The sequence below is a fragment of the Cupriavidus sp. 01L43 genome, assembly GCF_056399925.1.
The window spans coordinates 56564-112251 of record NZ_JBFTSH010000019.1 but is presented as its reverse complement, the minus strand read 5'-3'; the positions used below and the strand labels follow the sequence as shown (position 1 = coordinate 112251).

Annotated in this window: 54 protein-coding genes (1 of these 54 cut by a window edge); 32 read left to right on the top strand and 22 right to left on the bottom strand. The window is 65.4% G+C overall.

Features of this window, described 5'->3' with window-relative positions; translation table 11 throughout:
- Positions 1 to 30 precede the first annotated feature (30 nt).
- Positions 31 to 696: a VTT domain-containing protein gene (locus AC1DP9_RS24130; protein ID WP_092301041.1), complete on the top strand. Its 666-nt coding sequence runs from the start codon at positions 31 to 33 to the stop codon at positions 694 to 696.
- A gap of 18 nt (positions 697 to 714) precedes the next feature.
- On the opposite strand, the gene AC1DP9_RS24125 is transcribed toward AC1DP9_RS24130, so the two are convergent.
- Positions 715 to 1563, bottom strand: coding sequence for a SirB1 family protein (locus tag AC1DP9_RS24125; protein ID WP_477108688.1), 849 nt, complete (start codon positions 1561 to 1563; stop codon positions 715 to 717).
- Between the two features lie 13 nt (positions 1564 to 1576).
- Positions 1577 to 3127, bottom strand: a complete 1551-nt coding sequence (gene murJ, locus AC1DP9_RS24120; RefSeq protein ID WP_477108687.1) for a murein biosynthesis integral membrane protein MurJ — start codon at positions 3125 to 3127, stop codon at positions 1577 to 1579.
- A 285-nt stretch (positions 3128 to 3412) separates the two neighbouring features.
- On the opposite strand from murJ, the gene rpsT reads away from it, so the two are divergent.
- Entirely contained in the window at positions 3413 to 3679 is a 267-nt protein-coding gene (rpsT, locus tag AC1DP9_RS24115; protein WP_092301032.1) for a 30S ribosomal protein S20, read from the top strand.
- A 159-nt stretch (positions 3680 to 3838) separates the two neighbouring features.
- Here rpsT and AC1DP9_RS24110 read toward each other — a convergent pair whose 3' ends face one another.
- Positions 3839 to 4144, bottom strand: a complete 306-nt coding sequence (locus tag AC1DP9_RS24110) for a DUF3579 domain-containing protein (protein ID WP_092301029.1) — start codon at positions 4142 to 4144, stop codon at positions 3839 to 3841.
- A 424-nt stretch (positions 4145 to 4568) separates the two neighbouring features.
- On the opposite strand from AC1DP9_RS24110, the gene argF reads away from it, so the two are divergent.
- Positions 4569 to 5492 carry an ornithine carbamoyltransferase gene (gene argF / locus AC1DP9_RS24105; protein ID WP_092301026.1) on the top strand — a complete coding sequence of 308 codons (924 nt, stop codon included), beginning with the start codon at positions 4569 to 4571 and terminating at the stop codon, positions 5490 to 5492.
- Positions 5493 to 5569: 77 nt separating this feature from the next.
- Complete coding sequence (gene ppnP, locus AC1DP9_RS24100; RefSeq protein ID WP_441592300.1) at positions 5570 to 5881, top strand: pyrimidine/purine nucleoside phosphorylase; 312 nt, start codon at positions 5570 to 5572, stop codon at positions 5879 to 5881.
- A 31-nt stretch (positions 5882 to 5912) separates the two neighbouring features.
- Here ppnP and murB read toward each other — a convergent pair whose 3' ends face one another.
- On the bottom strand, positions 5913 to 6923 hold the full coding sequence (gene murB / locus AC1DP9_RS24095; protein ID WP_477108686.1) for a UDP-N-acetylmuramate dehydrogenase: 1011 nt from the start codon (positions 6921 to 6923) through the stop codon (positions 5913 to 5915).
- Positions 6924 to 7001: 78 nt separating this feature from the next.
- On the opposite strand from murB, the gene AC1DP9_RS24090 reads away from it, so the two are divergent.
- On the top strand, positions 7002 to 7487 hold the full coding sequence (locus tag AC1DP9_RS24090) for a YajQ family cyclic di-GMP-binding protein (protein ID WP_092301017.1): 486 nt from the start codon (positions 7002 to 7004) through the stop codon (positions 7485 to 7487).
- Positions 7488 to 7529: 42 nt separating this feature from the next.
- Here AC1DP9_RS24090 and AC1DP9_RS24085 read toward each other — a convergent pair whose 3' ends face one another.
- The 3 genes from AC1DP9_RS24085 to AC1DP9_RS24075 form a co-directional block, all read right to left on the bottom strand.
- Entirely contained in the window at positions 7530 to 7991 is a 462-nt protein-coding gene (locus tag AC1DP9_RS24085) for a DUF192 domain-containing protein (protein WP_092301014.1), read from the bottom strand.
- A gap of 168 nt (positions 7992 to 8159) precedes the next feature.
- A complete protein-coding gene (locus AC1DP9_RS24080) occupies positions 8160 to 8351 on the bottom strand; it encodes a hypothetical protein (protein WP_092301011.1) in 192 nt (63 codons plus the stop codon).
- A 110-nt stretch (positions 8352 to 8461) separates the two neighbouring features.
- Complete coding sequence (locus tag AC1DP9_RS24075; protein WP_477108685.1) at positions 8462 to 9088, bottom strand: pseudouridine synthase; 627 nt, start codon at positions 9086 to 9088, stop codon at positions 8462 to 8464.
- A gap of 238 nt (positions 9089 to 9326) precedes the next feature.
- Between AC1DP9_RS24075 and icd the strand changes: the two genes are divergently transcribed.
- The gene (gene icd / locus AC1DP9_RS24070) at positions 9327 to 10577 is read left to right on the top strand and encodes an NADP-dependent isocitrate dehydrogenase (RefSeq protein WP_477108684.1); all 1251 of its coding nucleotides are present in this window, start codon (positions 9327 to 9329) and stop codon (positions 10575 to 10577) included.
- Positions 10578 to 10667: 90 nt separating this feature from the next.
- Here icd and AC1DP9_RS24065 read toward each other — a convergent pair whose 3' ends face one another.
- Positions 10668 to 11399, bottom strand: a complete 732-nt coding sequence (locus tag AC1DP9_RS24065) for a carbonic anhydrase (RefSeq protein WP_477108683.1) — start codon at positions 11397 to 11399, stop codon at positions 10668 to 10670.
- A gap of 200 nt (positions 11400 to 11599) precedes the next feature.
- Here AC1DP9_RS24065 and AC1DP9_RS24060 point away from each other — a divergent pair, with 200 nt between their 5' ends.
- Complete coding sequence (locus AC1DP9_RS24060) at positions 11600 to 12064, top strand: VOC family protein (protein ID WP_092300999.1); 465 nt, start codon at positions 11600 to 11602, stop codon at positions 12062 to 12064.
- 206 nt (positions 12065 to 12270) lie between these two features.
- Here the strand turns inward: AC1DP9_RS24060 and AC1DP9_RS24055 are convergent, their stop codons facing one another.
- Complete coding sequence (locus AC1DP9_RS24055; RefSeq protein ID WP_092300996.1) at positions 12271 to 12477, bottom strand: cold-shock protein; 207 nt, start codon at positions 12475 to 12477, stop codon at positions 12271 to 12273.
- Positions 12478 to 13015: 538 nt separating this feature from the next.
- Between AC1DP9_RS24055 and clpS the strand changes: the two genes are divergently transcribed.
- The 4 genes from clpS to AC1DP9_RS24035 all read left to right on the top strand — a co-directional run bounded on the left by clpS (position 13016) and on the right by AC1DP9_RS24035 (position 17677).
- Positions 13016 to 13342 carry an ATP-dependent Clp protease adapter ClpS gene (clpS, locus tag AC1DP9_RS24050; RefSeq protein ID WP_008644942.1) on the top strand — a complete coding sequence of 109 codons (327 nt, stop codon included), beginning with the start codon at positions 13016 to 13018 and terminating at the stop codon, positions 13340 to 13342.
- Positions 13339 to 15636, top strand: coding sequence for an ATP-dependent Clp protease ATP-binding subunit ClpA (clpA, locus tag AC1DP9_RS24045; RefSeq protein ID WP_092300994.1), 2298 nt, complete (start codon positions 13339 to 13341; stop codon positions 15634 to 15636). The genes clpS and clpA overlap by 4 nt, the downstream gene beginning before the upstream one ends.
- A gap of 184 nt (positions 15637 to 15820) precedes the next feature.
- Positions 15821 to 16828, top strand: coding sequence for a tripartite tricarboxylate transporter substrate binding protein (locus AC1DP9_RS24040; protein WP_092300991.1), 1008 nt, complete (start codon positions 15821 to 15823; stop codon positions 16826 to 16828).
- Between the two features lie 3 nt (positions 16829 to 16831).
- Positions 16832 to 17677 carry a VOC family protein gene (locus AC1DP9_RS24035; protein WP_477108682.1) on the top strand — a complete coding sequence of 282 codons (846 nt, stop codon included), beginning with the start codon at positions 16832 to 16834 and terminating at the stop codon, positions 17675 to 17677.
- Between the two features lie 22 nt (positions 17678 to 17699).
- On the opposite strand, the gene dut is transcribed toward AC1DP9_RS24035, so the two are convergent.
- From dut to AC1DP9_RS24005, 6 genes are all read right to left on the bottom strand, one after another.
- Positions 17700 to 18197 (bottom strand): dUTP diphosphatase, encoded by a 498-nt coding sequence (gene dut, locus AC1DP9_RS24030; RefSeq protein WP_092300984.1) that lies wholly within the window; start codon positions 18195 to 18197, stop codon positions 17700 to 17702.
- Positions 18198 to 18281: 84 nt separating this feature from the next.
- Positions 18282 to 19316: an LLM class flavin-dependent oxidoreductase gene (locus AC1DP9_RS24025; RefSeq protein WP_477108681.1), complete on the bottom strand. Its 1035-nt coding sequence runs from the start codon at positions 19314 to 19316 to the stop codon at positions 18282 to 18284.
- A 12-nt stretch (positions 19317 to 19328) separates the two neighbouring features.
- On the bottom strand, positions 19329 to 20528 hold the full coding sequence (gene coaBC, locus AC1DP9_RS24020) for a bifunctional phosphopantothenoylcysteine decarboxylase/phosphopantothenate--cysteine ligase CoaBC (protein ID WP_441643881.1): 1200 nt from the start codon (positions 20526 to 20528) through the stop codon (positions 19329 to 19331).
- Between the two features lie 22 nt (positions 20529 to 20550).
- The gene (gene lspA / locus AC1DP9_RS24015) at positions 20551 to 21093 is read right to left on the bottom strand and encodes a signal peptidase II (RefSeq protein WP_092300975.1); all 543 of its coding nucleotides are present in this window, start codon (positions 21091 to 21093) and stop codon (positions 20551 to 20553) included.
- Complete coding sequence (gene ileS, locus AC1DP9_RS24010) at positions 21093 to 23972, bottom strand: isoleucine--tRNA ligase (protein WP_477108680.1); 2880 nt, start codon at positions 23970 to 23972, stop codon at positions 21093 to 21095. The genes lspA and ileS overlap by 1 nt, the downstream gene beginning before the upstream one ends.
- Before the next feature lie 113 nt (positions 23973 to 24085).
- Positions 24086 to 25084, bottom strand: coding sequence for a bifunctional riboflavin kinase/FAD synthetase (locus tag AC1DP9_RS24005; protein WP_441592313.1), 999 nt, complete (start codon positions 25082 to 25084; stop codon positions 24086 to 24088).
- A 190-nt stretch (positions 25085 to 25274) separates the two neighbouring features.
- Here AC1DP9_RS24005 and AC1DP9_RS24000 point away from each other — a divergent pair, with 190 nt between their 5' ends.
- Positions 25275 to 27080: an ATP-binding response regulator gene (locus AC1DP9_RS24000; RefSeq protein ID WP_092301064.1), complete on the top strand. Its 1806-nt coding sequence runs from the start codon at positions 25275 to 25277 to the stop codon at positions 27078 to 27080.
- A 69-nt stretch (positions 27081 to 27149) separates the two neighbouring features.
- Here the strand turns inward: AC1DP9_RS24000 and AC1DP9_RS23995 are convergent, their stop codons facing one another.
- A complete protein-coding gene (locus AC1DP9_RS23995; RefSeq protein WP_092300966.1) occupies positions 27150 to 27809 on the bottom strand; it encodes a response regulator in 660 nt (219 codons plus the stop codon).
- Between the two features lie 234 nt (positions 27810 to 28043).
- Here AC1DP9_RS23995 and purN point away from each other — a divergent pair, with 234 nt between their 5' ends.
- The 6 genes from purN to nadC all read left to right on the top strand — a co-directional run bounded on the left by purN (position 28044) and on the right by nadC (position 35073).
- A complete protein-coding gene (gene purN / locus AC1DP9_RS23990; protein ID WP_477108679.1) occupies positions 28044 to 28703 on the top strand; it encodes a phosphoribosylglycinamide formyltransferase in 660 nt (219 codons plus the stop codon).
- Entirely contained in the window at positions 28700 to 30100 is a 1401-nt protein-coding gene (locus tag AC1DP9_RS23985; protein WP_092300960.1) for an RsmB/NOP family class I SAM-dependent RNA methyltransferase, read from the top strand. Before purN ends, AC1DP9_RS23985 begins: the two co-directional genes overlap by 4 nt.
- Positions 30101 to 30136: 36 nt before the next feature.
- Positions 30137 to 31426, top strand: coding sequence for a mechanosensitive ion channel family protein (locus tag AC1DP9_RS23980; protein ID WP_477108678.1), 1290 nt, complete (start codon positions 30137 to 30139; stop codon positions 31424 to 31426).
- Between the two features lie 302 nt (positions 31427 to 31728).
- Positions 31729 to 32919 (top strand): DesA family fatty acid desaturase, encoded by a 1191-nt coding sequence (locus tag AC1DP9_RS23975; protein WP_092300954.1) that lies wholly within the window; start codon positions 31729 to 31731, stop codon positions 32917 to 32919.
- Positions 32920 to 33058: 139 nt separating this feature from the next.
- The gene (gene nadA, locus AC1DP9_RS23970) at positions 33059 to 34213 is read left to right on the top strand and encodes a quinolinate synthase NadA (RefSeq protein WP_477108677.1); all 1155 of its coding nucleotides are present in this window, start codon (positions 33059 to 33061) and stop codon (positions 34211 to 34213) included.
- Positions 34210 to 35073: a carboxylating nicotinate-nucleotide diphosphorylase gene (nadC, locus tag AC1DP9_RS23965; protein WP_441643879.1), complete on the top strand. Its 864-nt coding sequence runs from the start codon at positions 34210 to 34212 to the stop codon at positions 35071 to 35073. Before nadA ends, nadC begins: the two co-directional genes overlap by 4 nt.
- 58 nt (positions 35074 to 35131) lie before the next feature.
- Here nadC and nadB read toward each other — a convergent pair whose 3' ends face one another.
- The 4 genes from nadB to radC all read right to left on the bottom strand — a co-directional run bounded on the left by nadB (position 35132) and on the right by radC (position 38246).
- Positions 35132 to 36751, bottom strand: coding sequence for an L-aspartate oxidase (gene nadB, locus AC1DP9_RS23960; RefSeq protein ID WP_477108676.1), 1620 nt, complete (start codon positions 36749 to 36751; stop codon positions 35132 to 35134).
- Positions 36752 to 36931: 180 nt separating this feature from the next.
- Complete coding sequence (gene rpmG / locus AC1DP9_RS23955; RefSeq protein ID WP_008644909.1) at positions 36932 to 37102, bottom strand: 50S ribosomal protein L33; 171 nt, start codon at positions 37100 to 37102, stop codon at positions 36932 to 36934.
- 13 nt (positions 37103 to 37115) lie between these two features.
- Positions 37116 to 37349, bottom strand: coding sequence for a 50S ribosomal protein L28 (gene rpmB / locus AC1DP9_RS23950; protein WP_006575661.1), 234 nt, complete (start codon positions 37347 to 37349; stop codon positions 37116 to 37118).
- Positions 37350 to 37553: 204 nt separating this feature from the next.
- Positions 37554 to 38246 carry a RadC family protein gene (gene radC, locus AC1DP9_RS23945; protein ID WP_092301061.1) on the bottom strand — a complete coding sequence of 231 codons (693 nt, stop codon included), beginning with the start codon at positions 38244 to 38246 and terminating at the stop codon, positions 37554 to 37556.
- Between the two features lie 118 nt (positions 38247 to 38364).
- Here radC and AC1DP9_RS23940 point away from each other — a divergent pair, with 118 nt between their 5' ends.
- The 7 genes from AC1DP9_RS23940 (at position 38365) to AC1DP9_RS23910 (ending at position 45573) form a co-directional block, all read left to right on the top strand.
- Complete coding sequence (locus AC1DP9_RS23940; protein ID WP_477108675.1) at positions 38365 to 38856, top strand: FKBP-type peptidyl-prolyl cis-trans isomerase; 492 nt, start codon at positions 38365 to 38367, stop codon at positions 38854 to 38856.
- A 26-nt stretch (positions 38857 to 38882) separates the two neighbouring features.
- Positions 38883 to 39848 (top strand): 4-hydroxy-3-methylbut-2-enyl diphosphate reductase, encoded by a 966-nt coding sequence (gene ispH, locus AC1DP9_RS23935; RefSeq protein WP_177220010.1) that lies wholly within the window; start codon positions 38883 to 38885, stop codon positions 39846 to 39848.
- A gap of 676 nt (positions 39849 to 40524) precedes the next feature.
- Positions 40525 to 41727, top strand: a complete 1203-nt coding sequence (locus tag AC1DP9_RS23930; protein WP_092300936.1) for a branched-chain amino acid ABC transporter substrate-binding protein — start codon at positions 40525 to 40527, stop codon at positions 41725 to 41727.
- A 218-nt stretch (positions 41728 to 41945) separates the two neighbouring features.
- Entirely contained in the window at positions 41946 to 42881 is a 936-nt protein-coding gene (locus AC1DP9_RS23925; protein WP_092300933.1) for a branched-chain amino acid ABC transporter permease, read from the top strand.
- Positions 42882 to 42894: 13 nt separating this feature from the next.
- Positions 42895 to 44049 (top strand): ABC transporter permease subunit, encoded by a 1155-nt coding sequence (locus AC1DP9_RS23920; protein ID WP_092300930.1) that lies wholly within the window; start codon positions 42895 to 42897, stop codon positions 44047 to 44049.
- A gap of 13 nt (positions 44050 to 44062) precedes the next feature.
- Complete coding sequence (locus tag AC1DP9_RS23915) at positions 44063 to 44839, top strand: ABC transporter ATP-binding protein (RefSeq protein ID WP_092300927.1); 777 nt, start codon at positions 44063 to 44065, stop codon at positions 44837 to 44839.
- 17 nt (positions 44840 to 44856) lie between these two features.
- Positions 44857 to 45573: an ABC transporter ATP-binding protein gene (locus AC1DP9_RS23910; RefSeq protein WP_092300924.1), complete on the top strand. Its 717-nt coding sequence runs from the start codon at positions 44857 to 44859 to the stop codon at positions 45571 to 45573.
- Positions 45574 to 45651: 78 nt separating this feature from the next.
- Here AC1DP9_RS23910 and AC1DP9_RS23905 read toward each other — a convergent pair whose 3' ends face one another.
- Both AC1DP9_RS23905 and AC1DP9_RS23900 read right to left on the bottom strand, forming a co-directional pair.
- Positions 45652 to 46839, bottom strand: coding sequence for an acetylornithine transaminase (locus tag AC1DP9_RS23905; RefSeq protein ID WP_092300921.1), 1188 nt, complete (start codon positions 46837 to 46839; stop codon positions 45652 to 45654).
- Positions 46840 to 47117: 278 nt separating this feature from the next.
- Complete coding sequence (locus AC1DP9_RS23900) at positions 47118 to 48173, bottom strand: CDP-6-deoxy-delta-3,4-glucoseen reductase (RefSeq protein WP_477108674.1); 1056 nt, start codon at positions 48171 to 48173, stop codon at positions 47118 to 47120.
- 10 nt (positions 48174 to 48183) lie between these two features.
- On the opposite strand from AC1DP9_RS23900, the gene AC1DP9_RS23895 reads away from it, so the two are divergent.
- From AC1DP9_RS23895 to hutU, 7 genes are all read left to right on the top strand, one after another.
- Entirely contained in the window at positions 48184 to 49212 is a 1029-nt protein-coding gene (locus AC1DP9_RS23895) for an NAD-dependent epimerase/dehydratase family protein (protein WP_092300915.1), read from the top strand.
- Between the two features lie 216 nt (positions 49213 to 49428).
- A complete protein-coding gene (locus tag AC1DP9_RS23890; RefSeq protein WP_092300912.1) occupies positions 49429 to 50391 on the top strand; it encodes an ABC transporter substrate-binding protein in 963 nt (320 codons plus the stop codon).
- A gap of 52 nt (positions 50392 to 50443) precedes the next feature.
- Complete coding sequence (locus AC1DP9_RS23885; protein WP_477108738.1) at positions 50444 to 51289, top strand: ABC transporter permease; 846 nt, start codon at positions 50444 to 50446, stop codon at positions 51287 to 51289.
- Positions 51286 to 52065, top strand: coding sequence for an ABC transporter ATP-binding protein (locus tag AC1DP9_RS23880; RefSeq protein ID WP_477108673.1), 780 nt, complete (start codon positions 51286 to 51288; stop codon positions 52063 to 52065). The genes AC1DP9_RS23885 and AC1DP9_RS23880 overlap by 4 nt, the downstream gene beginning before the upstream one ends.
- Positions 52066 to 52070: 5 nt before the next feature.
- Positions 52071 to 52844 carry a histidine utilization repressor gene (gene hutC / locus AC1DP9_RS23875; RefSeq protein ID WP_477108672.1) on the top strand — a complete coding sequence of 258 codons (774 nt, stop codon included), beginning with the start codon at positions 52071 to 52073 and terminating at the stop codon, positions 52842 to 52844.
- 144 nt (positions 52845 to 52988) lie between these two features.
- The gene (gene hutH, locus AC1DP9_RS23870) at positions 52989 to 54551 is read left to right on the top strand and encodes a histidine ammonia-lyase (protein WP_441643877.1); all 1563 of its coding nucleotides are present in this window, start codon (positions 52989 to 52991) and stop codon (positions 54549 to 54551) included.
- Between the two features lie 57 nt (positions 54552 to 54608).
- Positions 54609 to 55688 carry the 5' portion of a urocanate hydratase gene (hutU, locus tag AC1DP9_RS23865; RefSeq protein WP_092300903.1) on the top strand. 615 nt of this gene lie beyond the right edge of the window, so only the first 1080 of its 1695 coding nucleotides appear in the window; its start codon is at positions 54609 to 54611; its stop codon lies beyond the right edge, outside the window.

Sequence of the window (55688 nt, the reverse complement as noted above, 5' to 3'; positions counted from 1 at the left end):
ATCATGGGGACCTTCTTCTAGGGGATCAGTTTGGACACCGTATTGCAACTGCTGGACATGGTCCTGCACATCGACAAATTCCTCGGCCAGTTCGTTCAGGACTATGGCGTCTGGGTGTACGGCATCCTGTTCGCCATCGTCTTCGCCGAGACCGGCCTGGTGGTGCTGCCGTTCCTGCCCGGCGACTCCCTGCTGTTCATTGCCGGCGCCATGTGCGCCACCGGCGCGATGAACGAGTGGGTGCTTTGCGGCCTGCTGTTGGTGGCCGCGATCACGGGCAACACGGTCAACTACTTCGTGGGGAGCTGGATCGGGCCGAAGGTGTTCGACCACCAATGGCGCTTCCTGGACCAGAAGGCGCTGCGCAAGACGCACGACTTCTACGAGCGCCACGGTGGCAAGACGCTGGTGATGGCGCGTTTCATCCCGATCGTGCGGACTTTCGCGCCGTTCGTGGCGGGGGTGTCGCAGATGACGTTCGCGCGCTTCCAGATGTTCAACGTGCTTGGCGCGGTGGCCTGGGTCTGCGGACTGGTGTTCGCCGGCTACTTCTTCGGCAATCTGCCCTTCATCAAGCAGTACCTGAACCTGATCGTGCTGGCGGGCATTGGCGCGGCGGTGGTGCCGCTGGTGCTGGGCGGGCTGTGGAAGCTGGTACGCGGCAAGCCGCGCACCCGTGCGGATCTCAAGGACTGATGGGGATGAGCCCAGCGATTAGCTGAGGCTCCGGCTCATCATCCGCAGCGCCGGCATGCGGTCGCGGATCTGGGTCGTATCGGCCGCATCGGGACGGGCCTGGACGTAGGCTTCCAGGTCCTCCAGCGCCGGCCGGAAGCACTCCAGGTTGGCATACGCCAGCCCCCGATCGCGCACTTCCTCGATCGAATTCGGCAACAGGATCACCAGGCGGTTCTGCACCGCCAGCAGCCGTTGCCAGCGCGATTCCTGCAGGTAGATCGCCTTCAGGTTGCGCAGCAGGCGGGCGACGATCTCGCGGTGGCTCGCCACCTGCAGGAACAGCCCCAGCGGCACCTGGTTAGGGTCCGAAATCCCCTCCCGTTCGAGGTAGGGGTCCAGCATCTCCTGCAACTGCTCCTTCGACAGCGTCTCCCCGGTGAGCGGGTCCAGCACCACCTCGCCGGCGGGGATGGTCATGCGCACGAGGAAATGATTCGGGAACGACACGCCCTTCAGCGGCAGCCCAATCTGCTGCCCCAACTCCATATAGAGCACCGCCAGCGTGATCGGAATGCCGCGCCGCTGGCGCAGCACCACGTTCAGGTAGGAATTGTCCGGATCGTAGTAGTCGTTGGCGTTGGCGCCGAAACCGAGATCGCGGTAGAAGAAATGATTGAGCAGGCGCAGGCGCTGGATGGCGGGCGTGCCCTCGGCAATCCGCCGCTTGAGCCGCAGCGCGAGTACGTCGAGGGAGGCCAGTTCGGCTTGGAGGTCGAGGTCCGGGTACGCGTCCTGGGCGATGGAGAGCGTGGTTTCCGTCAGCGGGATGCCGTTTTCGTCGGCCACGAGGCTGGCGAAGTAATCCAGGACTTTCGTGGATGTCATTGCGGGTTCCTGACTAGCCGGCGCGGCGCCGGAAGGCGGCGTAACGCAGCCCCATGATCCACAGTGTACCGAAGTAGACCACCGCCGCAAGTACCAGGCACGACGCCATCAGCGCGATGCGCGCAAGCGGCGTGGCGCCCATCGCCACCCAGTCGAAGTTCCGGGCGAACCACAGCAGCATGCCCGCCAGGATCAGCACCGCCGCGAGCAGCCGGGCGAGAAACAGGCCCCAGCCCGGGGCCGGCCGGTAGAAGCCGCGCCGGCGCAGGCCGAAGAACAGCAGCAGGGCGTTGACGGTGGCGCCGAAGCTGATCGACAGCGCCAGCCCGGCGTGGCCCAGCAGCGGCACGAAGACGTAGTTCGACGCCTGCGTGATGACCAGCACCAGCAGCGCGATCTTCACCGGCGTGCGGATGTCCTGCCGCGCGTAGAAGCCCGGCGTCAGGATCTTGATCAGGATCAGCGCCACCAGGCCGGTGCCGTACGACACCAGCGCCTGGCGCGTCATTTCCACCGCGTGGGCGTCGAACTTGCCATAGTGGAACAGTACGGCCGTCAGCGGCGTGCCGAACACGAACAGGCCCACGGCGGCGGGCACGGCCAGCAGGAAGGTCAGGCGCAGGCCCCAGTCGAGCAGGCCCGAGTACTCCTCGCGGTCGTCCGTGGCGCTGGCGCGCGAGAGGCTCGGCAGCAGGATGGTGCCCAGCGCCACGCCCAGCAGCGCGGTCGGGAATTCCATCAGGCGGTCCGCATAGGTCAGGTACGAGACGCTGCCGGCGGCCAGGTGCGAGGCGATATTCGTGTTGATGATCAGGCTGATCTGCGCCACCGACACGGCCAGCAGCGCCGGCAGCATCTGACGGATCACGCGCCGCACGCCGGCGTCCGACCAGGCCGCGCGCAGGTTGAACGAGAGCCGCGGCATCACGCCGAGCCGGCGCAGCGCCGGCACCTGGATGACGAGCTGGAGCACGCCGCCCGCCAGCACGCCCCAGGCCTGGGCATAGATCGGCTGGCTCATGTGCGGGCCGACGAACAGCGCCGCCACGATCAGGCAAAGGTTCAGCAGCACCGGGGTGAAGGCCGGCACGGCGAAGTTGCGCCAGGTATTGAGGATGCCCGACGCCAGCGCCACCATCGAGATCAGGCCGATGTACGGGAACATGACGCGCGTCATGAACACTGCCGAGTTGTAGGTCTCGGAGTCGCCCCGGAAGCCGGTGGCCACCACCGTCATCACCACCGGGGCGCCGATCACGCCCAGCACGGACACCGCCACGAGCACCCAGGACATCACCGTGGCCACCGCGTCGATCAGGTGGCGGGTCTCGTCCGGCCCGCGCTTGCCGTGGTATTCGTTCAGGATCGGCACGAAAGCCTGCGAGAATGCGCCCTCGGCAAAGACCCGGCGCAGCAGGTTAGGTATACGAAACGCCACATTGAAGGCGTCGGTCATGTCCGAGGCGCCGAAGGCCCGGGCAATCAGGATTTCGCGCACCAGCCCCGTGATGCGGGAGAGCATGGTCAGGCTGCTGATGGTGGCGAGCGCTTTGAGCAGGTTCAAGATGGGCCGTGAAAGTTGCTGCGGCGCCACGTATGAGGCGGGGGCCGGCTGGGAATGTGGCGGCTATTATACGGATCGGGCCGCGCGGCACGCCCAGGATGCGGCAGGTGCGTATCGGTCTTGCCCACCGTGCCGGCATGTGTGTATAATCGCCGATTCGCAAAGGACAGTCGCGTTCCGGATTCGTGTGTCAGAGCATCCCGGGTCGCACGATGTGACTTAATTGTTGCGTCCCAAATTATTGCGTCGCCCCGGGCGCGCATTCTGAATTCAGGAAGAAATTACATGGCAAATTCCGCACAAGCCCGCAAGCGCGCGCGCCAGGCCGTCGCCCAGAACGCTCACAACTCGAGCCTGCGTTCGCGTCTGCGCACCGCCGTCAAGGCCGTTCGCAAGGCAATCAACGCTGGTGACAAGGCCGCCGCTGCCGAGATCTTCAAGCAGTCGCAGACCGTGATCGACAGCATCGCCGACAAGAAGATCGTGCACAAGAACAAGGCTGCACGTCACAAGTCGCGCCTGTCGGCTGCCATCAAGTCGATGGCTGCCTGATTGCCACACGGGCCGCTCCGGCGGTCCTGTAGCAGTCCGAGTGGTACCGCAGTGCGCCGGATCGGCATCGGTCCGGCATGAAAAAAGCTCGTCAATGCGACGAGCTTTTTTGCGTTCTGACGCCAGCTTGGCCCGAGTGTCCGGGCCGGGCAGGGATCTTCAGTCGTTCAGGAAGCAGGCTTCCACCACCTGGAGGTTGTTGTCGCGGGCGAAGTTGAGGACGAAGTCGAGCGCCTTCGGCTCGATGTCGCGCAGGCGGGTGTCGACCACCACGTTCTTCACGCCGGCCACGATCACGGGCCGCACATAGGGCGAGTAGGTCAGGCGGGGATCGCCAGTGTCGCCCTCGGGGCGAAATTGCGCCATCACGCCGCACAGCCGCTCCGCCCAATCGCTCGGTCGAAAGGTCTTGCCTTCCTTGGTGACGCCTTGGATGAAGTATTCGCGAACGTTGGGGGTGGTCATGGGACTGCGGGGATAAGACGGTGACTCGACGGTAAACCCGCTGGACGGGCGCCCGTTTGACGTGTCCGGCCGGCGATTGGTTCGCACGCATCCGGATGGGAGAGCGGGGCGCTTTGTCTGCGGGGGCACTTTTGATGCCGACGGCGGGCGGTGGCATGGGTATGCCGGGGCCCCGCGTGAATCAGCCAGTATTATATCTTATATAAGACCTGCGCATAGGGGCGAATCCTGTCGGGAAGCTGTCAGCGCGAGCATGCGGGCTGATCTGCCCGGGCTCGCCAAAGCTGGAATAATCCCTTATGATTCTTGCAATTACATTGCGTAAGCGACGCGAAAGGCGGCTCCGCGACACGCTCCGACCCTCAGGGACAGCCAGTACCGGCTTCCGGGTTGCGTGTCCTGATCGAGCCGCCTTCTTTGTTTTATGAGCCCAACCCCGATCAAGCATTACCTCCAGTTCAGCGATTTCGGACCCGAAGAGTACGAATACCTGCTGGACCGCGCGCGGATCCTCAAGGCCAAGTTCAAGAACTACGAGACATGGCACCCGCTGCACGACCGCACGCTGGCCATGATCTTCGAGAAGAATTCCACGCGCACGCGCCTGTCGTTCGAAGCCGGCATCCACCAGCTCGGCGGCCATGCGGTGTTCCTGAACACGCGTGACTCCCAGCTGGGCCGCGGCGAGCCGATCGAGGACGCCGCGCAGGTGATCTCGCGCATGGTCGACATCATCATGATCCGCACGTTCGGCCAGGAGATCCTGGAGCGTTTTGCCGCGCATTCGCGCGTGCCGGTCATCAACGGGCTCACCAACGAATACCACCCGTGCCAGGTGCTGGCCGATATCTTCACCTACATCGAGCAGCGCGGCAGCATTGCCGGCAAGACGGTGGCGTGGATCGGCGATGCCAACAACATGGCGTACACCTGGATCCAGGCCGCCGAGCGCCTGGGTTTCACGTTCCATTTCTCGGCGCCGCCGGGATACCAGCTCGATCCGGCCATGGTGCCGGCCACGGCCGCACACCTCGTCAAGGTGTTCGATAATCCGCTCGATGCCTGCCAGGGCGCGCACCTGGTGACCACCGATGTCTGGACCAGCATGGGCTTCGAGGCCGAGAACGACGTGCGCAAGCGCGCGTTCCAGGACTGGATGGTGACCACGGCGATGATGGACCGCGCCACCGATGACGCGCTGTTCATGCACTGCCTGCCCGCCCACCGTGGCGAGGAAGTGGAAGCGGCGGTCATCGACGGCCCGCGCAGCGTGGTCTGGGAGGAAGCCGAGAACCGCCTCCACGTGCAGAAGGCGCTGATGGAATTCCTGCTCTGCGGCCGCTACTGAACACCGCGCCACACCCGACGAAATGGGGCCTGCAAGGGCCCCGTTTTTACGTCCAAATCCCTGAGGAGAATGAACAAATGAGTCAGTTCGACAATGTTTCCGTCGTCAAGAAGGCCAACCTGTACTTCGACGGCAAGTGCGTGAGCCACACGGTGGTGTTTCCCGATGGCACGCGCAAGACGCTGGGCGTGATCTTCCCGGCCACGCTGAACTTCAACACCGGCGCGCCGGAGATCATGGAGATCAACGGCGGTAGCTGCCGCGTGCGTCTGGCCGGTTCAGAGGAGTGGAAGACCTATGCTGCGGGCCAGCAGTTCGACGTGCCAGGCAACAGCAATTTCGATATCGAAGTGACCGAGACGCTGGACTACGTCTGCCACTTTGGCTGATTTGCCGGGGTGAGGGGGCCGCGCAGCGGCCTCAGAGGATCACCGGCTCCGGCTCGATCCGCACGCCGAAACGCGCCTGGACCGTATCGACGATGCGGTCCGCCAGCTTCAGCAGCGCGGCACCCGTGCCGCCGCCGTGGTGTACCAGCACCAGCGCCTGTTTGCCGTAGACGCCCACCGGGCCGTCGTCCAACCCCTTGAACCCGCACTGATCGATCAGCCAGCCCGCCGCGAGCTTGTAGCCGCCATCGGGCTGTGGATAACTGACCAGCGACGGGTGCGCGGCCAGCAGCGCGTTGCGCAGCGCGGCATCGACCACAGGATTCTTGAAGAAACTGCCAGCGTTGCCGATCTGGGCCGGGTCCGGCAGCTTGCGCGAGCGAATGGCCACCACGGCATCGCGGACCCGGGCCGCATCGGGCGCCGCCACGGGGTCCAACTCGCGCGCCAGTTCGCCATAGTTGAGCACCGGCACCCACGCCTTCGGCAGGCGCAGCGTGACGGCGGTGATCAGGTAGCGCTCGCGCCCCTCGCGCTTGAACAGGCTGTCCCGGTAGCCGAATGCGCACTGTTCGCGGTCCAGGGTGACGAAGGCGCCAGTCCGGCGGTCATAGGCGCGCAGGCTGGCGAAGCGCTCGCGCAACTCCACCCCATAGGCGCCGATGTTCTGGATCGGCGCCGCGCCGGCCGTGCCGGGGATCAGGGCGAGGTTTTCCAGCCCGGGGTGGCCGTCCGCGATGGTGCGGCCCACCAGCCCGTGCCAGTTCTCGCCGGCGCCGGCGGTGACCAGCCAGTCGGCGCCGTCTTCCGCCACCGCGTAGCCGGGAATTTCCATCAGCAGCACCAGCGCGTCGAGGTCGCCAGTCAGCACCACGTTGCTGCCGCCGCCCAGCACCACCAGCGGCAGGCCCTGCGCGCGCGGGTCGGCCAGCGCGGCCAGCAGGTCGGCTTCGGAGCGAATGTGGGCCGCGAGGCGCGCCCGGACATCGAAACCGAATGTATTGTGCCGGCGCAGGGGATAGAATTCGTGGAAATCTGCCATCAAGGGAAGGGTTTGCGGCCGCCGCGGCGGGCGACCCGGACTGCGGGGTAGGCCCGATTATACGTAGGAGAATCGAAAATGCCGTCGTTCGACGTAGTGTGTGAAGCCAATATGGTGGAAGTGAAGAACGCCGTGGAGCAGTCCAACAAGGAAATTTCCACGCGCTTCGACTTCAAGGGCTCCGACGCCCGTGTGGAGCAGAAGGAAGGCGAGCTGACCGCGTTTGCCGACGATGACTTCAAGCTCGGCCAGGTCAAGGACGTACTCATCAACAAGATGGCCAAGCGCAACGTGGACGTGCGCTTCCTCGACTACGGCAAGACCGAGAAGATGAGCGGCGACAAGCTCAAGCAGGTCATCACGATCAAGAAGGGCGTGACTGGCGACCTGGCCAAGAAGATCGTCCGCATGATCAAGGACAGCAAGATCAAGGTGCAGGCCAGCATCCAGGGCGACGCCGTGCGCGTCTCCGGCACCAAGCGCGACGACCTGCAGTCGGTGATCGCGCTGCTGCGCAAGGATGTTTCCGACGCGCCGCTGGACTTCAACAACTTCCGCGACTAAGCGCCCGCCGGCGCGGCGGCCTGCGCCGCGCCGAGACCTGTCTTATTGCGCCTGCCGCGCCTGCTGCGGCAGGCCGCCAATCTTCGCGCCCGGCTTGATGCCCTTCTGCGCGAACCATCCCTTGTTCATCTCGAGCGCATAGCGCACCGCCGCGCGCGGGCAGTGGTTGTCCTCGCTCTGCGGGGCCATGTCCTCGATGTTCACGATGCTGCCGTCGTCGGCCAGGAAGGCGATCGAGAGCGGCAGGTTCGTGTTCTTCATCCAGAAGCAGTGACCCGCCTTCTCATCGAAGACGAACAGCATGCCAGCGTTGGCGGGCATGGTCTTGCGATACATCAGGCCACGCTCGCGCGCCTCCGGGGAGGCGGCCACTTCGGCCTGGATGGCATACATGCCGGCCGTCAGCGGGATCACGGGCAGCGCGGCCTGCGCCTGGGCGAGGCTGGCGAAGGACGTCAGCGCGGCGGCGCCGGCGGCCAGCAGAATCTTGGGCACGAGTTGCATGGCTTGGGAGAGGATTTGGATGTTCGACCGCCGAGAGCATAGCGCAGCCCGGCGCCACCGCGCTTGCGCGGACACATCGGCGCAAGAAAAAAGGCAGGCCGCCGATGCGCGCCTGCCTTTCCGAGGGGCGGCGCGCCGGGCTTGCGCCGGGCCGCCGCAGCACCGCCCTTACTGGGTGGTGGTTGCCGAAGCTGCCTTCTTGGTGGAGGCGTGCTTCGTGTGCTTTTTCTTGCTGGTCTTCGCGGGCTTGGTGGCTTCCTTGGCGGCCGGTGCAGCGTCCGTGGCGGGAGCGGCCGGAGCCTGGGCAAACGCACCAGTGGCGAACAGTCCGACAACCAGGGCAGCGATCAGTTTTTTCATTGCGAGTACCTCAAAGTGGGTTCTGCGTAGGGAAATCGACGGGACCGTGGCTGTCCCGTCTGCCCTCTGAAACGGCGCGCGCAATCGCGCCGTTGACGTCGCGCTTGTCACTATTTGTAACGGCGCCTTACCGGTGGACGAGCCTGCGGGCGAGGGGATGGCCTTGGCGACGACTGCGGCAGGCCGAGCACGGCCGGGTCGATCTCGCACCAGCCGCCAGGCGCCAGTCCCAGCTCGGGCAAGGCCAGCGCGCCGATGCCGACGCGCACCAGCCGCAGCGTGGGAAACCCCACGGCGGCGGTCATCCGCCTGACCTGGCGATTCTTGCCCTCGCGGATCTGCAATTCCACCCAGGTGGTGGGGATGGCCGCGCGGAACCGGATTGGCGGATCGCGGGTCCAGAGCCAGTTGGGTTCGTCGATGATGCGCGCCGAGGCAGGCAGCGTGCGGAAATCGCCAAGATCGACGCCGGCGCGCAGCGTGGCCAGCGCGGCGGCATCGGGCACCCCTTCGACCTGCGCCAGGTAGGTCTTGGCCAGCTTGTGGTGCGGGTCCGCGATGCGGGCCTGGAGCGCGCCATCATCGGTCAGCAGCAGCAGGCCCTCGCTGTCGGCATCCAGCCGGCCGGCCGGATAGACGCCGGGCACGCGCACGCAGTCGGCCAGCGTCGGCCGCGTAGGGTGCGCGGAGAACTGGCTCATCGTGTTGAACGGCTTGTTCAGGGCAATCAAGGTCATGGGCGCGAAGTATGCCAGCGCGGGCGGACTGCGGACAGCGGCCCGATTTGGCGAATCCCAAATCCATGTTGCATAATAATAAGACTAGTCTTATGTCTTATATAAGACTCATTTGACAATATCCATGCGAACCGAGCAGCGAGGCGGGCTTCCCCTCTACAATGCCTCGCATCAGTCACGCATTGGCGTTGCCGGGCACCGGCCGGGCAGCGGACACAACCCGCAAGTGGAGACGTTCATGTACCAGCACATCAAGGTCCCGGCAGGCGAGAAGATCACGGTCAACGCCGACTCCTCGCTCAACGTGCCGGACAATCCCATCATTCCGTATATCGAGGGCGACGGCACGGGTGTGGATATCACCCCGGTGATGCTCAAGGTGGTGGACGCGGCCGTGGAGAAGGCCTACGGCGGCAAGCGCAAGCTGGCCTGGATGGAGATCTACGCCGGCGAGAAGTCCACGCGCCTCTATGGCCCCGACGTGTGGCTGCCGGACGAGACGTTGCATGTGGTGAAGGACTACGTGGTGTCGATCAAGGGTCCGCTGACCACGCCGGTGGGCGGCGGCATCCGCTCCCTGAACGTGGCGCTGCGCCAGCAGCTCGACCTTTACGTCTGCCTGCGCCCGGTACGCTACTTCAAGGGCGTGCCCTCGCCGGTGCGCGAGCCGGAGAAGATCGACATGGTGATCTTCCGTGAGAATTCGGAAGATATCTATGCCGGCATCGAGTGGGAGGCTGGCAGCGAAGGCGCCAAGAAGCTGATCAAGTTCCTGCAGGACGAGATGGGCGTCAAGAAAATCCGATTCCCGGAGACGTCGGGCATCGGCGTGAAGCCGGTTTCGCGCGAGGGCACGCAGCGGCTGGTGCGCAAGGCGATCCAGTATGCAATCGACAACGACAAGCCGTCGGTCACGCTGGTGCACAAGGGCAACATCATGAAGTTCACCGAGGGTGGCTTCCGTGACTGGGGCTATGAGCTGGCGCTGCAGGAATTCGGCGCGGAGCTGGTCGACGGCGGCCCGTGGTGCAAGCTGAAGAATCCGAAGACGGGCCGCGATATCGTCATCAAGGACGCGATTGCCGATGCCTTCCTGCAGCAGATCCTGCTGCGTCCGGCCGAGTATTCGGTCATCGCCACGCTGAACCTGAACGGCGATTATGTCTCTGACGCGCTGGCGGCCCAGGTGGGCGGCATCGGCATTGCGCCGGGCGCGAACATGTCCGACACCGTGGCCATGTTCGAAGCCACCCACGGCACTGCGCCGAAATATGCCGGCAAGGATTATGTGAATCCAGGCTCGGAAATCCTCTCGGCAGAAATGATGCTGCGCCACATGGGCTGGACCGAAGCGGCCGACCTGATCATCCGGTCGATGGAAAAATCGATCCAGTCGAAAAAGGTGACCTACGACTTCGCGCGGCTGCTGGAAGGCGCCACGCAGGTGTCCTGCTCGGGGTTCGGACAGGTGATGATCGACAATATGTAAGGGCGGTTCCGGCCTCACTGGCCGAAGTCGAAGACAAAACCCCGGTGGCTGAAAGGCCGCCGGGGTTTTTTGTTGGATTGCGGGTACCCCTTACTGACTCAATCCAATCGTCCGCCCATTCAACGGCTGTACCGGCCGGGCGTTCATTGGATAAAGCGCCTTGAATGCCGCGATCTGCGCCGCCGAGATTCCTACCGGCTGCTTTATCACGTGCCACAGCACGCCCTCGCTGCATGGCGGCGTGGTCAAGCTGCCGGTGTAGGCAAAATAGGTGCGATCCTTCGGCAGCAGTGCCTCCGGGTTCAACGTGCCAGCCAGTTTCACCGGCTCGGCGCCGTGGGCCGGGATGGACGAGAAAACCTGTTCGATGATTGGATTGGCGCCGCCCTCCTCGAATAGCACGGCCACGACGGCGAATTGCCCGGTACTGTTCATATGGACCATGTGCGCGACCATCGGATAGGTCTTGCCGTCGATGACCTCTTCGCTCGGGGTATGGAAGTGGAACTGGATGAGTTCGTAGTCGCCCGAAGGCAGGTGCGCCTTGCTGCCGCCCTCTGGCCGCACGGCGATGGTGTGGCCGTTGTTGAGCACCTTGGCGCTGCCGGCGGCGTACGCGAAGTGGATCGGCTTGAACCCGCCGGGCACGGCACCGCGGATGTCAATCGGCGATTGTTCCTTGCCGAGCTTGCAAGTCGCGTATTCGGCGTCCAGGTCGCCCCAGGCGGGGCTTTCGTAGGTCCACGGTGCGTGATGCGGCGCTGCCGCAATCGCGCTCAAGGCGCACGTGGATAAGAGGGCGGCGGACAGCAACTGTTTCATGTGAAATTCCGTTTCTGAGGGGCGCGGCGCGCAGTCTACCGGCTCGCGTGCCGGACCAGAACGTCAAGACGGTATTTTCAGAAATGCACGATGTGCATGCCGCCGCGCCATATGCATTGCACCGCGACATGGTCCCTTCTGGCGATTGACCTCGCCATCCGCTACAACATCAGAACTCAGTGTTTTACGAGGAGACCTTCATGGATGACCCGTTTGGAAGACGCGCGCTCGGGGCGGCGCTCTTCTACAAGGATCCGCTGACCGCGCTCGACTGGCTCGAACGCGCGTTTGGCTTCGAGCGCGTGATGGTGATTACCGACAAGGAGGGCCATCTCGTGCATTCGGAGATGCGCTATCGCGACAGTTACCTGATGGTGGGGAGCGAGTGGGCCGACTACACGGCCAGCCCGGCGTCGGTTGGCGGCAAGAACACGCAGGCGGTGCACGTGCACATGCCGGACGGTCTCGACGACCATTGCGAGCGGGCGCGCGCCGCCGGCGCGGTGATCGTGCGCGAGCCGGAAGACCAGTTCTACGGCGATCGCGTCTATTCGGCGCGCGATCCGGAGGGCCATGTCTGGAGTTTCGGGCAGTCGGTGCGCAAGGTCAGCCGCGAGGCGGCCGAGCTGTCCAGCGGGCTGAATATCGAGGGGTGGACTGGCTGACGCATGCCGCGCCGACCGTGCAAAACAAGAAGCCCGGTTTTCACCGGGCTTCTTGTTGGATGCGTGGCGTGTCGCTTGTGAACCGCTACTGCAGCGTGCCGCGCTGGCGGACCAGCGTGGCACAGGATCCCGTTCCGGGGGAGCGCGTCCCCCCGCATCCGTTTGACCGCCGCGGCTCTGAGGCCCGTACGGTCGCGGCGCGACTTTTACTGCGCGTCCTGGATATTCGTGGCCTGCTTGCCCTTAGGGCCCTGCACCACCTCGAACTCCACGCGCTGGCCTTCCTTCAGCGTCTTGAAACCCGCCATCTGGATTGCCGAAAAGTGCGCAAACAGTTCTTCCTCGCCATCGTCCGGCTTGATAAAACCGAAACCCTTGGCGTCATTGAACCATTTGACGATACCGCTAGCCATAAACTCCCCCAACGAAAAAACAGATTTTCAAGCGGGGAAACCTGTGGCCAGCCGCATGACGCCGGCGCGCCCGCCGGGCCGATCCTTGTCGGATTCGGCCGGTGGAATCGCCGGGTCTTGTGGAGCGCGTGGCAAGACATTGCGATCCGCCTGATAATCAGGTGGAAAACGTCGTGCCGACGCCGGTCGTGGGCCTCCCTGCTCACGGAATCATCCGGGCCGGCCTTGTACGTTTGGCTCGCCGGTCGGGCCTGGATGTGCGACCGATTTTTCTGGCAAACCACCATACTGTCAAGCTGGCAGATTCCCCACTCGGCGTAGGGTGTGGCGGGATTGAAACGGCGCGGAATGGTACCTTTGCGACAGGCGTGCAGCCTGCCCGAAGGCCGGGCGCGCCGTGCACCACGGACGTGCGGCGTAAGTCGTTTGCGGCATTTCCGTGCGTTCGGACACGTTGGAACTTTCCGAAGGTGTGGCCCTTGAATACGTGGCCATTTCCCCAAATTGCAGACTTGTGAGTAAGGGTTAGAATAAAGCCATGGCGACACGGCTGGCGAATACCCCACAACGCGAGACAGGCACCGTCATCGAACGGAAGGAGCAACAGCTCAAACCCCCGGCGATGTACAAGGTGGTCCTGCTCAACGACGACTACACACCGATGGAGTTCGTCGTGATGATCCTGCAGCAGTATTTCAGCAGGGACCGGGAAACGGCGACGCAGATCATGCTCACCGTCCACCGGGAAGGCAAGGGCGTTTGCGGTATCTACACGCGGGATATCGCGGCGACCAAGGTCGAGCTTGTATCAACCCATGCGCGGCAGGCGGGCCACCCGTTGCAGTGCGTGATGGAGGAAGCATGATTGCGCAAGAATTGGAAGTAAGCCTGCACATGGCTTTTGTCGAAGCCCGCCAGGCGCGCCACGAGTTCATTACCGTGGAACACCTGCTGCTGGCGTTGCTCGACAACCCGACGGCAGCCGAAGTGCTGCGCGCGTGCGCAGCCAATATCGAGGACTTGCGCACCAGCCTGAAGAACTTCATTGCCGATAACACCCCAGTCGTACCGGGGTCGGACGAGGTGGACACGCAACCCACGCTGGGCTTCCAGCGTGTGATCCAGCGCGCCATCATGCACGTGCAGTCCACGTCCAACGGCAAGAAGGAAGTCACTGGCGCCAATGTTCTGGTGGCTATCTTCGGCGAAAAGGACTCACATGCGGTCTACTACCTGCAACAGCAGGGAGTGACGCGCCTCGATGTCGTCAATTTCATCAGCCACGGCATCCGCAAGGACCAGTCCGAGCCGGCCAAGCACGGCGAGGGTAATGCCGAGGGCGAGGGTGGCGACGGCAAGGAAAGTCCGCTCGAGCAGTACACCCAGAACCTGAACGCCCTGGCCAAGGCCGGCAAGATCGATCCGCTGATCGGCCGGGATTCCGAGGTGGAGCGCGTGGTGCAGGTGCTGTGCCGCCGACGCAAGAACAACCCGCTGCTGGTGGGCGAGGCTGGCGTGGGCAAGACCGCCATCGCCGAGGGTCTGGCGTGGCGCATCACCAAGAACGAGGTGCCTGACATCCTGGAAAAGGCTGTCGTGTACTCGCTCGACATGGGCGCGCTGCTGGCCGGCACCAAGTATCGGGGCGATTTCGAACAACGCCTGAAGGGCGTGCTGAAGTCGCTCAAGGACAATCCGAACGCGATCCTGTTCATCGACGAAATCCACACGCTGATCGGCGCAGGCGCCGCCTCGGGCGGCACGCTGGACGCCAGCAACCTGCTCAAGCCGGCGCTGTCGTCTGGGGCGCTCAAGTGCGTCGGTGCGACCACGTTCACCGAATATCGCGGCATTTTCGAGAAAGATGCGGCCTTGTCGCGTCGTTTCCAGAAGATCGACGTGGTCGAGCCCTCGGTAGACCAGACCGTGCAGATCCTGCGTGGCCTGAAGTCGCGCTTCGAAGAGCACCACGGCGTGAAGTACGCCGCCGCGGCACTGACTGCTGCGGCCGAACTGTCGGCGCGCTTCATCACCGACCGTCATCTGCCGGACAAGGCGATTGATGTGATCGATGAGGCAGGTGCTGCGCAGCGCATCCTGCCGAAGTCGAAGCAGAAGAAGACCATTGGCAAGGGCGAGATCGAGGACATCGTCTCGCGCATCGCGCGGATCCCGCCGCAGAGCGTGAACCAGGACGATCGCAGCAAGCTGCAGACGCTGGATCGCGACCTGAAGTCGGTGGTGTTCGGGCAAGACCCGGCCATCGAGGCGCTGTCGTCGGCCATCAAGATGTCGCGGGCTGGCCTGGGCAAGACGGACAAGCCGATCGGCTCGTTCCTGTTCTCGGGCCCGACCGGCGTCGGCAAGACCGAAGTCGCCAAGCAGCTCGCCTTCATCATGGGCATCGAGTTGCTCCGCTTCGACATGTCCGAATACATGGAGCGCCACGCGGTCAGCCGCCTGATCGGTGCGCCTCCGGGCTATGTCGGCTTCGATCAGGGTGGTTTGCTGACCGAGGCGGTGACGAAGAAGCCGCACTGCGTGCTGCTGCTCGATGAGATCGAAAAGGCGCATCCGGATATTTTCAATATCCTGCTGCAGGTGATGGACCATGGGGCGCTGACCGATAACAACGGCCGGCGCGCTGACTTCCGCAACGTGATCATCATCATGACCACGAACGCGGGGGCGGAGACCATGAACCGCGCCACGATCGGCTTCACGAGCGCGCGCGAGCAGGGCGACGAGATGGCGGACATCAAGCGTATGTTCACGCCGGAGTTCCGCAACCGCCTGGACGCGACCATCAGCTTCCGTTCGCTGGATGAGGAAATCATCCTGCGCGTGGTGGACAAGTTCCTGATGCAACTGGAAGAGCAGTTGCACGAGAAGAAGGTGGAAGCGAGCTTCACCGAGACCCTGCGCAAGTTCCTGGCCAAGAAGGGCTTCGATCCGCTGATGGGTGCGCGGCCGATGCAGCGCCTGATCCAGGACATGATCCGCAAGGCACTTGCCGACGAACTGCTGTTCGGCAAGCTGGTGACCGGCGGCAAGGTGGTCGTGGACCTGGACGAGGGCGATCAGATCAAGCTGACGTTCTCCGAGGCCGATCCGGAACCGCCGGAGGCACCGGAAAGCGAACAGCGCGCCGAGGCCTGAACCTGACGAGGCGTTGCGGGCCGGCCTCAGTGCCGGTCCGTTTGTTCCTGGATTGTTCCATTTCTGGGCGATCAACGAAGCCCGCGCCAGCAACGTGGGCGATCATCRGGCAAAATAGAGGGCGGCGGCGTGCCGCCCTTTCTTTTTTGTACGCGGTCGGTTGACCGCCCAGCCTGAGTTATCGATGTCTTCTCCCGAACGCGCGCGGCTCCGCCGCCTGCTGCTCAAGACGCTGCCGATGGGGGCCATGCCCGCGTCCTTGGCGTCCTTCGCTGCCGTGACCCATGCCGACACCGGTATCGGCAACCGGCCGATTGCGATGGTGTTGCCGTTCCCACCGGGTGGCAGCGTGGACATCGTCGCGCGCCAGCTGCAACCGGGGCTGAAGACTGGCCTCGGCCAGACCGTCGTGGTCGACAACAAGCCCGGCGCGGGCGGCCTGATCGCCAGCAGCACCGTGGCGCGCGCCAAGCCGGACGGCACGACGCTGCTGATGGCGTTCGATACGCACGCGATCAACCCATTTGCGTACAAGAACCTCCCGTACGACACCTTCAAAGACTTCACGCCGATTACCCAGTTGGTGCGTTTTCCGCTGGTCATTGCCGCGAACCCGGGCGTGGGTGCATCGAACGTCAAGGAATTGATCGAGCTGGCCAAGGCCAAGCCGGGCGGCATCCGCTACGCCTCGTCGGGCATCGGCAGCCTGAATCAGCTTGCCGCCGAGGCGCTGGCCACCGAGGCCGGCGTGCAGTTCCTCCACGTGCCCTACAAGGGCGGCGGCCCTGCCGTGCAGGCCGTGCTGGCGGGCGAGGTGGACGTGTTCTTCAGCAGCTTCGCGGCAGTGCAGGCGCACGTCGCGGCCAAGACCATCAAGGTGCTTGGCGTGACTGGTACGAGCCGCATCCGCCAGTTGCCGCAGGTGCCGACCGTGGCCGAGCAGGGCTTCAAGGGCTTCGAGGCCTATTCGTGGATCGGCGTGTTCGGCCCGGCCGGCATGCAGCCCGCCACGGTGATGCGACTGCACGACGCGTTGGCGGAATCGATCCGTCAGCCCAAGGTGGTCGAGGCGCTGTCGGCACAGGGGTTCGAGATCGCCGTGGGTACGCCGGCGGACCTCGGCAACCTGGTGCGGCACGAGCACGACAAATGGCAGGCCGTGGCCCGCAAGGCCAATATCCAGTTCGAATAAGCGATGACGGCTGTCTCCGAACCGTTCGATCACGCCGTGGTGGTCTGCGGCGATCTTGATGCCGCTGCCGCCAATTGGCGTGCACTCGGCTTCACATTGACCCCGCGCGGCTATCACACGCTTGGTTCGCAGAACCACTGCATCATGCTGGCGCGCGATTATCTCGAGCTGCTCCACGTGACCGCGCCGAGCCCGAGCCGCCAGTATTACTGGGACGCCCAGCAGCGCGGCGACGGTTGCGCGGCGATGTCCTGCAAGAGCCGCGATGCGTTTGCCACGGCGGCACGACTGCGTGCGGCGGGCTACAAGACATCCGATCCGATCGAATTCTCCCGGCCGGTGCGGCTGGACGATGGTTCGGAGCATCCGGCCACCTTCCGCGTGACGGCCCTCGACGAGGCCCCCGGCGCGCGTTACTTCGTCTGCGAGCACCGCACGCCCGAGCTGCTGTGGCGTCCGGAATGGCTGGCGCACGCAAACGGCGCCACCGACATCGAGGCAGCCTACTTGGTTGTGGAAGCGGGGCAGGTGGGGGCGGCGGCTGCCGCCTATGTGGAGATCACGGCCGGCAAGCTGATTGCCGCCGATGATCGCGTCGCGCGCATCGCGGTGGATGGCGCCGAACTGGTTATCTCGACGGCCGACGCGCTCGCCGAGGTGACGGGTACGCTACAAATCACCGCCGAATCGACGGGCTATGCCGCGATCCGGCTCAGGACCTCGGATCTGGCGAAAGCGCGCACTTACTGGGGCACGCAGTCGATTGCCACCGTGGACCTTGGCCCGCAGGCCACACTGATCCCGGCGGCCAGCGCCAACGGCGTGGCGCTGATCTTCGCGCAGGCCTGATCGAGCCTTACAGGTTCGGCGCTCAGCCGGCCTTGGCGTGATGCACGCCGGTCGAGCCGAAGCCGCCCGCGCCGCGGGCGGTGTCCGCCGAGAACTCGGTCACGGTCGTGAATACGGGCCGCAGCACCGGCACGAACATCATCTGGGCGATGCGCTCGCCGGGCTGGATGACGATCGGCTCGGTGCCGGGCGCATTGCGATTCCACACACTCACCATGATTTGGCCTTGGTAATCGGCGTCGATCACCCCGATCGTATTGCCGAGCACGAGACCTTTCTTATGTCCCAGGCCCGAACGCGGCACGATGGTGGCGGCCATGTACGGATTGCCCATGTGCACGGCGATGCCGGCCGGCACCAGTTGCGCGGCGGTGCCGGGGGCGATGCTGACCGGGCCGTCCACGCAAGCGTGCAGGTCGATGGCGGCGGCCATGTCGCTCTGGTAGGCCGGCAGGCCCCAGTCGTTGAGGCGGGTGTCCAGGACCTTGATTTCGACGGCGGGGTTCAGGGGTGCGGTCATGTGCAAATCCGGGTAGTTGGCTCAGGAAAGAGCCAGGAAAGTATCTGAAGAAGGCGGGATGGGATGATACCGCGCGTGCGCGGCTCAGCCGGCCGACGCGCCGGAGAGGTCGAACGTCTCGGCGAGCAACTGGTAGGTGCGCAGCCGCGCCGCGTACGAAGCCGTCACGCTCAGCACCACCAGCTCATCGGCCGCGAAGCGCTCGCGCAGCGCCAGCATGCGCTCGGCCACCACCTCGGGCGTGCCGCAGATGGTGCGCGGACGTTCGCGCTCGATGATCATGCGATCGCGCTCGCTCGGCGTGAAATCGGCCGTCTGGGCCAGCGAGGGGATCGGCGCGTTGACGCCATACGCCATCTGCAGGCGGCGGATGTCCACGGCGCGCTCCAGTTCTGCCGCTTCCGCCTCGGTATCGGCGCAGATCACGAAGACCGCCGCCGCGCTGTAGGGGGCATCTTCATAGCCGGGTTCGAAGCCGGCCCGGTACTGCTGCGCCACGGCGTGCCCGCCATGGGCATTGATGAAGTGGGCGAAGGTAAAGCGGAGGCCGAGCTTGGCGGCCAGCGCGCCGCCGAAATCGCTTGAGCCGAGCACCCAGAGTTCGGGCCGGGTGTCGATGGCCGGCTGCAGCAGCACGCCTTCGGCCACGTGGCCGGGCGGCACCTCGCCGCGCAGCAGCCAGGCCAGGTCCTGCACCTGCTGGGGAAACTGGTCGCCCCGGTTGTACTGGCCCATGGACACGGCCTGCGCCGTGCGCATGTCGCCGCCGGGCGCGCGGCCCACGCCCAGATCGATCCGGTTCGGGAACAGGCCTTCGAGCATGCGGAACTGCTCGGCCACCTTGAAGGGGCTGTAGTAGGGCAGCATCACGCCGCCCGAGCCGAGCCGGATACGGTTTGTCACACTGCCGAGCCGCGCCAGCATGACCTCGGGCGCCGGGTTGCACACGCCCTGCAGGCCATGGTGCTCGGCGCACCAGTAGCGGGTGTAGCCGAGGTCGTCGGCGAGTTGGGCCAGTTCGACGGTGGCGGCCAGCGCGTCGCGCGCGCTGTGGCCGGCAATCACCGGGCTCTGGTCGAGCACGGACAGGCGCAATTTGGGACGATTCACAGCAGTCATGCTTACGAAGGCTCAGACGGGTTTGCGCGGCAGGCGTTGGCCGATGGCGGCCACGAGGTCGCGTGCGAGCGAGAGCTTGTCGGCGCGCGGCAGCCGGGTCATGCCGCCCGCATCGAACAGCACGATCTCGTTGTCGTCCATACCGAAGGTGTGGTGGCCGATGTTGCCCACCAGCAGCGGCACGCCCTTGCGCTGGCGCTTCTGCTCGCCGTACTGCTCCAGGTTCTCGCTTTCGGCGGCGAACCCCACGCAATAGGGCGCATCGGCGCGCGCGGCCACGGCGGCCAGGATGTCCGGATTCTGGATGAACTGCAGCGTTGGCGTGTCGGTGTCGTTGGCCTTCTTGATCTTCTGCCGGGAGACCTCGGCGGGGCGCCAGTCGGCCACCGCTGCCACGGCGACGAAGACGTCGACATCACGCAACTGCGCCATCACCGTGTCGTGCATCTGCTGGGCGCTGCGCACGTCGGTGCGCACCACGCCGCGCGGCGTGTCCAGCGCGGTGGGGCCGGCCACGAGCAGGACGTCGGCGCCGGCCTCGCGAGCGGCGCGGGCAATCGAGAAGCCCATCTTGCCCGACGACAGGTTGGTGATGCCGCGCACGGGATCGATCGCCTCGAAAGTCGGCCCAGCCGTGATCAGCACGCGCTTGCCGGCGAGCGGCTTGGGCTGGAAGAAGGCGACGAGATCCTCGACGATCTCCGCCGGTTCCAGCATCCGACCGTCGCCAATCTCGCCGCACGCCTGGTCGCCGGTGCCCGGGCCGAGGATCGCCACGCCGTCCGCGCGCAGTTGCGCGGCGTTGCGCTGCGTGGGCGCGGCGGCCCACATCTGGCGGTTCATCGCCGGCGCCACCAGCAGCGGGCATTCACGCGCGATGCAGAGCGTTGTCAGCAGATCGTCGCACAGGCCGTTGGCCACCTTGGCCAGGAAATCGGTGGAGGCCGGGGCGATCAGGATGGCATCGGCCTCGCGCGAGAGGTCGATGTGGGCCATGTTGTTATCGATGCGCGCGTCCCACTGCGACAGGAACACGGGCCGCCCCGACAGCGCCTGCATGGTCACGGGCGTGATGAAGTGCGTTGCCGCCTCGGTCATCGCCACCTGCACGGTGGCCCCGGCCTTGGTCAGCAGGCGGACCAGCTCGGCCGACTTGTAGCAGGCGATGCCGCCGGTCAGGCCAAGGACGATGTGCTTGCCTCGCAGATCCATGGGTAGGCTCTCAGGGTTCCAGTCAGTGACGACGAACGCGTCGCAGTTCGTCCAGAATCAGCAGCACCGCGCCGACCGTGATGGCGCAATCGGCCACGTTGAACGCCGGGAAATGCATGTTGCGCCAGTGGAAGTCGAGGAAGTCGATCACATGGCCGTACAGCACGCGATCCACGACGTTGCCGATGGCGCCGCCCAGGATCAGGGACACCGCCAGGCAGAACAGCTTCTGTCCCGTATGGCGGTACAGCAGCCAGACGATGAACCCGCCCACCACCACGCCCAGCAGCGTGAAGAACCAGCGCTGCCAGCCGCCGGCATCGGCCAGGAAGCTGAACGCCGCGCCCTTGTTATAGACCAGCACGAGGTTGAAGAAGCGCGTGACCGGGCGCGACTCGCCGTACTGGAACGACCGCGTGATCAGGATCTTGAAGAACTGGTCGATCAGGACCACCAGCAGCGCGAAGGCCATCCAGAGCCACGGCGTGACGTTGGCACTGCCACGGCTCTTGGAGGTTTTGCGGGCCGGCGTGGCGCGCGTCGATCGGGTGGAGGACGATGCCATCAGGCGTGGCTCCTGTGTTCACCGGCGCCGAACAGGTTGCTGTCGCAGCGGCCGCAAAGGGTCGGATGTTCGGGGCTATGGCCCACATCGGCGCGGTAATGCCAGCAACGCTCGCACTTTGCGTGCGCCGACGGCGTGACTGTGACGAGCAGGTCGCCGCCTTCCGGCGCGGCCGTGACCTTGGCCGCAGAGGTCAGCAGCACGAAGCGCAGGTCGTCGTGCAGGCTTTGCAGGGCCTCCAGCACCGGGCCGCCGGCCGCGATCGTGACTTCGGCCTGCAGCGACGAGCCGATCTCGCCCTCCACACGCACCGACTCCAGCTGCTTGGTCACTTCCGCGCGCACGGCGCGGATTTCGTGCCACTTTTGCAGGAGATCGTCGGCGTTGTCGACGGCGGGCACCGCGTAGTACGTGCTCGTGAAGATGGTGTCCGTGTGCGCGGTGCCGTGGGCGAAGACCTGCCATGCTTCCTCGGCCGTGAACGACAGGAACGGCGCCATCCAGTGCAGCATGGCCTGGGTGATGTGATACAGCGCGTTCTGGGCGGCGCGGCGGGCCTGCGAGTCGGGCGCCGTGGTGTACAGGCGGTCCTTGAGCACGTCCAGGTAGAAGCCGCCCAGGTCTTCCGAGCAGAAGGTCTGGAGCTTGGCCACCACCGGGTGGAACTCGTACGCCTGGTAGTGCGACAGCACTTCCTTCTGCAGGCGGTCCGTCAGGGCCACGGCGTAGCGGTCGATCTCGAGCCATTCCGAGGCCGGCAGCGCATGCTTGGCGTGATCGTAGTCGGTCAGGTTCGACAGCAGGAATCGCAGCGTATTACGAATGCGGCGATAGCCTTCCACCACGCGCTTCAGGATTTCGTCCGAGATCGACAGTTCGCCGGAGTAGTCCGTGGAAGCCACCCACAGGCGGATGATCTCGGCACCCATCTTATTGGAGATGTCCTGCGGCGACACGGTGTTGCCGACCGATTTGGACATCTTGCGACCTTCGCCGTCCACGGTGAAGCCGTGGGTCAGCAGCGCCTTGTAGGGCGGCTTGCCGTACAGCATCGAGGCGGTCAGCAGCGACGAGTGGAACCAGCCGCGGTGCTGGTCCGAGCCTTCGAGGTACAGGTCTGCCAGACGGCCATCGGGGGTATCGGCGGACGGATCGTAGAGGTCGTCACGGTGCGAGCCACGGATCACGGTCCAGTGCGTGGTGCCGGAGTCGAACCAGACGTCGAGCGTGTCGCGGTTCTTCTCGTAGACGGCGGCCTCATCGCCTAGCAATTCCTTCGGATCGAGCGCCTGCCAGGCCTCGATGCCGTGCTGCTCCACGCGCTGGGCGATCTGCTCCAGCAGCTCCGGCGTGCGCGGATGCAGGGCGCCCGTTTCCTTGTGGACGAAGAACGCCATCGGCACGCCCCATTGGCGCTGGCGCGAGAGCGTCCAGTCCGGGCGGTTGGCGATCATATTGTGCAGCCGCTGCTTGCCCCAGGCGGGGAAGAACTCGGTGGCCTCGATGCCGGCCAGCGCGGTTGCGCGCAGCGTAGGGCCGTTGTCGACCGGGTTCACGTCCATCCCCGCGAACCACTGCGAGGTGGCGCGGTAGATGATCGGCGTCTTGTGACGCCAGCAGTGCATGTAGCTGTGCTCGTACTTATGCGAGTTGAACAGGTTTCCAGACTCGCGCAGCACCTCCACGATCTTGGGGTTCGCCGCCCAGATCGACAGCCCGCCGAACAGCGGCAGCGTGCTGGCGTAGACGCCATCGCCCATCACCGGGCTGATGATGTCCGCGTCGGGCATGCCGTGCGCCTTGCACGACTGGAAGTCTTCCACGCCATAGGCCGGCGCCGAGTGGACGATGCCGGTACCGGTATCGGTGGTCACGTAGTCGCCGAGGTAGACCGGCGAGGTGCGCGCGTAGCCGGCATCGATCTTGGCCAGCGGGTGGTGGAAGCGGATTTCCGACAGCGCGTCGCCGCGCGCGGTGGCCACCACGCTGCCTTCCAGCGCGTAGGTCTTGAGCTGTTCCTCGACGCGGTCCTTGGCCAGGATCAGGAAGCCGCGCGGCGTGTCCACCAGCGCGTATTCCACTTCCGGGTGCATGTTCAGCGCCTGGTTGCTCGGGATGGTCCACGGCGTGGTGGTCCAGATCACCACCCAGCCGGGCTTGCCTTCGAGCTGCGCCACCGGCACGTGGAAGGCGTGCGCGAGCTTGTCGACTTCCGCGAACGGGAAGCCCACGTCGATCGACAGGTCGGTCTTGTCCTTGTACTCGACCTCAGCTTCGGCCAGCGCCGAACCGCAGTCGAAACACCAGTTCACGGGCTTCAGGCCACGGAACACGTAACCCTTCTCCATGATCTTGCCCAGCGCACGCAGCTCATCGGCTTCGTTGCTGAAGTTCATGGTCAGGTAGGGGTGGTCCCAGTCGCCCAGCACGCCCAGGCGCTCGAAGTCCACCTTCTGGCGGGCGATCTGTTCGGTGGCGTAGGCGCGGGCCTTGGCCTGCACTTCCTGCACCGGCAGGCCCTTGCCGAATTTCTTCTCGATCTGGATCTCGATCGGCATGCCGTGGCAGTCCCAGCCCGGCACATACACGGCGTCCAGCCCTGTCAGCCCGCGCGCCTTGATGATCATGTCCTTGAGGACCTTGTTCACGGCGTGGCCAATGTGGATGTCGCCGTTGGCATACGGGGGGCCATCGTGCAGCACGAACTTCTTCGCGCCCTTGCGCGCGGCGCGAATCTTCTTGTAGAGCTGCTTGTCCTGCCACTGCTTCACCCATTGCGGCTCGCGCTTGGGCAGGTCGCCACGCATGGGGAAGGGGGTATCCAGCAGGTTCACCGGATACTTGCTTTTCTCGGGCTTGGCGCGTTTCTCGTCGGACATGTTCGATTCTCGGGGCAATTCAGTGGGGCGCGGCGGGTGGAATGGCCGGCGCGCTGGTCATGGGGTACGGCGGGGCGGGTCCCGGCTGCTGCACCTTCGGCAGCGGCCGGCCGCTAGCTAATTCGGTCGGTGGCGGAGGTGGCGAAGTCGCGCCGGCCCGGGCCGGCCTCGGTGCCGCCGGGGGCGGCCAGGCCGAAGAAGGCGCGGGCGTCGAGGGTGTCCTGGGCGATGGCCGCCGTCAGGGCCTCGAGCGTGTCGAAGCGCGCTTCATCGCGCAGCTTCTTCATGAATTCCACGCGGACCAGCTTGCCGTAAAGGTTCTCGTTGAAGTCGAACAGATGCACTTCCAGCAGCACGCGGCCGGCATCCTCGACGGTGGGGCGCACGCCGATGCTGGCCACGCCGGGCAACGGATGATCGGCCAGCCCGTGCACCTGCACCACGAAGATGCCGTTCACGGCGGGCCGCTTGTGCGAGATCTTGAGGTTCAGCGTCGGGAAACCGAGGTCGCGGCCGAGCTTGCGGCCGTGGATCACGTGGCCGCTGATGGCGTAGCCATGGCCCAGCAGGCGTCGGGCGTGTTCGAGGTCGCCATCGGCCAGCGCCTGCCGCACGGCCGAGCTGGAGATACGGATGCCGCCTTCGGAGACGGAGCCCATTTGCTCGACGTCGAAGCCGAACTGGCGGCCCGCTTCCTCAAGATAGGCAAAGTCGCCGGCGCGGCGGGCGCCGAAGCGGAAATCATCGCCCACCAGCACCCAGCGCGCGTGCAGCCCGTGCCAGAGCACGTTCTCGACGAAGGCTTGCGGAGACTGGGCGGCGAAATGGGCGTTGAAGTGTTCCACCACCACGCGGTCCACCCCGTTGCGGCGCAGGGCATCGAGCTTGTCGCGCAACAGCGCGATGCGCGTGGGCGCGCGCTCGGGCGTGAAGAATTCGCGCGGATGCGGCTCGAACGTCATTACACAGAGCGGCAGGCCGCGGGCATCCGCGGCGGCGCGGGCGCGCGCGAGCAACGACTGGTGGCCGCGATGCACACCGTCGAAATTGCCGATGGTGAGCGCGCAGGGCGCCCGGCTTTCGGCGTTGGGCAGGCCGCGGAAGACTTTCACGAGGACGGCGGACTAAGCGTTTTGGGGAAAGGGGGCATTATAAGGCGAATGGGGCGGCTTGCCCCGCTTTGGGGGCGGACCGGGGCGGGCAGGGCGGCGCCTTGCCCGCAAGCGTTGACTTTGTGCGTCATCCGGCCCGCCAGGCGTGGCGCCCTCAGGCAAAAGGCGGCATGATATGCGCGACTCCGACATGCCACGGCCCCCTTTGAACGCGCTGCTCAACAAGATCTTGCCCCCGCCCGGGCCACAACTCGACACCGAGACGCGGGCCAAGCTGCTTGCCACGGTGCACCGCGTTTCGCCCACCGGCATCGCCGCGTCGGTCCTGCTACCGTGGCTGACCGCCGCTGCCTTCTGGAGCGAGGCCAACCACTTCGCCCTGCTGGCCTGGTGCGCGATCATGGCGGTCCTGACCGCCGGCGGCACCTGGTTCTACCTTGGCTACCAGCGCGACGCCGGCAAAATGAGCCGTTCGGCGCACACGCGCAAGTGGTGGAACCACATGCGCGCGATTGCCTTCCTTACCGGCCTGACCTGGGGCAGCTCCGCGCTGCTCCATCTGTATTCCAGCTCCGTGGTGTTCTCGAGCGTGCTGTACCTGCTCACGCTCGGCGTGCTGGCGGGCGGCGCCACCTCGCAGTCGCCTATCCCGTCGAACCTTGTCTTCGCGGGCGTCCCGATCCTCGTGCCGAACGTCTTGCTGGCCGATTTCGCCTTCCCGAACCATGGCGGCTACGTGCAGGTGCTGCTCGCCCTGTACGCGCTGATGCTGGCGCGGCACGCGCTGAACCTGCAGCAGACGCTGGTGCGCGCCATCCAGCTGGAGAGCGAAAGCCGCCGGCTGGCCAAGCAGTTCCAGGAGGAAAAGGAGCGCGCGCTCCACGCCAGCGAGGAAAAATCCCGCTTCCTGGCCGCTGCCAGCCACGACCTGCGCCAGCCCGTGCATGCGCTGGTCATGCTCGTGGAAGCGTTGCGTGCGCGCAACCAGTCGAGCTCGCTCCATCCGCTGGTGGAGCAGGTGGCGGCCGGCACGCAGACCATCGACCTGCTGTTCCGGTCCTTGCTCGACCTCTCCAAGCTCGAAGGCCGCAAGGTGCTGCCGACGCTGGAGCCCTGCGAGCTGAGTTCGCTGATCAACGATGTCATGAGCCAGTTCGCCGCCGATGCGCGCGACAGCGGCCTGACCCTGAGCCCGCGCGTGCCGAGCGAGCTGTACGCGATGGCCGAGCCGGTGCTGCTGCGCCGCGCGCTGTTCAACCTCGTGCAGAACGCGCTGCGCTATACCAAGCGCGGCGGCGTGCTGGTGACGGCGCGGCAGCGGCGCAAGCACATCCGGCTCGAAGTCTGGGACACCGGCGCCGGCATCACGCCCGAGCACCTGCCGGACATTTTCTCACCGTATTACCAGGTCCATAACCCGCAGCGCGACCCCTCGCAGGGCCTGGGGCTGGGTCTGGCGATCTTCAAGGAATGCGTGCGGTTGATGCGCGGCACCTACGGCGTGCGCTCGGTGCCGGGCAAGGGCTCGGTGTTCTGGTTCGCGCTGGCGCCGGTGCCGGCGGAGACCATCGAAGCCGTGCGCGCCATGCGCGCCAACGTCCAGGCGCAGGAGGCCAAGCCGGAACGGCTGCGCGGCACCGTGCTCGTGGTGGACGACGACAGCCAGATCCGCAAGGCCTGGATCGCGCTGATGGAGGCGTGGGGCATCCGCGTGGCCTGCGCCGCCCATGGCGCCGAGGCCGACGCGCTGTTCGCCAAGGGGCTGAAGCCGGACATCATCTTCTGCGACCTGCGCCTGCCCGGCAGCGAAAACGGGCTGGACCTGCTCGAACGCTGGCAGACCACGCAGCCCCAGGCGCGCAGCGCGCTGCTGACCGGCGACCTGAAATCGGCGGCGCTCCAGGCGGCCGAGGAGGCGGGCTACTTCGTGCTGCCCAAGCCGGTGGACCCGAGCAACCTGCGCATGCTGCTGCGGCGCTGGCTCCATCCGGCCTGATCGCTGTTCTGCAATGCAAAACGCCACCGCTAGGGGGGTGGCGTTATTGCTTGAAGATCCTACGATGAATTACTGGCGAAGCCGGAACCGTTCCATGCGCGACATGACCTGCATCCGCGTGCGCACGCCCAGCCGTTGCAGAATGGCGGAGACGTGCTCCTTGACCGTATTCTCGGTGAGGCCCAGCTTGCGGGCGATGACCTTGTTCGGCAGTCCTTCCAGCACCAGCGCGAGCACCGAGCCCTGGCGCGGCGTCAGGCCCAGTTCGGCCGGCGTCACGGGAATGCCGTGGGCGGGGCCGAAGGACTGGGAGCGGCCGGAGAGCGCCTCGTCGGTCGGGAAGCTGGTATCGCCGGCCAGCACTTTGCGCACGGCGGCCGTGAACGCGTTGGCATCGAGGTGCTTGCCCACGAAGCCGCAGGCGGAGAGCGCCCGCGCGCGGCCCACGATCTCTGGCGTGGCCTCGGCGGACATGAAGATGAAGCGCGCGCTCGGGATCACGGTCTTGAATGCCAGCATGGCATCGAAGCCGGTACCGTCGTTCAGCCAGATATCGAGCAGCACGATATCGGGGCGCAATCCCTGGTTTAGCGAGTGGAGGGCTTCCTTGGCACTGCCCGCCGCGTGGACGGCGACATCGGGCATCACCTCCGCGAGAAATGCGGTGGTGCCTGAGAGGGCCATAGGATGATCATCGACCACCAACAAAGTCGGTGCAGCGTTCGACATGCGTATTCCCGTCTAATTTCCCGTCTCGTCCTTGTTGTCACCTACTTGCACAGTGGCGCGTGGACGTAGTGACCACTCTATCAGAGCGGGGGAGGCGTCACAATCCATCACACAGGGGTATATGCATCGTACTGGGCGCCGCGCGCCCGCTCCGGAGGCCGGTTTCGCGTGAATTAAGTACCTAATGTGCTCGCTTTGCAAGCGTTTGGACCACAGCTTGGTAGAATCGCGCCGATGAAAAATATTGTGATCCTGATTTCCGGGCGTGGCAGCAACATGGAAGCCATCGTCCGGGCCTGCGCCGCGGAGCAGTGGCCGGGGCGCGTGGCGGCGGTGCTGTCGAACCGTCCCGACGCCAGCGGTCTGGCGTTTGCGGAGGAACACGGCATTGCCACGGGCGTGGTGGACCACAAGCAGTACCCCGATCGTGCCGGTTTCGATGCGGCGATGCGCGATGCCATCGACGCGCACCAGCCCGATCTCGTTGTGCTGGCGGGCTTCATGCGCATCCTGACGCCCGAATTCGTGGAGCATTACGCGGGCCGGATGCTGAATATCCACCCGTCGCTGCTGCCCAGTTTCCCGGGTCTCCATACCCATCGCCAGGCCCTTGAGGCCGGCGTCAAGTTTCACGGGGCGACAGTCCATTTCGTCACTCCGGAGCTCGATCATGGTCCGATCGTGCTGCAAGCAGCACTCGATGTTCTGCCTGGCGACACTCCCGAGTCGCTCGCCACGCGTTTGCTCGACTGCGAGCATGTGATGTATCCCCGCGCCGTCCGCTGGTTTGTGGAAGACCGTCTGCAGGTACGAGACGGCGTGGTTCAAGTTCAACCGGCCGAACCGCAGTGGTTCCTGGCCCTCTCCGCTCCGGCGGCAGGCATCTCTCAATGAGTCGTAATCCCGCAACACCTCAGGACAAAAGCCAGCGTTCGCGCGGCAGCAAAGGCAAGGGCAGCCCGATCCGCATGGCCCCCACGCCGCGCCCGCAAGGGGTGGATGGCGCACATGGGCGCTCGGGTAGCCTGCAGGCTTTCCACCTGCAACACATCGAACGGCTGCTGGGCAAGGTGCTGCTGTTCGCACGCCCGGCCGACGCCGTGGTCAGCTACTACTTCCGCGAGAACGCGAAACTCGGTCATCGGGATCGCGGCATCATTGCCGAGGCGATCTATGCAGTGTTGCGCCGACGCGTCGAATTCGGCCAATTCGCCGAAAGTGGCACCGGTGCGGCCACCCGCCGACTGGGCCTGCTGGGCCTCGCCGCGACGCTGGGCCGCGATGTCCTGAGCCCGTTCCTTTACCCGGATGAAGCCGAGTGGCTGGACCGTCTGACGACGATCGAGCGCTCCAGCCTCTCGCCGCGCGTGCGGGCGAACCTGCCGGAATGGCTCTACGACGACCTCGTCGCGCACCATGGCGAAGCCTTCACCACCGCCCTCGGCGATGCGTGGCTGCGTCCCGCGCCGCTGGATCTGCGCGTGAACACGGCCAAGATCTCCCGCGAAGAAGCGCTGGCCGAACTGGAAACGGCTGGCATCGCCGCCGAAGTCGCCCCGATGTCGCCCGCCGGCATCCGCCTCAAGGGCAAGCCCGCGCTGAACCAGTTGCCGCTGTTTATCAACGGCGGCGTGGAAGTGCAGGACGAAGGCAGCCAACTGCTGTGCCACCTCGTGGCGCCCAAGCGTGGCGAGATGGTTGTGGATTTCTGCGCCGGCGCGGGTGGCAAGACGCTGTCGCTGGGCGCCGCCATGCGCTCGACCGGCCGGCTCTACGCCTTCGACGTCTCCGAGAAGCGTCTGGCCAACCTGAAGCCGCGCCTGGCGCGCAGCGGGCTGTCGAACGTCCATCCGGTGCTGATCGATTCCGAACGCGACGCCAAGATCAAGCGTCTTGCTGGCAAGATCGACCGCGTACTGGTGGATGCGCCTTGCAGCGGCCTCGGCACCCTGCGCCGCAACCCGGACCTGAAGTGGCGCCAGTCGCCGGAGTCGGTGGTTGAGCTGACCGCGAAGCAGTCGGCCATCCTTGACTCGGCGGCCCGCCTGGTGAAGGGCGGCGGACGAGTCGTATATGCGACTTGCAGCGTGCTGGAAGCTGAAAACGAGGCAATCGTCCGCGATTTCCTGGCAACCCACGAGAATTTCCGCCTCGTGCCGGTGGCTGAAGTGCTGGCCGAGCAAAAGATCGAAGTGCCTCAGTTGCCGGCAGAAGGCGGCATGTTGGCGCTGTTTCCGCATATCCATCAGACCGATGGCTTCTTCGCGGCGGTGTTGGAACGCACCCGATAAGCCCCGGCGCCCATGGAGCATTCCGGATTTGGCAAGATGCTGGACGACCTGCTCCGCGATGCGGGCGGGCCGGGCTTCTTCTGGCAGCTTGGGGTGCTGGCCGCCTGCCTGGTGGTGGCATGGCCGCTCGCGCGCCATGTGACCCGGCGGCTGGAAGCGCGCTACGAATCCTCGAGTTTCTCGCTCCGGCTGGCCGCCGTCAGCCTTGAGCGGGCGATGTTTCCGCTGATTGGCTGGCTGCTGGTCCTGGCCGCGCGCTTCGCGCTGGCGCCGTTCCTGTCGATCAGCGTGCTGCGGCTGGCGCTGGTGCCGCTGTTCGGTATCACCTCGCTTTATGTCGGCTTCTATATCCTGCGGCGCGTATTGTCGGGCAACGGGCAGTTGCACGGCATGCTGGTGCTGGTGGAGAAGGTGCTGACCACGGTGGTCTGGCTCGGCATGGCGCTGTACGTGCTGGGCGTGCTGTCCGACGTGATGGCGTGGATGCATGCGGTGCGCTTCTCGATCGGCGGCAAGCACGACATCAGCCTGGCCAGCACGCTGATGGCCGTGGTCTGGATTCTGCTGACCGTGCTCGCGGCGATGTGGTTTGGCTCGTGGCTCGAGGAGCGGCTGATGCGCGCGCCGAGCCTCGATTCGAACCTGAAGGTGGTGCTTACGCGCATCGCCAAGGCGTTGCTGCTGCTGGTGTCGCTGCTGCTGAGCCTGTCGCTGGTCGGCATCGATCTGACCGTGCTGTCGGTATTCGGCGGCGCGCTGGGCGTGGGCCTCGGCCTGGGCCTGCAGAAGATCGCCAGCAACTACATCTCGGGCTTCATCATCCTGCTGGACCGCTCGGTCAAGCTCGGCGACCAGATCACGGTGGACAAGTACACCGGCATCGTCTCGCAGATCCGCACCCGCTACACCGTGGTGCGTAATGGTGACGGCGAGACGCTGGTGCCGAATGAGCAACTTGTCGCCCAATCGGTGCAGAACCATTCGTTTTCAGGGACAAATGTGCGCGTAGCGACACGCGTGCAGGCCGACTACGCCGCCGACCCCGAAACGGTGATCACCCTGCTCCAGGATTGCGTGCGCGGCCTGCCGCGTGTGCTGCCCGAGCCGGCCCCGGCTGCGTTTCTTGTCATGTTTGCGGACAGCGGCATCGAGTACGAGGTGGCGGTCAACATTGCCGACCCGCAAAACGGCAAGCTCGGGGTGCAATCGGCGATGAATCGTGCTATTTGGCGCTCTTTCCGCGAACATGGCATCTCGATCCCGTATCCCCAGCGGGAGATGCGCGTGCTGGCATCCCAGGCGGCGCCTGCGCCACCCCTCGCATGAAAGGGGAACGAAAGCCATAGGGGGCACTCAAAGTCGGGGAAAAAGCGGATGTTCGAGTGGCGCCGATCCGGTAGAATACCGGGTTGACGCGCGCTTGCAGAGCAAGCCGCAGCCCCACACAAAACAGCCGCCAGATTGCAGCGGCTCGTGCCTTCGCCCGGCTCCCATACTGTTTCGACAGGTTGCGCCAGGCGCCAGTAATAATCGCAATCGCCTGATTTCGCAGTCTTTTTTCTGCGCGTTCGCCGTGCCGCACCATTGTGCCGCGCTGCAAGACCTTCGATTCACAGACGGAGAACAGTTTGTTCGACTCAATTCTTGACTGGGCCGCCAACGGCCTTGCCAACTGGTCCTGGTGGGAGATCGTGATCTTCACCCTCGTGGTGACGCATATCACGATCGCCGGCGTGACCATTTTCCTGCACCGCTGCATGGCGCACCGGTCGCTGGACCTGCACCCTATTGCGCAACACTTCTTCCGCTTTTGGCTCTGGCTGACGACGGGCATGGTGACCAAGGAATGGACCGCCATCCACCGCAAGCACCACGCCAAGTGCGAGACCGAGGACGATCCGCACAGCCCGCAGACCCGCGGCATCCGCAAGGTGCTGCTGGAAGGCGCGGAGCTGTATCGCGAGGAAGCCAAGAACAAGGAAACCGTCGCCAAGTTCGGCCATGGCACGCCTGACGACTGGGTCGAGCGCAACGTGTACTCGCGCTTCGCCTGGCAGGGCGTTGGCCTGATGCTGATCATCGACGTGGCGCTGTTCGGCGTGATCGGCCTGTCGGTCTGGGCCGTGCAGATGCTCTGGATCCCGATCCACGCGGCCGGCATCATCAACGGCCTGGGCCACTGGTGGGGCTATCGCAACTACGATTGCGAGGATGCTTCGACCAACGTGTCGCCGTGGGGCTTCATCATCGGCGGCGAAGAGCTGCACAACAACCACCACACGTATCCGACGTCGGCCAAGTTCTCGATCAAGTGGTACGAGATCGATGTGGGCTGGTGGTACATCCGTGCGATGCAGTCCGTGGGCCTGGCCAAGGTCAAGAAGACCCCGCCCAAGGCGCGTCTGGTGGATGCCCGCCCGGTGGACCACAACACGCTGGAAGCGATCATCGCCAACCGCTACGACGTCATGGCGCGCTACGCCAAGGCCGTGAAGAGCGCGTACAACGAGGAACTGGAGAAGCTGAAGGAAGGCCGTGCGGCCGACTACAGCCACTTCAAGCTCGCCCGCAAGTGGTTCCATCGCGAGGAAGGCAAGCTGGCCGCGCCGCAGCGCCAGCAACTGGCCAGCATCGTCGAGCAGAACAAGGCGCTGCATACCTTCGTGGAAATGCGCCGCGAACTCGCCGCGATCTGGGGTCGTTCGAGCCTCACACGCGAGCAGCTGCTCCAGCAACTGCAGGCGTGGTGCCATCGCGCCGAAGCCAGCGGAATCCAGGCCCTGCAAGAGTTTTCGCTGCGCCTGCGCCGGTACGCCTGATACAATTCTCGTCGCGCCCGCATGGTAAAAGCCCCGCCCCTGGCGGGGCTTTTCTTTTCGCTACACTCCCCCATGTCCAGGTCAGACCGCGTGCTTCCAAGCGCGGCGGCCCACGGGTGCCCCGAGGAGTACTGCTGAGATGACCCCACAAACGATCAAGTCCATCGAGTTCGAGAAACCGAACCTGACGGATACCGAAAGCGCAGCCGGCGGCAGTTGCGTGGCCCATGCCTGGGCCAAGGTACCGCCCGCGCTGACCCCCGACGAGCGCCAGGCACTCAAGGCCCGCATCCGCAAGCTGCTCAAGGAGCGCAACGCGGTGCTCGTGGCGCACTATTACGTCGATGCCGACCTGCAGGACCTGGCCGAGGAAACCGGCGGCTGCGTGTCGGACTCGCTGGAAATGGCGCGCTTCGGCCGCGATCATGCGGCCCAGACGCTGGTCGTGGCCGGCGTGCGCTTCATGGGCGAGACCGCCAAGATCCTGAGCCCCGAGAAGACCATCCTGATGCCGGACCTCGACGCCACGTGCTCGCTGGACCTGGGCTGCCCGGCTGACGAATTCTCGGCATTCTGCGACGCCCACCCGGATCGCACGGTGGTGGTCTATGCCAATACCAGTGCGGCCGTGAAGGCCCGTGCGGATTGGATGGTGACGTCGAGCATCGGCCTGAAAATCGTCGAACATCTACACGCGCGCGGCGAGAAAATTCTCTGGGCACCGGACAAGCACCTCGGCGGCTACATCCAGAAGGAAACCGGCGCCGACATGCTGCTGTGGCAGGGCTCCTGCCTGGTGCATGACGAGTTCAAAGGCATCGAGCTGGACCTGCTGCGCAAGGACTATCCAAACGCCAAGATCCTGGTGCACCCGGAATCCCCGGCCAATGTGGTGGCGCAGGCCGATGTGGTGGGTTCCACGAGCCAACTGATCGCGGCGGCCCAGCACCTCGACGCCAACGAGTTCATCGTGGCCACCGACAACGGCATCCTGCACAAGATGCGGATGGCCGCGCCGGGCAAGCACTTCATCGAGGCTCCCACGGCCGGCAACAGCGCCACCTGCAAGAGCTGCGCGCATTGCCCGTGGATGGCCATGAATGCGCTGACCAATCTGGCCGAAGTGCTGGAAACGGGGCGCAACGAGATCCAAGTGGACCCGGTCATCGGCCAGCGTGCCGTTACCTGCATTGATCGGATGCTCAACTTCGCCGCGCAGCAGAAGGCCAATGTGCGGCCGGCCAGCGATCTGGCCCAGACGGGCGCGCTGTTCCAGGGAGTGGGCCCGGCATGACTGTGAATTCCGTGTTCGATAGTTACGGCCCGGCGCTGCCCGCGGCGCTGGCAGCCAACGTGCAGGCCGCGATTGCCGAGGATGTGGGCACCGGCGACCTGACGGGCCTGCTGATTCCGGCCGACAAACCCGTGCAGGCGCGCGTGATCGTGCGCGAGAGCGCGGTGCTGTGCGGCCAGCCCTGGTTTGAGGCGTGTATGGCGGCCGTCGATGCACGGCTCCAGGTGCGCTGGCTCAAGGAAGAGGGCGCGCGGATGGCCCCCGATGATGTGGTGTGCGAGATTGCCGGCCCAGCCCGTGCGCTGCTGACGGCGGAGCGGCCATCGCTGAACTTCCTGCAACTGCTGTCCGGCGTGGCCACGGCCACCCGGCGCTATGCGGATCTGATTGCCGGCACGCGGGCCCGCGTGCTCGACACCCGCAAGACGCTGCCCGGCCTGCGCCTGGCGCAGAAGTACGCGGTGCGCATCGGCGGCGGCGAGAATCAGCGGCTGGCGCTCTATGACGGCATCCTGATCAAGGAAAACCATATCGCGGCGGCGGGCAGCATTACGGCGGCCATGCAGGCTGCGCTGGCGCTGGGCACGGACGCCTCGGTGCAGATCGAGGTGGAGTCAATCGCCGAACTGGAAGAGGCACTCGCTGCCGGCGCCAAATCGGTCCTGATCGACAACTTTACGGTGCCGATGATGCGCGAAGCGGTGGAAATCAACCGTGGTCGGGCGCTGCTGGAAGTGTCGGGCGGCGTCAATGCCGAGTCGATTCGGGAATTCGCCGAAACGGGCGTGGACCGGATCTCGGTGGGCGCGCTGACCAAGGATGTGCGCGCGACCGACTATTCCTTGCGGATCGTTGGGTAACGCGCAAAGCGCATCGCAAAAGGGAAGGGGCCGTATTGGCCCCTGTTTCACGTCTGTTTTACGACTTTTGCTTGTTCTGCCGATGCTGCGCCGCGCGACCCAGTAGTGGCTGGAGCACGGTCGGCAGTGCCTTGGGCAAGGTATCGGGGTAGTCGCGGCTGAAGTGGAGGCCCCGGCTTTCGTGGCGCGAGTACGCGCTGTCGACGATCAGCGCCGCCACTTCGACCAGATTGCGCAGTTCCAGCAGGTCGCGCGTGACGCGGAAGTTGGCGTAGTACTCGGCAATTTCCTCGCGTAACAGACCAATCCGGTGCTGGGCGCGCTCGAGGCGCTTGTCCGTGCGGACGATGCCGACGTAGTTCCACATCATGCGGCGCAGTTCGTCCCAGTTGTGGGACACCACCACTTCCTCGTCCGCATCGGCCACGCGGCTGGCATCCCAGGCGGGCAGGCTGATATCCGGCGCGCCGGCCTTGTCCTGCCGGGCGATGTCCTCGGCGGCTGCGCGACCGATCACCATGCATTCGAGCAGCGAGTTGGAGGCTAGCCGGTTCGCGCCGTGCAGGCCGGTGCAGGCGGTCTCGCCCACGGCATAGAGGTTCGACAGGTCCGTGCGACCCGCAGTGTCGGTCACCACGCCGCCGCACGTGTAGTGGGCGGCCGGTACCACGGGAATCGGCTCGCGGGTGATATCGATGCCCAACTCCAGGCAACGTGCGTAGATCGTCGGGAAATGTTCCTTCAGGAACGCTTCCGGCTGGTGCGTGATGTCGAGGTAGACGCAGTCGAGGCCGCGCTTCTTCATCTCGAAGTCGATCGCGCGCGCCACCACGTCGCGCGGTGCCAGTTCGGCACGCGGATCGTGGTCGGGCATGAAGCGGGTGCCGTCGGGCAGCTTCAGCAGTCCACCTTCGCCACGTACCGCCTCGGAAATCAGGAACGACTTGGCGTAGGGGTGGTAGAGGCAGGTCGGGTGGAACTGGATAAATTCCATGTTCGACACCCGGCAGCCGGCGCGCCACGCCATGGCGATGCCGTCGCCGGTCRCAGTGTCGGGGTTGGTCGTATAGAGATAGACCTTGCCCGCGCCGCCGGCGGCCAGCACCGTGTGGGTGGCCGTGATGGTACGCACGGCGCCCGTGGTGTCGTCGAGCACATACAGGCCGTAGCAGCGGTTGCCTGGCAGGCCGAGCTTGGTGGCCGTGATCAGGTCGATCGCGAAGTGGTCCTCGATGATCGTGATGTTCGGGTGCTGGCGTGCCTGCTCGGTCAGCGTGGTGACCACGGCGTGGCCCGTGGCGTCCGCCGCGTGGATGATGCGGCGCCGGCTGTGGCCGCCTTCGCGCGTCAGGTGGAAGCCCAGTTCTGCCTGGGCATCGCGGGTGAAGGGCACGCCCCGGTCGATCAGCCACTGGATGGCCTCGCGTCCATGCTCCACGATGTAGCGCGTCGCGCCTTCATCGCACAGGCCGGCGCCGGCGACCAGCGTGTCCTGCGTGTGTTCGTCGTGGCTGTCGCCGGAGTCGAGCACTGCGGCGATGCCGCCCTGGGCCCAGTCGCTGGCGCCATGCGTCATGGCGCGCTTGCTGAGGATGACAACCCGGTGGCTATCGGCCAGTTGCAGCGCGACGGTGAGGCCGGCCAGCCCGCTGCCGACGATCGCGACGTCGAAGTTCATGGTGCAGGGTTCGCGCGGAGCGAATGCGCGTCAGGGAAAGCTGGAAAGTGTACACCCGCATACCGGTTCGTGGACGCCCCAGCCCTTGCCGCATAAGGGTTTGCGGTCAATAAAAACGGGCAACAAAAAACCCCGCGAAGCGAGGTGCTCGGCGGGGTTCTTCATCGGAGACCGGATCAATTACTTGATCTTGGTTTCCTTGTAAGGCACGTGCTTACGGGCGACGGGATCGAACTTCGAGATCTCCATCTTTTCCGGCATGGTGCGCTTGTTCTTGGTGGTCGTGTAGAAATGACCCGTACCTGCGGTCGATTCCAGCTTGATCTTGTCGCGTCCGCCTTTGCTGGCCATGTTGTACTCCTATTTAGACTTCGCCGCGTGCGCGCAGGTCGGCGAGCACGGAGTCGATGCCTTTCTTGTCGATCAGGCGCAGGCCGGCGTTCGAGACGCGCAGGCTCACCCAGCGGTTTTCCGATTCAACGAAGAAGCGGCGATTCTGCAGATTGGGCAGAAAACGGCGCTTGGTCTTGTTGTTTGCGTGGGAAACGTTGTTGCCGACCATCGGCGCTTTCCCGGTCACTTGACAGACGCGTGCCATGAAGCACTCCTAAATCTTATTCGTGGACAATGTTCGCAACAGATCAACAAAAGGCGCGCGGGCCCGGACTGCAGCGGATTGAGACTTCAGCAAAACGAACATTATAGACCGGAAACGACTGGCGAATCAACGCCTTCCGCGCTGAGGGGAAGACTTAGTGTTGTGCCGCAGGTTTGCCGTGCTGCCGGGATCACGTGGACGCGCTCACGTGGGCGGGACGGCGGGCAGCCGGTCATGCTCGGCGAACGAATAGATATCGCTGCCGGCGACAATGTAATGGTCCAGCAGCCCGATGTCCAGCACGGCGAGCGCCCGGGCGAGGTGCCGTGTGGTGGAAAGGTCAGCGAAGCTGGGTTCTACGGGGCCGTGCGGGTGGTTGTGGGCGACGATGACATGGGCGGCGTTGTATGAAAGCGCTTCGCGCGCCACTTCTCGTGGATAGACCGTGACGCCACCCAGGGATCCGCGTCCAAGCTCTACATTGGCGAGCAGGCGGTACGCACTATCCAGATAGAGGGCGATGAAGACCTCGTGCGGCAAGCGCGACAGCGTCAGCCGCAGGTAGGCGCGGACCGCGCGCTCGGAATCCAGGCCGCGCGGGGCCTTGAGCGTCTCGGCCAGCGCGCGCCGGGTCAGTTCCGGCACCACGCGCAGCTGGGCCTGCTTGGCGGCCCCCATGCCCTTGATCGTGGCAAGGGTATCGGTATCTGCGGCAAACAGCCGCGTCAGCGAGCCGAAGCGCCCCAGCAGCTCCCGGGCGAGGTCTACGGCGCTCTTGCCGGGGCTGCCCACACGTAGGAAAACAGCGAGTAATTCGGCGTCGGACAATGCTCCCGGGCCGCCCAGCGCCAGCTTTTCGCGGGGGCGCTCCTGGGCGGGCCAGCGGGGAATTGGCAGCATCGACATCGAATCGTCTCCAGAAATTGCCACACTAACTGTCATGCCGGCTGCGACGGAGGCCGGCGGCAGATGGGCCAGTCGAATACAATACGGGTTGTTGACCGGTTGATCACCCATGAATTTGCAAACTTTTGCGTCAGAAGCGGAAGGCGGCGGCACGGCTGCCCGCAAGACAGTCCTGGCGGACTCCTTCCTGACCCTCCACTACAGCATCTCCCTCGAGAACGGCACCGAAGTCGTGAGCACGTTCGAGGAAAAACCCGCCACGCTGCTGCTTGGCCAGGGCCAGCTCGCGCCCAACCTCGAGGCGGCGCTGCTCGGCATGCCCGAGGGCCAGCGCATGACTTACCGCCTGGCGCCGGAGCATGCCTTCGGCCCGCGCAACCCCGAACTGCTGCAGTGGGTCTCGCTGGCCACGCTGCGCGAGAACAGCTCGTTCGAGGAAGACTATTCGCCCGGCGACCTCGTGGAATTCAATGCACCGAACGGCGGCAAGTACGCCGGCGTGCTAAAGGAATTCGGCGAGACCGCCGCGCTGTTCGACTTCAACCACCCGCTGGCCGGACAGACCATCCTGTTCGATGTCCAATTGATCGGAATTCTCTGATGTCAGCCGTTGTGACGGACCCCAGCATGCCCGAGCTCACCCTCCCCATCGACGCCGAGATTCTGATGGCGCAGCCGCGTGGCTTCTGCGCCGGCGTGGACCGCGCGATCGAGATCGTCGAACGCGCGTTGGCGCTGTTCGGCGCGCCGATCTATGTGCGCCACGAGATTGTCCACAATGCCTACGTGGTGGCCGATCTGCGCAACAAGGGCGCGGTGTTCGTCGACGAACTCGACGAAGTGCCACCCGGTTCGACCGTGATCTTCAGCGCGCATGGCGTGTCGAAGGAAGTGCGCGCAGACGCCACCGCGCGCGGCCTGACCGTGTTCGACGCCACCTGCCCGCTGGTGACCAAGGTGCACGTCGAGGTAGGCAAGATGCGCGCCGAAGGCTGCGAGATCATCATGATCGGCCACAAGGGGCACCCCGAGGTGGAAGGCACGATGGGCCAGGCCGAGCGCGGCATGCTGCTGGTGGAGTCGGTCGAGGACGTCAACCGTCTGGCCGTGTCCGACCCGTCGCAACTGGCCTACGTCACGCAGACCACGTTGTCGGTGGACGAGACTGCCGAGATCGTGGCGGCGCTGAAGGCGCGCTTCCCGGACATCCGCGAGCCCAAGAAACAAGACATCTGCTATGCCACGCAGAACCGCCAGGACGCCGTGAAGTTCATGGCGCCGCAGGTGGAAGTGGTGATCGTGGTGGGCAGCCCGAACAGCTCGAACTCGAACCGCCTGCGCGAGCTGGCGGACCGCCTCGGCGTGCCGGCCTACATGGTCGACGATCCTGACCAGCTCAAGCCCGAGTGGGTGGCAGGCAAGCGCCGGATCGGCCTGACCGCAGGGGCCTCGGCCCCCGAAGCACTGGCCCAGGCCATCGTCGAGCGCCTGCGCACGTTCGGCGTGCGCAGCGTGCGAGCGCTGGAAGGCGTGGAGGAGAACATGTCCTTCCCGCTGCCGCGCGGCCTCGCCAGCGTGTCCGTGCAGTCCTGATCCCGCCTGTTTCCGCCTGATTGCCGGACATCGACCTGAAGCGGGTCGGTGTCCGCGCCCGTCGATCTCCCCGTCCCGCCGCTTCTTCTTCCTTCCCCGTTTTTCGCTGTTCTGCCATCGCACCGCGCTGGTGCGTATCGTTGCGTCCGCTATTTTTGTCGCGACGTGCGCTGCCGCACTATCGGAGACATTTAAGGACTTACAAAACCGCGCCCGGCGCCATAATGCCGCAATACGTGTCTTAACACCCAGACAGTATCAGGGTAATCCCCGAGGATGGGGTTTTCCCTATTATGGTGCGGCGCTACATTCTGCACATTAGAGAGGCGCCCGGTATTTGAAATGAAATACCTAATTAATACCTGGCCATTATATGTGGCGCGGCGCAGGCTTGTGACGTGGCGCAAGCGCCTCCGGCGAGACTCGGGCACGATTCTTGTAAGCACAGGTGAGGGGTCTGCCAAATGGGCGGAGATTGCCCCAATCTGTGCATTGGGGAAATTCCCTAGCGCAATTGGTGGGTAAATGGTTCAGGTTGTTGCGTCGCGTATTGCATCCGCAAAGAAAGGGGATACAATGCGCGCGTTTCAAATTGAAACTAAACAAAGGGCGGTCCAGGGAATACGTCCGGGAGGCGTAGTATTTCCCTGTTTTTGTGAATCCTAGGAGATCACTCATGCAATTCACGTTTGCCAAGATTCTGCCGATCGCGGCCGCTGTGGCGCTGGTCGCTGCATGTGGCAAGAAAGAAGAAAAGCCGGCTGATGCGGCAGCATCGGCACCTGCCGCGGCGGCACCGGCTGCAGGTGGCGGTGAAACCATCGTCAAGATCGGCCACGCGGCTCCGCTGACGGGCGGCATTGCCCACCTTGGCAAGGACAACGAAAACGGCGCGCGCCTGGCCGTGGAAGAAGTCAACAAGACCGGTCTGGAAATCGGCGGCAAGAAGATCAAGCTGGAACTGGTGGGCGAAGACGACGCCGCCGATCCGAAGACCGGCACCGCCGTGGCCCAGAAGCTGGTGGACGCGAAGGTCGTCGCCGTGGTGGGTCACCTGAACTCGGGCGTCTCGATCCCGGCTTCGAAGATCTACAGCGATGCCGGCATCGTCCAGATCTCGCCGTCGTCGACCAACCCCGACTACACCAAGCAAGGCTTCAAGACCACGTACCGCGTGGTGGCTACCGACGCCCAGCAGGGTCCGGCACTGGCCAACTACGCCGCCAAGAGCCTGGGCGCCAAGAGCGTGGCCATCGTCGACGATGCCACCGCCTACGGCAAGGGCCTGGCCGACGAGTTCGAGAAGACCGCCAAGGCTTCGGGCGTGAACGTGGTGGCACGTGAAGCCACCAACGACAAGGCCACGGACTTCAAGGCCATCCTGACCAAGATCAAGGGCAAGAAGCCGGACGTGATCATGTACGGCGGCATGGATGCCACCGGCGGTCCGTTCGCCAAGCAGGCCAAGGAACTGGGCATCACCTCGAAGATCGTGGGCGGCGACGGCGTGTGTACCGACAAGGTGGCTGAGCTGGCCGGCGATGCCGTGACCAACATCATCTGCTCGGAAGCCGGTCTGGCCCTGTCGAAAATGGAAGCCGGCGACGACTTCCAGAAGCGCTACCAGGCACGTTTCAACGCCCCGGTGCAGATCTACGCACCGTTCACGTATGACGCCGTGATGGTGGTCGTCGATGCCATGAAGCGCGCCAACTCGTCCGAGCCGGCCGCCATTCTGGCCGAAATGCCCAAGACGAACTACAAGGGCGTGATCGGCAACATCGCCTTCGACGAAAAGGGCGACATGAAGGAAGGCACCATCACGCTGTACGAGTACAAGGACAAGAAGAAGTCCGTCCTCGACGTCGTGAAGATGTAATTCCGGGCTTACCGGCCCATCCGAACGGCACCGTGAGTATTTTGCGGTGCCGTTCTTTTTAGTCTCGCCAACGGTTGACAGCATCCTTACCATGGATGGAACAGGGCGGGCAGCACACCAGCAAGTCATCACCTCTCTACCCGACCCATCCAACATTACCGTCCCACCCACGGCATCCACACCATGCCGCGCGGCCTGGGGCTGAAGCAGGAGTTTTCATGGATATCTTTATCCAGCAGATCGTGAACGGTCTGGTGCTCGGCAGCATCTATGCGCTGATCGCACTGGGCTACACCATGGTCTACGGCATTCTGGGCATCATCAATTTCGCGCACGGCGACGTGCTGATGATTGGCGCGCTGACCGCGCTGTCGGCCATCATGGGGCTGCAGAAGTTCGCGCCCGGCCTGCCCGAGTGGCTGACGCTGGTGATCGCCACGCTGATCGCCATGCCCGTCTGTGCAGTACTGTCCTTTTCGATCGAGCGGATTGCCTACCGGCCGCTGCGCAACGCGCCGCGCCTGGCCCCGCTGATCACCGCCATCGGCGTCTCCATCATCCTCCAGACGATGGGCATGCTGATCTGGTCGCGCAACCCGCTGACCTTCCCGCAGCTGCTGCCCTCGAGCCCGATCGACATCGGTTCCACGGGCGCCACCATCACCGGCAAGGAAATCGTCATCATCGGCATGGCCGTGATGGTGATGGCTGGCCTGCTGGCCCTGGTCAACCGCACCAAGCTCGGCCGCGCGATGCGCGCCACCGCCGAGAACCAGAAGGTGGCGGGCCTGATGGGCGTGAACCCCAACTTCGTGATTTCGGCCACGTTCATGATCGGCGCCGCGCTGGCGGCGCTGGCAGGCGTGATGATGGCCACCAACTACGGCAACGCGCACTTCTACATGGGCTTCATCCCCGGGCTGAAGGCGTTCACCGCCGCGGTGCTGGGTGGCATCGGCAACCTGGCCGGCGCGATGGTCGGCGGCATGCTGCTGGGCCTGATCGAAGCACTGGGCGCCGGCTACATCGGCGACCTGACCAACGGGGTGTTCGGCTCGAATTACCAGGACGTGTTCGCGTTCGTCGTGCTGATTACCGTACTTGTGTTCCGTCCGTCCGGCATCATGGGCGAACGCGTGGCCGACCGCGCCTGAGGAGAGCGAATCCATGAATACTCCGATTCCATCCACGGCCGTCGCGGCACCGTCGCGCGTGCCGGCCAAGACGCTGGCGGCCCTGCTGGGCTTCCTCGTCGTGGCGCTGTGCGCGCCATTCTTCGTCCAGACCTTCGGCGGCAACTACTGGGTGCGCGTGCTCGACTTCGCGCTGCTCTACATCATGCTGGCGCTGGGCCTGAACATCGTGGTCGGCTTTGCCGGCCTGCTGGACCTGGGCTACATCGCGTTTTACGCGGTGGGCGCCTACCTGATGGCGCTGCTCGGTTCGCCGCACCTCGCCAACCAGTTCGAATGGATCCATCAGCTGTTCCCGAACGGGCTGCATCTGTCGATGTGGTTCGTGCTGCCCATTGCACTTGGGGTGGCGGCGCTGTTCGGCGTCATGCTGGGCGCGCCTACCCTCAAGCTACGGGGCGACTACCTGGCCATCGTGACGCTGGGCTTCGGTGAGATCGTTCGTATTTTCATGAACAACCTGGACCGCCCGGTCAACATCACCAACGGCCCCAAGGGCATCACGGCGGTAGACCCGGTGCACATCTTCGGCTTCGACTTCTCGAAATCCCACGAGATCTTCGGGCTGAAGTTCACGCCGGTGTTCATGTACTACTACCTGCTGGTGTTCCTGGTCATCGTGATCGTGTTCATCTGCCTGCGCCTGCAGAACTCGCGGATCGGCCGGGCCTGGGTGGCGATTCGTGAAGACGAGATTGCCGCCAAGGCGATGGGCATCAACACCCGTAACGTGAAGCTGCTGGCGTTCGCCATGGGCGCCTCGTTCGGTGGTGTGTCGGGTGCTGTATTCGGCGCATTCCAGGGCTTTGTCTCGCCCGAGTCGTTCACGCTGTGGGAATCGATCTACATCCTGGCCATCGTGGTGCTGGGCGGCATGGGCCATATCCCGGGCGTGATCCTGGGCGGCATCCTGCTGGTGGGCTTCCAGGAACTGCTGCGCGTGGTGGCGGAGCCGATGCAGACCGGCCTGTTCGGCCATGTCATCGTCGATGCCGAGGTGCTGCGCCAGCTGATGTTCGGCCTGGCACTGGTGGGGGTGATGCTGTATCGCCCGGCCGGCATCTGGCCGTCGCCGCGCAAGGAAGATCGCCCGGTGGTGCGCCGGGCGGGCAGCGTTGGCCGTTTCTGACCAGGAGGACATCATGAGCAACAACGAATTCCTCCTGTCCGTACAGGGGGTCAACAAGCGCTTCGGCGGCCTGCAGGCCCTGTCCGACGTGGGCCTGCAGATCCGCAAGGGCGAGATCTACGGCCTGATCGGCCCCAACGGCGCCGGCAAGACCACGTTCTTCAACGTTATCACCGGCCTGTACACGCCCGATTCGGGCGAGTTCGTGCTGGGCGGCAGCGCCTACCAGCCGACGGCCGTGCATGAAGTGGCCCGGACCGGCATTGCCCGCACGTTCCAGAACATCCGCCTGTTCGGCGAGATGACCGCGCTGGAGAACGTGATGGTGGGCCGCCACGTGCGGACCAAGGCCGGCGTGCTCGGCGCGATCTTCCGTCCGCCCTCGGTACGGCGCGAGGAAGAGGGCATCGAGGACATGGCCCACGACCTGCTGGACTACGTCGGCATCGGCAAGTACGCCAACTTCACCGCGCGCAACCTCTCCTACGGCCACCAGCGCCGCCTGGAGATTGCCCGCGCGCTGGCCACCGAGCCCAAGCTGCTGGCGCTGGACGAGCCCGCGGCCGGCATGAACGCCACCGAGAAGGTGGAGTTGCGCGGCCTGCTCGACAAGATCCGCAACGACGGCCGCACCATCCTGCTGATCGAGCACGATGTGAAGCTGGTGATGGGCCTGTGCAACCAGATGACCGTGCTGGACTACGGCAAGGTCATCGCCCAGGGCCTGCCGCAAGACGTGCAGAACAATCCCGCGGTGATCGAGGCTTACCTCGGCGCATCGGCACACTAAGGCGGGAGAGACGCGCAATGAAACAGACAGTACTGAAGATTTCCGGCCTGAAGGTCGCCTACGGCGGCATCCAGGCCGTCAAGGGCGTGGACCTGGACATCCACGACGGCGAGCTGGTGACGCTGATCGGCGCCAACGGCGCGGGCAAGACCACCACCATGAAGGCCATCACCGGCCTGCAGGGCTGGGCCGGCGGCGACGTGGAGTACATGGGCAAGTCGATCAAGGGCGTGCCCAGCTACACGCTGCTGAAGCAGGGTCTGGCGATGGTGCCGGAAGGCCGCGGCGTGTTCGCGCGCATGACCATCACCGAGAACCTGCAGATGGGCGCGTACACGCGCAACGATGACGCGGGCATCAAGCGCGATATCGACCGCATGTTCGAGACCTTCCCGCGCCTGAAGGAGCGGGCGGACCAGCTGGCCGGCACGATGTCTGGCGGCGAGCAGCAGATGCTGGCCATGGCGCGCGCGCTGATGAGCCAGCCCAAGCTGCTGCTGCTGGACGAGCCGTCGATGGGTCTCTCGCCGATCATGGTCGAGAAAATCTTCGAGGTGGTCCGCACGGTGTCCGCGCAGGGCGTGACCGTACTGCTGGTGGAGCAGAACGCGCGCCTGGCGCTGCAGGCTGCCCACCGCGGCTACGTGATGGAGTCCGGCCTGATCACCATGAGCGGCGACGCCAAGCAGATGCTGGACGACCCCAAGGTGCGGGCGGCCTACCTGGGCGAGTAATCGCCCGGCAGCATCCCGGCCAGTAAAAAAGCCTCGCGATTCGCATCGCGAGGCTTTTTTATCGACCGAAGCCGGGGATCAGGCCAGCTTCTTCAGCAGCGTGCGCAGCATGCCGATCATCTGGTCGATCTCGCCGCGCGTGACGTTCAGCGCCGGCATGAAGCGCAGCAGGCCCGGACGCGGGGCGTTCAGCAGCAGCCCTTCCGGCCCCATGTCGCGGGCTTCTTCCACGATCTGCGCGCCGATCTCCTTGTTCAGCACCAGCGCGCGCAGCAGACCTTCGCCACGCTCGCCGCCCAGGCCGAATTCGGCCGACAGCGCCAGCAGCTGCTCGCGCAGGTACTCGGCCTTGGCCTTTACCTCGTCCAGGAAGCCCGGCGCAGTCAGCTGGGCGATCACGCTGCTGCCCACCGCCGTCATCAGCGGGTTGCCGTTGTAGGTGCCGCCCTGGTCGCCGGCCTCGAAGCTGGCCACCTCGGCCTTGCAGAGCAGGGCGGAGAGCGGCACGCCGCCGCCGATGCCCTTGCCCAGCGTCATGATGTCCGGCTCCACGCCCGACAGCTCGTAGGCGAACAGCGTGCCGCAGCGGCCGCAGCCGGTCTGCACTTCATCGACGATGAACAGCAGCTTGTGCTTGTCCGCCAGCGCGCGCAGGCCTTGCATGAACTCGCGCGTGGCGGGAATCACGCCGCCTTCGCCCTGCACCGGCTCCAGCATGATGCCGACGGTCTTGTCGGTGATCAGGGCCTCCACGGAAGCCAAATCGTTCAGCTCCGCCTTCGGGAAGCCCGGCACCTGCGGCGCGAAGATGGTGTCCCAGCCGGCCTTGCCCGACGCGCTCATGGTGGCGAGCGTGCGGCCATGGAAGCTGTGGTCCATGGTGATGATCTCGTACGCGCCGTTCTTGTGCTTGCGCCCCCACTTGCGGGCCAGCTTGATCGCGCCTTCGTTGGCCTCGGCGCCGCTGTTGGCGAAGAAGACCTTGTCGAAGCAGCTGTTGTCGGTGAGCTGCTTGGACAGCACCAGCATCGGCTCGTTGTAGAAGGCGGGGCTCGGGTTCAGCAGCTTGCGGGCCTGCTTCTCCAGCGCCTCGATCATGCCTTCGTTCGAATGGCCCAGGCTGTTCACCGCCCAGCCCTGCACGAAGTCCAGGTATCGCTTGCCGTTATGGTCCGTCAGCCAGGAGCCCTTGCCTTCGGTGAAGACCAGCTCGGGGCGGTTGGTGATGTACATCAGGGATTGGACGGGAAAATCGGCAAATGCCATGGCGGACTCCTGGGTTCGGCGAGTAAGGGGTGAGAGGATCAGACCGGCAAAAACAAAAAGCCACGGGGGTTGCCCGTGGCTTGTCGACCTGAACAGATGCGATGGACGGTCAGCCGCGAGGCACCCTGGGAGGGAGCGACGTACGTGCGCGGCGTCGGAGCATGATCGTGTTCATGTCGGCCAATATAAGGCGCATGCACCCGGGTGTCAAAACCAAATGTGGAAAGTCTGGCAGACCCGGGTGGCATTGTTGTGTCGACGGAACGGCTTGGGGGTGGTCAGGCGGCCCCGGCCGGGTGCATGTCGGCCTCGGACGTGAACGAATCGGCGAAGAACGCGTCCTCGTGCAGTTTGCACTGGGCGGTGAAGTCCGTGCGGGCCGCGTTGACCATCACCGGGGCGCCGCAGGCGTAGACCTCGTGGCCGGACAGGTCCGGATGATCGTCGATCACGGCCTGGTGCACGAAGCCGGTGCGGCCAGCCCAGTTGTCGTCGGACTGGGCGTTGGAGATCACCGGCACGTACTGGAAGTTCGGCAGGTCGCGCGCCCACTGCTCGCACAGCGCGTGCATGTAGAGGTCGGCCGGGCGGCGGCCGCCCCAGTACAGCGTCATCTTGCGGTCGATGCCGGTATAGGCGGCATGCTCGACGATGGCCTTGATCGGCGCGAAACCCGTGCCGGAGGCCAGCAGGATGATCGGCTTGTCCGAGTCCTCACGCAGGAAGAAGCTGCCCAGCGGGCCTTCGAAGCGCAGGATGTCGCGCTCCTTCATGGCCGGGGCGCCTTCCTTGGCACCGAACACGTAGTCGGTGAACGCGCCGCCGGGCATATGGCGGATGTGCAGCTCGATCGGGCCTTCCTCGTGCGGCGGCGTGGCGATGGAGTAGCTGCGGCGCTTGCCGTCACGCAGCAGGAATTCCACGTACTGGCCGGCCAGGTACTGCATGCGCTCGGTGGCGGGCAGTTGCAGGCGGATGGCGATCACGTCGTCCGCCAGGCGCTCCAGCGTGCTCACGCGGCAGGGAATCTTCTTGATGGGGATGTCGCCGGCGCCGTGCACTTCGCGGCACTCGATGGTGATATCCGAAGTGGCGTTGGCGCAGCAGAACAGCGCGCGGCCTTCGGTCTTTTCCTGGGCCGTCAGCGCCGAGGCGGCATGGTCGCCCTGGACGAAGCTGCCTTCGACCACTCGGCCCTTGCAGGAGCCACAGGCGCCGTTCTTGCAGCCGTAGGGCAGGCCGATGCTGTGGCGCAGAGCCGCGCCGAGGATGGTTTCATCGGCAGCCACCTCGAACTTGTGGCCGCTGGGCATGACGGTTACTTGATAAGCCATAATCAGGTCTATGAGCCAAATTCTGTCGCCGCATGCGGCATTGTCTTACTCCCGGGCGGGTCGCCGCCTGGGCCGTCCGCGCCTGCTGATCGTCGGCTGCGGTGATGTCGGTTCGCGGGTGCTGCGCCTGCTGGCGACGCGCATGCGCGTGTTCGCCGTGACGTCGCAGCCGGCCCGGCGGGCCGAGTTGCGCGCCGCGGGCGCGGTGCCGCTGGTGGCCGATCTGGACCGGCCTGCCACGCTGGCAAGGCTGCGTGGACTGGCGGACCGGGTCATCGACCTGGCACCGCCGCCCGCGCAGGGGAATGGCGATCCGCGCACACGTGCCTTGCTGGCTGCGTTGCGCCGTACGGCATGGCGCCGCGCCCGGTCGGGGCGCATGGCTGCCCACGCCGCCAGCGAGGCCGCCATTCTACCCGAGCGAGGCTGGCACCGCGCGTTTGAGGCGGCGGCCCGGCATCAGTCCGCCGGAGCCTTTGTCTATGCCAGCACGACTGGCGTCTACGGCGATCGGGGCGGCGCCCGCGTCCAGGAATTCGACACCGTGCGGCCGAAGACACCCCGGGCGCGCCGCCGCGTGGCGGCCGAGTCCGCCGTGCGCCAGTTCGGGCGCGACGCAGGCTGGCGCGCCAGCATCGTCCGCATTCCCGGCATCTACGCGGCGGACCGCCTGCCCGTAGCCCGCCTGCACAAGGGCACGCCGGCGCTGGCGCCGCAGGACGACGTCTACACCAGCCATATCCACGCCGACGACCTCGCCCGCACCATGATCGCGGCGCTCTGGCGCGGCCGGCCCCAGCGCGTGGTGCACGCCAGCGACGACACCGAGCTGCGCATGGCCGATTACTTCGACCTCGTGGCAGACCGCCGTGGCCTGCCCCGGCCCCCGCGCATCACCCGCGAGCAAGCGCGCGAGGTGATCGAACCGGCACTGCTGAGCTTCATGAGCGAATCGCGCCGGCTCGACAACGGCCGGCTCAAGCGCGAGTTGCGGCTGCGGCTGCGCTATCCCACCGTCACGGACTTCTTCGACGCCTGACTGGGCCCTGACCCAGCCTGCGGCTCCCCTGGCACACCGCTTGCGATCCCTATCGCCGCGGTGCTGCTGTCTATACAGGACTGTGCACAATCACCCCATAACGGTGCGATTCAAGGCGTATTTGGCGCTTTTATAGGGCCTCGCCTAGTGCAAACCCCGCGTTGACTTGTATAGACAGGCATTGCACCATTGCCCGACCACAAAGGAGCCGACAGCATGACCCTGCACCGCCGCGCAACGCTCGCCGCCATCGCCCTCGCATCCCTCGTCACCACGCTCGCCGTCCCGGCCCACGCGCAGAACACGCCCGTGACGCTCGGCATGAGTGGCTGGACCGGCTTCGCCCCGCTCACGCTCGCCGACAAGGCCGGCATCTTCAAGAAGAACGGCGTGGACGTGGATATCAAGATGATTCCGCAGAAGGACCGTCACCTGGCGCTGGCCTCGGGCGCGATCCAGTGCGCGGCCACCACGGTGGAGACCCACGTGGCCTGGAATGCCAACGGCGTGCCGATCACGCAGATCGTGCAATTGGACAAGTCTTATGGCGCGGACGGCCTGGCCGTGCGCGGGGATGTGAAGTCCTTCGCGGACCTCAAGGGCAAGACCATCGGCGTGGATGCGCCGGGCACCGCGCCGTACTTCGGCCTGGCGTGGATGCTCAAGAAGAACGGCATGACGCTCAAGGACGTGAAGCTGACCACACTGTCCCCGCAGGCCGCGGCGCAGGCTTTCGTGGCCGGGCAGAACGATGGCGCGATGACCTACGAGCCGTATCTGTCGACGGTGCGCGCCAATCCGGACAAGGGCAAGATCCTCGCCACCACGCTCGACTACCCGATGGTCACCGACACCCTCGGCTGCGCGCCGAAATGGCTCAAGGACAATCCCAAGGCCGCCCAGGCGCTGGTGGACAGCTACTTCGAGGCCCTTGAGATGATTCGCAAGGATCCGGCCAAGTCGAACGAGATCATGGGTGCGGCGGTCAAGCAGACCGGCGAGCAGTTCGCCAAGTCGTCGGCCTACCTGCGCTGGCAGGACAAGGACGCCAATCGCACCTTCTTCGCGGGCGAGCTGGCCAGCTTCAGCAAGGAGGCCGCGGCCGTGCTGCTCGATATCGGCGTGATCCGCCAGGCGCCGGACGTGACCACGCTCTATGACGCCCGATTCCTCAAGTAAGCCGGAGGCCGCCGTGAGCCAGATTTCCCAGGTTTCCACGCCCGTGGCGCGCATGCCCGCACCGGCGAACGGTGCAAGCGGCGATGACAGCACCGCCGCCGCGCGCCGCCGCCATCCGTGGCTGTCGCCGCTGGTGCCGGTGGGCGGCCACGCGCGCTGGCTGCTCGGCCTGTCGTTCTTCGCGGTCTTCTTCGCGGTGTGGGCGGCGGTCACGCTGGGCGGCTTCGTGCCGCGCACCTTCCTGGCCGACCCGCTGACCATGGCGCGCGAAGGCGTGGTCCTGTTCACGCAATACAACTTCCTCGGCGACATCGGCATGACGGTGTGGCGCGTGGTCGGCGGCTTCGTGCTGGCCGCCGTGCTGGCCGTACCGCTCGGCATCTTCATGGGCGCGTACAAGGCGGCGGAAGCGTTCTTCGAGCCCTTTGTCTCGTTCTGCCGCTACCTGCCGGCCTCGGCCTTTATCCCGCTGCTGATCCTCTGGGCCGGCATCGGCGAGACGCAGAAGCTGCTGGTGATCTTCATCGGCTCGTTCTTTCAGATTGTGCTGATGGTGGCGGTGACGGTGGGCGGAGCGCGCAAGGATCTGGTGGAGGCCGCCTACACGCTCGGCGCTACGCCGCGCGGCATCGTGCGGCGCGTGCTGATTCCGGGCGCGGCGCCGGAGATTGCCGAAATCCTGCGGCTGGTGCTGGGCTGGGCCTGGACCTATGTGATCGTGGCGGAGCTGATCGGCTCGTCGTCCGGCATCGGCCACATGATCACGGACAGCCAGGCGCTGCTCAACACCGGGCAGATCATCTTCGGGATCATCGTTATCGGCTGCATCGGGCTGGTGTCCGACCTCGTCTTCAAGCTGGCCAACCAGCGCCTGTTTCCGTGGAGTTCGATCAAATGAGCGCGCTGTCGATCCAGCAGGTTTCTCGTACTTTTTCGAATCCGCGCGGTGGCGTCACGCAGGCGCTGCTGCCGGTGGACTTCGATGTGCGCGACAACGACTTCGTCACCATCCTTGGCCCTTCGGGCTGCGGCAAGTCCACGCTGCTGCGCATCGTGGCAGGGCTGGACACGCCCTCGGGCGGGCGCGTGCTGCTCGACGGCCAGCCGGTGGCCGGACCGGGCGCCGATCGCGGCATGGTGTTCCAGTCGTACACGCTCTTTCCGTGGCTGACCATCGAGCAGAACGTGCGCTTCGGCTTGCGTGAGCGCGGCATGAGCGCGGCGGACCAGAAGGAGCGGAGCGACTATTTCATGGCCCGCGTGGGGCTGCGCGGCTTCGAGCACCACTACCCGAAGCAGCTCTCGGGCGGCATGCAGCAGCGCACGGCGATTGCGCGGGCGCTGGCCAACGACCCCAAGATCCTGCTGCTCGACGAGCCGTTCGGCGCGCTGGACAACCAGACCCGCGTGCTGATGCAGGAGCTGCTGCTCGGCATCTGGGAGTCCGCGCGCAAAACGGTATTATTCGTCACGCACGATATCGACGAGGCCATCTTCATGGCCAACCGCGTGGCGGTGTTTTCCGCCAGACCGGGTCGGATCAAGAGCGAGATCGCGGTGGATTTCCCCCATCCGCGCCATTACACGATCAAGACTTCGCCCGAGTTCTCCGCGCTGAAGGCGCGGCTGACCGAGGAAATTCGTGCCGAGGCCATGGCCTCGGCCGAGCACTGACCGCCATGAATCACCCCGCTGCCGGCTCCATCCCGACCAACCCCTCCACGACTTCGGCCCCCTCCGCGCTCTATCAGCAGGTGAAGGAGTACATCGCCCGCCAGATCCAGAGCGGCGCATGGCAGCCGGGCGACCGCGTGCCGTCGGAGCAGGAGCTGGTGACCCGGTTCTCGGTGTCGCGCATGACCGTCAACCGGGCGCTGCGCGAGCTGTCCGAGCAGGGCAGGGTGGTGCGCGTGGCCGGCGTGGGCACCTTCGTGGCGGAGCACAAGCCGCAGTCGACGCTGCTCTCGGTGGTCAATCTGCAGGACGAGATCCGCATGCGCGGCCATGACTATGCGTGCGATGTGATCCTGGTGGAGCGCGTCTCGGCGTCGATCGAGGTGGCGGCGGCGCTCGAGCTGCGCACCGGCGAGTCGGTCTATCACTCGGTCTGCGTGCATCGCGAGGACGGCGTCCCGGTGCAGCTGGAAGACCGCTACGTCAATCCGCGCGTGGCGCCGGACTTCATCACCCAGGATTTCCGCGATACGCAGCCGGGCGAATACCTGCTGCGCAACGTGCCTTACGACCAGGTGGAACACGTGGTCGATGCGATTGCCGCTACCCCCGAGCAGGCCGCGCAACTGGAAATGCCGCCGACCCAACCGTGCCTGCTCCTGACGCGGCGCACCTGGACGAGTGGCGTGCCGGTCACGTTCGTGCGCTGCCTGCATCCGGGCAACCGCTATCGCCTCGGCAGCCGCTTCCGCGCCGACGGCAATCCGGCCTTCGGCTAAAACTGAGTAGCTGGGGCCAGTTAGTGCTGGCCTTCGGCCCCCGTTTTCGACTAACCTGTATAGACAGGCTCATACAACTGATTTTAGAACGCGGTTGAGCCGATTCTCAAAAGATCCAAAAGATCCAACAGGACGATGCAGCACATGACCACTCCCGATTCCCGCCCCGACCTGACGCTGGACCCCGGCCACGTCACCCTGGCCGACCTGCGCCGCATCTACCGGGGCGAAGTGCGCCTGGCGATGGCGGACGCGGCCTGGGCCGGCGTGCGCGCGGCGCAGGCCACCGTGCAGGACATCATCGACGCCGACGCCGTGGTCTACGGCATCAACACCGGCTTCGGCAAGCTGGCCCAGTCGCGCATTCCACATGACAAGCTGGCCGAGCTGCAACGCAACCTCGTGCTCTCCCACAGCGTGGGCACCGGCCCGGACCTCGCGGCGGACACCGTGCGCCTGATCCTGGCGATGAAGGCCATCAGCCTCGCGCGCGGCCATTCGGGCGTGCGCCCGGCCGTGATCGAGGCGCTGCTGGCGCTGGCCAACCACGGCGTGACGCCGTGTATCCCGGCCAAGGGCTCGGTGGGCGCGAGCGGCGACCTCGCCCCGCTGGCCCATATGTCGTGCACGCTGATTGGCGTGGGCGATGTCTATATAGATAGCCGTCGCGTGCCGGCGGCGCAGGGGCTGGCCCATGCCGGGCTGGAGACCTTCGCGCTCGGTCCCAAGGAAGGGTTGGCGCTGCTGAACGGCACGCAGGTCTCCACCGCGCTGGCGCTGGCCGGCCTGTTCGCCGCCGAAGACGCCTTCGCGGCCGGGTTGGTGGCCGGGGCGCTCTCGCTCGAAGCCATCAAGGGCTCGGTCAAGCCGTTCGATGCGCGCATTCACGCCGCGCGGGGCCAGGTCGGCCAGATCGAGGTGGCCGGCGCGGTGCGGGCGATGCTCGACGGCAGCGAGATCGTCGATTCCCACAAGGGCTGCGGTCGCGTGCAGGACCCGTACTCGATCCGCTGCCAGCCGCAGGTGATGGGCGCCTGCCTGGACAACCTGACTCATGCCGCGCGCATCCTGCGCATCGAGGCCAACGCGGCGTCCGACAACCCGCTGGTCTTCCCCGAACAGGGCGACGTGGTCTCGGGCGGCAACTTCCACGCCGAGCCGGTGGCCTTCGCCGCCGACATCCTCGCGCTGGCCATCGCCGAGATTGGTGCGATTTCCGAACGCCGGCTGGCGCTGCTGCTCGATACCGGGCTGTCCGGCCTGCCGCCGTTCCTGGTGCGCGATGGCGGCCTGCACTCCGGTTTCATGATCGCGCAGGTGACGGCGGCGGCACTCGCCTCCGAGAACAAGTCGCTCTCGCATCCGTCCAGCGTGGACAGCCTGCCCACCTCCGCCAACCAGGAAGACCATGTGTCGATGGCCACCTACGGCGCGCGCCGGCTCGGCGAGATGGCGGCCAATACAGCGGTGATCGTCGGCATCGAGGCGATGGCCGCCGCGCAGGGCATCGAATTCCACCGGCCGCTGAAGTCGTCGCCGCTGGTGGAGCAGGAACTGGCGCGCATCCGCGCCCGCGTGGACTTTGTCGAGGGCGACCGCTACCTCGCGCCCGACATCGAAGCCATGAAGCAATGGGTCGTGCAGGGCGATGCCGGGGCCGGCTGGCCCGAGGCCGTGCGCGCGATCCTGCCGACGAATGCCAGCTGATTTCAGCCTCTGACCCCCATCTGACAAATTCGAATCTCCCAACGGAGCCCCCCGACCATGAACGCTAACGAACACCAATTCCAGCGCGGCCAGCGCGAGATCCGCGCGCCGCACGGCAGCCAGTTGCATTGCAAGAACTGGCTGATCGAAGCTGCCTACCGGATGATCCAGAACAACCTCGACCCCGATGTGGCCGAGCGCCCGCAGGACCTGGTGGTCTACGGCGGCATCGGCAAGGCCGCGCGCAACTGGGAATGCTTCGACGCCATCCTGGACAGCCTGCGCCGCCTGGGCGAGGACGAATCGCTGCTGGTGCAGTCGGGCAAGCCGGTGGGCATTTTCCGCACGCACCCGGACGCGCCGCGCGTGCTGATCGCCAACTCCAACCTCGTGCCGCACTGGGCCAACTGGGACAAGTTCAACGAGCTGGATCGCGCCGGGCTGATGATGTACGGCCAGATGACGGCCGGCTCGTGGATCTATATCGGCACGCAGGGCATCGTGCAGGGCACCTTCGAGACCTTTGTCGAGGCCGGCAACCAGCACTTCGGCGGCGACCTCGCCGGCAAGTGGATCCTGACGGCCGGGCTGGGCGGCATGGGCGGCGCGCAGCCGCTGGCCGGGGTGCTGGCCGGAGCCTGCGTGCTGGCCATCGAGTGCGAGGAATCGCGCATCGACTTCCGGCTGCGCACGCGCTATGTGGACAAGAAGGCCACTACGCTGGACGAGGCGCTGGCCATGATCGCCGACGCCACCGCGAAGAAGGAGGCTATCTCGGTCGGCCTGCTCGGCAACGCCGCCGAGATCGTGCCGGAGCTGGCGCGTCGCGCCCAGGCCGGCGGCATGCGGCCGGACATCGTCACCGACCAGACCTCGGCCCATGACCTCGTCAACGGCTACCTGCCCGAGGGCTGGACCGTGGCGCAGTGGGAAGACCTGCGCCAGCGCGACCCGAAGGCGGTGGAAGCCGCCGCGCGCGCGTCCATCGTCAAGCATGTGAAGGCGATGCTGGCCTTCAAGGCGATGGGCGTGCCGACGCTGGACTACGGCAACAACATCCGCCAGGTGGCGTTCGACGAAGGCGTGAAGAACGCGTTCGATTTCCCGGGCTTCGTGCCGGCGTATATCCGCCCGCTG

Bases quoted from the DNA above. Each gene is read 5' to 3' on its own strand.
- AC1DP9_RS24125 (WP_477108688.1), bottom strand. From the start codon at position 1,563: ATGACATCCACGAAAGTCCTGGATTACTTCGCCAGCCTCGTGGCCGAC.
- rpsT (WP_092301032.1), top strand. From the start codon at position 3,413: ATGGCAAATTCCGCACAAGCCCGCAAGCGCGCGCGCCAGGCCGTCGCC.
- AC1DP9_RS24110 (WP_092301029.1), bottom strand. From the start codon at position 4,144: ATGACCACCCCCAACGTTCGCGAATACTTCATCCAAGGCGTCACCAAG.
- argF (WP_092301026.1), top strand. From the start codon at position 4,569: ATGAGCCCAACCCCGATCAAGCATTACCTCCAGTTCAGCGATTTCGGA.
- ppnP (WP_441592300.1), top strand. From the start codon at position 5,570: ATGAGTCAGTTCGACAATGTTTCCGTCGTCAAGAAGGCCAACCTGTAC.
- murB (WP_477108686.1), bottom strand. From the start codon at position 6,923: ATGGCAGATTTCCACGAATTCTATCCCCTGCGCCGGCACAATACATTC.
- AC1DP9_RS24090 (WP_092301017.1), top strand. From the start codon at position 7,002: ATGCCGTCGTTCGACGTAGTGTGTGAAGCCAATATGGTGGAAGTGAAG.
- AC1DP9_RS24085 (WP_092301014.1), bottom strand. From the start codon at position 7,991: ATGCAACTCGTGCCCAAGATTCTGCTGGCCGCCGGCGCCGCCGCGCTG.
- AC1DP9_RS24080 (WP_092301011.1), bottom strand. From the start codon at position 8,351: ATGAAAAAACTGATCGCTGCCCTGGTTGTCGGACTGTTCGCCACTGGT.
- AC1DP9_RS24075 (WP_477108685.1), bottom strand. From the start codon at position 9,088: ATGACCTTGATTGCCCTGAACAAGCCGTTCAACACGATGAGCCAGTTC.
- icd (WP_477108684.1), top strand. From the start codon at position 9,327: ATGTACCAGCACATCAAGGTCCCGGCAGGCGAGAAGATCACGGTCAAC.
- AC1DP9_RS24065 (WP_477108683.1), bottom strand. From the start codon at position 11,399: ATGAAACAGTTGCTGTCCGCCGCCCTCTTATCCACGTGCGCCTTGAGC.
- AC1DP9_RS24060 (WP_092300999.1), top strand. From the start codon at position 11,600: ATGGATGACCCGTTTGGAAGACGCGCGCTCGGGGCGGCGCTCTTCTAC.
- AC1DP9_RS24055 (WP_092300996.1), bottom strand. From the start codon at position 12,477: ATGGCTAGCGGTATCGTCAAATGGTTCAATGACGCCAAGGGTTTCGGT.
- clpS (WP_008644942.1), top strand. From the start codon at position 13,016: ATGGCGACACGGCTGGCGAATACCCCACAACGCGAGACAGGCACCGTC.
- clpA (WP_092300994.1), top strand. From the start codon at position 13,339: ATGATTGCGCAAGAATTGGAAGTAAGCCTGCACATGGCTTTTGTCGAA.
- AC1DP9_RS24040 (WP_092300991.1), top strand. From the start codon at position 15,821: ATGTCTTCTCCCGAACGCGCGCGGCTCCGCCGCCTGCTGCTCAAGACG.
- AC1DP9_RS24035 (WP_477108682.1), top strand. From the start codon at position 16,832: ATGACGGCTGTCTCCGAACCGTTCGATCACGCCGTGGTGGTCTGCGGC.
- dut (WP_092300984.1), bottom strand. From the start codon at position 18,197: ATGACCGCACCCCTGAACCCCGCCGTCGAAATCAAGGTCCTGGACACC.
- AC1DP9_RS24025 (WP_477108681.1), bottom strand. From the start codon at position 19,316: ATGACTGCTGTGAATCGTCCCAAATTGCGCCTGTCCGTGCTCGACCAG.
- coaBC (WP_441643881.1), bottom strand. From the start codon at position 20,528: ATGGATCTGCGAGGCAAGCACATCGTCCTTGGCCTGACCGGCGGCATC.
- lspA (WP_092300975.1), bottom strand. From the start codon at position 21,093: ATGGCATCGTCCTCCACCCGATCGACGCGCGCCACGCCGGCCCGCAAA.
- ileS (WP_477108680.1), bottom strand. From the start codon at position 23,972: ATGTCCGACGAGAAACGCGCCAAGCCCGAGAAAAGCAAGTATCCGGTG.
- AC1DP9_RS24000 (WP_092301064.1), top strand. From the start codon at position 25,275: ATGCCACGGCCCCCTTTGAACGCGCTGCTCAACAAGATCTTGCCCCCG.
- AC1DP9_RS23995 (WP_092300966.1), bottom strand. From the start codon at position 27,809: ATGTCGAACGCTGCACCGACTTTGTTGGTGGTCGATGATCATCCTATG.
- purN (WP_477108679.1), top strand. From the start codon at position 28,044: ATGAAAAATATTGTGATCCTGATTTCCGGGCGTGGCAGCAACATGGAA.
- AC1DP9_RS23985 (WP_092300960.1), top strand. From the start codon at position 28,700: ATGAGTCGTAATCCCGCAACACCTCAGGACAAAAGCCAGCGTTCGCGC.
- AC1DP9_RS23980 (WP_477108678.1), top strand. From the start codon at position 30,137: ATGCTGGACGACCTGCTCCGCGATGCGGGCGGGCCGGGCTTCTTCTGG.
- nadA (WP_477108677.1), top strand. From the start codon at position 33,059: ATGACCCCACAAACGATCAAGTCCATCGAGTTCGAGAAACCGAACCTG.
- nadC (WP_441643879.1), top strand. From the start codon at position 34,210: ATGACTGTGAATTCCGTGTTCGATAGTTACGGCCCGGCGCTGCCCGCG.
- rpmG (WP_008644909.1), bottom strand. From the start codon at position 37,102: ATGGCCAGCAAAGGCGGACGCGACAAGATCAAGCTGGAATCGACCGCA.
- rpmB (WP_006575661.1), bottom strand. From the start codon at position 37,349: ATGGCACGCGTCTGTCAAGTGACCGGGAAAGCGCCGATGGTCGGCAAC.
- AC1DP9_RS23940 (WP_477108675.1), top strand. From the start codon at position 38,365: ATGAATTTGCAAACTTTTGCGTCAGAAGCGGAAGGCGGCGGCACGGCT.
- ispH (WP_177220010.1), top strand. From the start codon at position 38,883: ATGCCCGAGCTCACCCTCCCCATCGACGCCGAGATTCTGATGGCGCAG.
- AC1DP9_RS23930 (WP_092300936.1), top strand. From the start codon at position 40,525: ATGCAATTCACGTTTGCCAAGATTCTGCCGATCGCGGCCGCTGTGGCG.
- AC1DP9_RS23925 (WP_092300933.1), top strand. From the start codon at position 41,946: ATGGATATCTTTATCCAGCAGATCGTGAACGGTCTGGTGCTCGGCAGC.
- AC1DP9_RS23920 (WP_092300930.1), top strand. From the start codon at position 42,895: ATGAATACTCCGATTCCATCCACGGCCGTCGCGGCACCGTCGCGCGTG.
- AC1DP9_RS23915 (WP_092300927.1), top strand. From the start codon at position 44,063: ATGAGCAACAACGAATTCCTCCTGTCCGTACAGGGGGTCAACAAGCGC.
- AC1DP9_RS23910 (WP_092300924.1), top strand. From the start codon at position 44,857: ATGAAACAGACAGTACTGAAGATTTCCGGCCTGAAGGTCGCCTACGGC.
- AC1DP9_RS23905 (WP_092300921.1), bottom strand. From the start codon at position 46,839: ATGGCATTTGCCGATTTTCCCGTCCAATCCCTGATGTACATCACCAAC.
- AC1DP9_RS23900 (WP_477108674.1), bottom strand. From the start codon at position 48,173: ATGGCTTATCAAGTAACCGTCATGCCCAGCGGCCACAAGTTCGAGGTG.
- AC1DP9_RS23895 (WP_092300915.1), top strand. From the start codon at position 48,184: ATGAGCCAAATTCTGTCGCCGCATGCGGCATTGTCTTACTCCCGGGCG.
- AC1DP9_RS23890 (WP_092300912.1), top strand. From the start codon at position 49,429: ATGACCCTGCACCGCCGCGCAACGCTCGCCGCCATCGCCCTCGCATCC.
- AC1DP9_RS23885 (WP_477108738.1), top strand. From the start codon at position 50,444: ATGCCCGCACCGGCGAACGGTGCAAGCGGCGATGACAGCACCGCCGCC.
- AC1DP9_RS23880 (WP_477108673.1), top strand. From the start codon at position 51,286: ATGAGCGCGCTGTCGATCCAGCAGGTTTCTCGTACTTTTTCGAATCCG.
- hutC (WP_477108672.1), top strand. From the start codon at position 52,071: ATGAATCACCCCGCTGCCGGCTCCATCCCGACCAACCCCTCCACGACT.
- hutH (WP_441643877.1), top strand. From the start codon at position 52,989: ATGACCACTCCCGATTCCCGCCCCGACCTGACGCTGGACCCCGGCCAC.